The following is a 56,006-nucleotide window of genomic DNA, read 5'->3' on the forward strand; positions in this document are numbered from 1 at the left end:
GCCGTCGTCGGCGCGGTCGTCGTCCTGATCGTCCTGTTCAAGATGATGTGGCGGGTCGCGGAACCCAACGAGGCCCTCATCATCTCCGGTTCCAACCACAAGAACGAGGGCCTCGGCGACGGCATGGGGTTCCGCATCGTGACCGGGCGCGGCACCCTCGTGGTGCCCGGCGTGCAGGCGGTGCGGAAGCTGTCGCTGGACCTCAACGAGACGCAGTTGCAGGTCGAATGCGTCACCCACCAGGGCATTCCGCTCAAGGTCCGGGGTGTGGTGATCTTCAAGGTGGGCGACGACTTCGTGTCGATCGCCAACGCGGCCCGTCGCTTCCTCGACCAGCAGAAGCTGATGAGCGAGCGGGTCCACATCGTCTTCGCCGGTCATCTCCGCGCCATCGTGGGCGGGTTGACCGTGGAGGACATGATCCGTGACCGGGAGAAGCTGACCGGGCAGGCGCGTTCGGCCTGCGGCACGGAGATGGAGAAGCTCGGTCTGATCGTCGACTCGCTCCAGATCCACGAGATCGAGGACCCGACCGGCTACATCAAGAACCTCGCCGCCCCGCACGCGGCCGCCGTGCAGCGCGACGCCCGGATCGCGCAGGCGGAGGCCAACCGGCTGGCGACCGAGGCCGAGCAGCAGGCGGCGGCCCGGATGTCGGAGGCGACCCGCGACAGCGAGATCCTCCAGGCCGGTTACCAGGCCGAACGGGACCAGGCCAGCGCCCGGGCCCGGCAGGCCGGCCCGCTCGCCGAGGCGGCCTCGCGGCAGGAGGTCGTCGTCCAGGAGACCCGGGTCGCGGAGCTGGAGGCACACCGCAAGGAACAGCAGCTCCAGGCGGACGTCCGCAAGCCGGCCGACGCGCTGGCGTACGAGACGCGGACCCTGGCCGAGGCCGAGCGCGACGCCCGGATCTCGGCCGCGCAGGCCAAGGCCCGGGAGACCGAGCTGGCGAGCGCGGCGTCGGCGACGGCGACCCGGGTCACCGGCGAGGCCGAGGCCGCGGCGGCGCACGCCAAGGGCCTCGCGGTGGCCGAGGCCACCCGGGCCAAGGGCCTGGCCGAGGCTGAGGCGATCAAGGCGCGGGCCGCGGCCCTCGCGGAGAACCAGGAGGCCGTGGTCGCGCAGCAGCTCGCCGAACGGTGGCCGGAGATCGTCGAGGCCGGCGCCTCCGCCTTCGGGAACGTGGACCAGATGGTCCTCCTGAACGGCGCCGACGGCATGGCGGACATGTTCGCCAAGGCGCTCACCATGGGCGGTACGGGCCTCGGCCTGGCCCGCCAGCTGCTCGCCACGATGGGCCCGAACGGCTCCGGGCGGCCGGCCCCGGCCGCCGGTACGGCGGCCGCTCCGACCGCCGTTCCGACCGACCGCGCGTCCGCCGAGAAGGAGGTGGCGGTGACGACGGTCGAGATCGACGTCGGCGACGACGACGCGTGACCTCGCCGATCGCGTACGGCCACGGGCCGGGCCCGACGCCGCTCTGGTACCGGGTTCCGGCCCGTACCCGTCGATCCCGTCGACGCAGCCGTCGCCTCGGTGCGGCGCCTCGCCGTCGGGTTCGGCTCCTTCTAGGACTGCCCGCCCCGGGGGTCCGGCCGACGTCGTAGCCGGACGGCCCTTCGTCCTCCGTCGACCATCAGACTCGTTCCGGCGAGGACGGCGAAGATCGAGTACGGGATCGCGAGGACGTCGGCGAGATAGAAGCCGATCAGTACTGCACCCACGGCTACGGCTCCGTAGGCGGTCCATCTGGTCACGTCCGCTCCCACTGGCTTTTCGCGGCGAGGAGTCGCCTGTCTCTCGCCGCCTGACAGTACTCGCTCCGTCCGAACGGCGACCGAGGGGAGGCGCCCTCCGGCCGAGCACGGACCGCCCCTTGACCTCGTGTGCGAGGGTGGCGGGATGGATCGGCAGAGCGAGAGCCCGGAACTCCGGGCGTTCCTGGAGTCCCTGCGCCCCGGCGACATCCTGTCCGGCACCGTCGCGGCGGTCGAAAGGTTCGGGGTCTTCGTCGCCCTGGACGAGGGGCCCGCCCATCCCCTCTTCCCGGGCGTGGGGTTCATCGCCGTCCCCGAACTGTCCTGGCGGCACATCGACGCTCCCACCGACGTCGTCCAGGTGGGGCAGCGCGTCTCGTGCGAGTTCCTTCAGTTCGACACCTACAACGCGGAGGCGAGACTGTCCCTGAAGGCACTGGAACCCGACCCCCTCCGGGCTTTCGCCGACCGCACACCGGTGGGCCGGGAACTGCGCGGGACGGTCGAGAAGGTGCTCCCCTTGGGCGTCCTCGTCGACCTCGGGGACGGGATTCTCGGGCTGGTCTCCTTCAGGGACGCCCCGGGCCGCCCTCCGGCGAGTCCGGTGGAGGACTTCGAGGCCGGGGAGGAGATCGCCGTCGTCGTCGCGGAGATCGATCCGCCGACCCGCCGGGTGCTCCTCTCCCGGCCACGACGACCATGAGCCCGGACGACGACGAAGCTCCCGGGTCTCGGACGGGAACACCCGTGCCTGCCAGGAGCTTCGCGCGGTCGCCTCGCCCGCGTCCTCACCGCGTGCGGGACGGACGCGGCAAGGCGAGGATCAGTTGTGCCCGAACTTGCGCTCTCTGCGGTGGGAGGGCTGCTCGATCACGGAGCGCGGGGCCTCGCTCATGGCCGGGGCTCCGCCCTTCTCCTTGGCGGACGGGGTCTCGCGGTGCTCGTGACCACCCGTGCGGGCGCCCTTGTTCACCCGGGTCTGCTTCTTGCCCACGATCGTGCCTCCCGTACGAAGACGTGCGACGGCTCCCGGACGCACCGCGCATCGGCGGCGCGCCCGCGTCCTTCCAGGCTCGCACGGGGGTACGGACCGCGCATTACGGCGCGGATCGGGCGACTGGATCCAGGATCCGATGGAAGGCGGCGAGGGTCGGTGTGCCCGAGGCGCGGTCCAGGATCGCGAAGACCACCTCGTCGAAGTGGCCGGCGAACCGTCCGTCACCGGTGAGCAGCGCCTTGAAGGCGCCCGCCACCTCAGCCGGGTCGTTGCGGAAGACCCCGCAGCCCCACGCGCCCAGGACGATCCGGCGGTACCCCTCGGCGACCGCCGTCTCCAGGACCCGCTCGGCGCGGGAGGCCAGGGCGGCCGGCAGCAGGTGGGCCCGCGCCGGGTCCCGGCGGCGGACGACGCCGGCGTTGGGGGCCGGGGAGGTCAGGAACCCGACGCTGAAGGGGGTGGCGAGCAGGGCGCCGCGGTCGTCGCGGAAGACCGGGACCCGGGGCGAGTGGATCACCCGGTCGGTGTAGAACGCGTCCCGCTCGCTCCGGTGGTGCGCGTAGTAGGCGGGGGCGCGGAGCAGCGTGGCGTGGAGGGCGGAGGAGCGGCACAGGGCCTCCTCCTGGGCCTGGGCTCCGTTGAGGTAGCCGCCGCCGGGGTTGCGGGCGGAGGCGAAGTTCAGGACGGCGACCGGTCCGGCGGGGTCGGTGGCGGTCATCCGGCGGGCGGCGGCGAGGCTGCTCTCGCCGGTGACCTCGATGAGGCCGGCGCGGCCGGTGGCGGGGGTGACGGGGACCGGCTCGGGGCCGTACAGCCGGGTTCCGGCCAGGGCGGCGGAGAGGTCCTCGCGGAGGGAGACGGTCCGCCCGTCGGGGGCGGTGTAGGAGGCCGCGGCGACGATCGCCTCGGTCTGCCGCGCGATCTCGCGCAGTCGTGCACTCATGCCCCGAGGATGATCGTTTCGCCGGTGCCGGGACAAACGGTTTTCCACGCCGCTCCGGTTCCCTGGTTCCCCGCCGAACGACTCTCGGTCCCCGCCCGGTCATTCTCGGAGCATCCCCGAGTCTCCTTCGAGTCTCGGTCGACTCATTCTCGGCTCTCGCTCGAGCCTCTCTCGACTCTCGCTCGAATCCCACTCGAATCTCTCTTGAGTCTTGCTCGAGTCTCGCTCGAGTCTTTCTCGACCCACCCTTGAGTCCTTCTCGACCTCCCCCTCGGCCCTCCGCCGCAGTGCGGCTCAAGGGGCGCGAGGGGCGTGCTCGGGGGCGCCCAGGCGCTCTTGCACGCCGCCCGAGCGTGGCATTAGGTGGAAGGCAGCGGCTAGCCGAACGGCTCCGCGACCAGCACTTGGAGGTGCACGGATGGCGCCCGGCGTCACTCCGCGCAGCGGCCCGCCCCTCACCGAGGAGGCGGCAGAGGACCTGCTGCGCTGTATATGTTTCAAGACCGGCCCGCCCCGGACCGTGGGGGCGGAGCTGGAATGGCTCGTCCATGATCTGCGCGACCCGCGCGAGCCGGTGCGTCCGCACCGCCTGGCGGCCGCGCTCGACACCGTACGGTCCTTGCCCCTGGTGTCGTCGCTGACGTTCGAACCCGGCGGGCAGCTGGAGCTCAGCTCGCTCCCCGCCGGTTCCCTCATGGAATGCATGGACTCCCTCGCCTCCGACCTGACGGCGGTGCGCGCGGCGCTCGGACCGCTCGGTCTGACGCTGAGCGGATACGGGGTCGATCCCTGGCACGCACCGCGCGAGCGGGTGCTGCGCGAGCCCCGGTACGACGCGATGGAGCTCGCACTGGGCCGGACGGGCCCCTCGGGCCGGGCGATGATGTGCGAGTCGGCCTCGGTGCAGGTCTGCCTGGACGCCGGGTACGAGGAGCCGGGCCCGCTCGGCCGTCTGCGCCGCTGGGAGCTGGCGCACCTCTTCGGCGCGGTCCTCGTGGCGGTCTTCGCCAACTCCCCGCTGCACGGCGGGCGCCGGACCGGGTGGCGCTCCACCCGGCAGGCGCTGTGGACGGATCTGGACCCGGTGCGGGCGCTGGCCCCGCCGGCGGACGGCGACCCGCGCGAGGCGTGGACCGCGCACGTCCTGGACACGCCGGTGCTCTGTGTGCGGGCGGAGGACGAGGGCCCGTGGCTGGTGCCGGAGGGGCTGACCTTCCGGGAGTGGCTGCGGACCGGGACGCCCCGGCCGGCCGACGCCGACGACCTGCGCTACCACCTGACGACGCTCTTCCCGCCGGTGCGGCCGCGCGGGCACCTGGAGCTGCGGATGATCGACGCACAGCCCGGCCCGGACGGCTGGATGGTGCCGGTGGCCGTGACGGCCGCGGCCTTCGAGGACGCGACGGCGTCCGAGGCGGTGTACCGGGCGGTACTGCCGCTGGCGGAGGTGGCCGGGAAGGAACCGGCGCCCCGCAACCCGCTCTGGCGGCGGGCAGCCAGGGACGGCCTCGCCGATCCGCTGCTGCACGCGGTGGCGGTCGAGGCCTTCGCCGCGATCCGTCCCGCCCTCCACCGGATCGGCGCGAGCGAGCAGGTGCGGAAGGCCGTCGACGCCTTCCGGGAACGGTATGTGGACCCCGGGGGCTGCCCCGCCGACGAGCTCCAGGTGGTGACGTCATGACCAGCACGGCCGATACGAACACGACGACGACCGACACGGCGACGGGCGCGGCGACGGGCGGGAGGCTCGGCCCGGAGGCGCTGCGGGAGCGGGCACTGGAGGCGCTGACCACGGCCCGGGAGCGCACCGCGCTGCTCACGGACAGCGTGGACGACGGTGAACTCACCGCCCAGCACTCGCCGTTGATGTCGCCCCTCGTCTGGGACCTGGCGCACATCGGGAACCAGGAGGAGCAGTGGCTGTGGCGTGAGGTGGCGGGCCGGGACGCCCTGCGGCCCGAGATCGACCCGCTGTACGACGCCTTCGCGCATCCCCGGTCGGAGCGGCCGTCGCTGCCGCTCCTCGGACCGTCCGAGGCGCGGGCGTACGCCGCCGACGTACGGACCCGGGTCCTCGACGTCCTGACGGAGGTGCGCCCGGACGGGCGTCCGCTGCTGGACGAGGGGTTCGCCTTCGGGATGATCGCCCAGCACGAACAGCAGCACGACGAGACGATGCTGATCACCCATCAGCTGAGGAAGGGGCCGGCCGCGCTGGACGCGCCGCCGCCTCCGGTCCATCCTGCGACGCCGCTTCCGGCCGAGGTCCTGATACCCGGCGGCCCGTTCACGATGGGAACCTCGGACGAGCCGTGGGCCCTGGACAACGAGCGGCCGGCGCACGTCCGCACCGTGCCCGCCTTCCACATCGACACGGTCCCGGTCACCAACGGCGCCTATCTGGCGTTCATGGCGGACGGCGGCTACACCGAACGCCGCTGGTGGCAGCCGGAGGGCTGGGCGCAGATCCGCGAACACGGCATCGTGGCACCGTTGTTCTGGCGCCAGGAGAACGGACAGTGGCTGCGCCGCCGGTTCGGCGTGACGGAGCCGGTGCCGGAGGACGAGCCTGTGGTCCACGTGAGCTGGTACGAGGCGGACGCGTACGCCCGGTGGGTGGGGCGGCGGCTGCCGACGGAGGCGGAGTGGGAGAAGGCGGCCCGGCACGACCCGGTGACCGGCCGCTCGCACCGCTACCCGTGGGGCGACGCCGACCCGGGTCCGGACCACGCCAACCTGGGCCAGCGGCACCTGCGGCCGGCCCGGGCGGGGAGCTATCCCGCGGGGGCCTCGCCGCTCGGGGTCCGGCAGCTGATCGGTGACGTGTGGGAGTGGACGGCGAGCGACTTCCTGCCGTACCCGGGCTTCCGGGCGTTCCCGTACAAGGAGTACTCGGAGGTGTTCTTCGGGCCCGACCACAAGGTGCTGCGCGGTGGTTCGTTCGCCGTGGACGCGGTGGCCTGCCGTGGCACCTTCCGCAACTGGGACTACCCGGTGCGGCGCCAGATCTTCGCCGGCTTCCGCACGGCCCGCTCCGCGGAGCTGGACTGATGTGCCGTCACCTCGCCTACCTGGGCGAGCCGGTGGCGCTCGGCGAACTGGTCCTCCGGCCGCCGCACGCGCTGCTGCGGCAGGCGTGGGCGCCGCGGACGCAGAGCAGCGGCGTGGTGAACGCGGACGGCTTCGGCGTCGGCTGGTACGCGGACGGCGATCCCGTCCCGGCCCGGTACCGGCGCACGGGGCCCATCTGGGGCGACCTCTCCTTCGCGGACCTCGCGCGGGTCGTGCGCAGCGGGGCGTTCCTCGGCGCGGTCCGGGGGGCGACGCTGCCCGGCGCGGACGGTGAGGCGGCGGCCGCGCCGCTCGCCTCGGGGCCCTGGCTGTTCAGCCACAACGGCGCGGTGCCGGGCTGGCCGGGGACGCTGACGCCGCTGGCGTCGACGCTGTCGGCGGCCGAGCTGCTCGACCTGGAGGCGCGCACCGACTCGGCGCTGCTGTGGGCGCTGGTGCTGCACCGGCTCCGGGCGGGGCAGAGTCCCGGGGACGCGCTCGCCGGGACGGTGGCGGCGGCGTCCGAGGCGGCGCCGGAGGCGCGTCTCAACCTGCTGCTCACCGACGGCGAGCAGATCGCGGCCACGGCCTGGAACAACAGCCTGTGGTACCTCTCCGGTCCCGGCCGGGTGGTCGTGGCCTCCGAACCCTACGACGACGACCCGCTGTGGCAGGAGGTGCCCGAGCACACGCTCGTCACCGCCCGCCCTTCCGACGTCACCCTCATTCCGCTCAAGGAGTCGACCGCGTGAGCACGTTCCAGCTGACCCGCACCCTCGCCCCGGACGCGGCCGCCGCGGATCTGCGCGCCGACGTGCTGCACGGGCTGACCCGCACGCCCAAGGAGCTGCCGCCGAAGTGGTTCTACGACGCGCGGGGCAGCGAGCTGTTCGAGGAGATCACCCGGCTGCCCGAGTACTACCCGACGCGGGCGGAGCGCGAGATCCTGATCGACCGGGCGCCGGAGATCGCGGCGGCGACCGGCGCCAGGACGCTCGTGGAACTGGGCTCCGGTTCCTCCGAGAAGACCCGGTTCCTGATCGACGCGCTGCTGCCGGGGCTTGCCGCGTACGTGCCGGTGGACGTCAGCGAGTCGGCGCTGACCGGGGCGGCGGAGGCGCTGCTCGCCGACCGTCCCGAGCTGCGGGTGCACGCGCTGATCGCCGACTTCACCCGGAGCGTCGTCCTGCCGGAGACGCCGGGGCCGCGGCTCGTGGCCTTCCTGGGCGGGACGATCGGCAATCTGCTGCCGGAGGAGCGGAGGACGTTCCTGCGTTCCGTCCGGGAGATGACGGCGCCGGGTGACGGCTTCCTGCTCGGCACGGACCTGGTGAAGGACGAGTCGACCCTGGTGGCCGCGTACGACGACGCGGCCGGGGTGACGGCGGAGTTCAACAAGAACGTGCTGGCCGTGCTCGACCGCGAGCTGGGCGCCGACGCGAATCCGGACGACTTCGACCACGTGGCCCGGTGGGACCGGGAGCGGGAGTGGATCGAGATGCGGCTGCGCGCCCGGCACGCGCTGACCGTGAAGATCCCCGAGCTCGACCTGATGGTGGAGTTCGAGAAGGGCGAGGAGCTGCGGACCGAGGTGTCGGCGAAGTTCCGTCAGGAGGGCGTGCGGGCGGAGCTGGCCGAGGCCGGGTTCGAGCTCACGCGCTGGTGGACCGACGCGGAGGGCCGCTTCGCGCTGTCGCTGGCGACGGCCCGGTAGGCAGCCGGCAGGACGGCCCGCTGGGCGGCGGCGGCAAGGAGCCGACGGTCCGGATACTGGATTGCGGATATGGGATCCAGTATCCGGATCTCCACGGTGAGTCCCGGCGTCCGCGCGACCCGCCACAGCGACGCGCCCAGCGGGTCCGCCCCCACGTACGCCGCCGCCCCCTCGGGCCGATAGCCGATGCGTACGGGCTGGATATCGGATCCCGTGTCCACAGCGGCCTGGAAGAGCGCCGGACGGAAGCGTCCGCCGTGCCGCCCGCACCACGTGGAGCCCTCCGGGAACGCGGTCACCCGGCCGCCGCCGGCCAGCGCCCCGGCGACCTCGCGCACCGTGCCGGGCAGCCGGCGCAGCCCGTCGCGGTCGATGAAGAGCGTGCCGCCCAGGGCGGCGAGCGGGCCGAGCAGCGGCCAGCCGCGCACCTCCCGCTTGGCGATCATCCGGCCGGGCAGGACGGCGGCGACGACCGGGACGTCCAGCCAGGAGACGTGGTTGGCGACCACGAGCGCGGACCGCCCGGTGCCCGGGAGGAGGGCGCCGGTGACTGTCAGCCGGACCCCGAAGGCGCGGACGACCGCCCGGGTCCAGAGCCGCACCAGGGCGTACCGCGCGGCGGCGGGCAGCGGGCCCGCCACCGGCAGGAGGACCACGCCGAGGAGGACGGTCGCGAGGCCCGCCGCGAGGCGGGCGCAGGCGAGCGCCGCGGGGGCGGGCCGGAAGGCGGCCCGGTCGGCCGGTAAGGGGTCCGGGTGGGCCGCGCAGCGGCGGCCCGGGGTGCAGGGCGCCGTGGGGAGCCACGGCGAGGGGGCCGGGACCGCGCCGTTCACGACGCCGGGACGAGCGAGAGGAAGTGGCGCAGGTAGCGCGGGTTGGTCCGGCGCAGCGAGAGCAGCACGTACAGGTCGGCGACGCCGAAGTCCGGGTCGTACGCCGGAGCTCCGCAGACCCAGGCGCCGAGCCGGATGTAGCCGCGCAGCAGCGGGGGCAGTTCGGTGCGGCCCTCGGGGCGGCGGACGCCGTCGGAGTTCCACAGCTTGTGCGGGGTGACCCAGTACTCCTCGGGGGCGAGGTGCTTCGCCTTGACGGTGTCCCAGGTGGCGGCGGCGAGCGCGCCGCCGTCGGCGAGCGGGATCGAGCAGCAGCCGGCGAGCCACTCGTGGCCGGTGCGGGTCATGTAGCGGGCGAGGCCGGCCCAGATGAGGGCGATGACGGCGCCGTTGCGGTGCGCGGGGTGGACGCAGGAGCGGCCGACCTCGACGAGGTCGTGCCGGACGGGCGCGAGCCGGGCGAGGTCGAACTCGGTCTCGGAGTAGAGCCGGCCGGCGACGGCGGCCCGCTCGGGCGGCAGGATCCGGTAGGTGCCGACGACCTCGCCGGTGGACTCCTCGCGGACCAGCAGGTGGTCGCAGTAGGCGTCGAAGGCGTCGGTGTCGAGGCCCGGCTCGGGTCCGTCGAGGCGGGCGCCCATCTCGCCGGCGAAGACCAGGTGGCGCAGGCGCTGGGCCGCGCGGACGTCGTCCTGGTCGCGGGCGAGCCCCACCAGGTAGCGGGGTTCGGGTTCGGGGCCGCCGGCCCGTGCGGGCTGCGCGGGCAGCGCCACGGCGGGCTGGATGCCCGACGGCACGGGGACGGCGGGGGCGGTGGCGTCGGCGAGCAGGTGCGAGAGGGCGGTCATGGCGGTCTCCTCCGGCGTACGGAAGGTGCGGGGTCGCGCCGGTCCGCGAACGGTGCGGCCCGGCCCCTCGTTTCTTCCGCCGCCGGCTGGATTCGACATGACCGTCCGGGGGATCGCGGGTGTGGGAAGGCTGAATGCTCCGCGGCGCCCGCGCCCGGGGCGCGCCACGCCCGACAATCCGCCCGGGCCGCTTCCCCGCCCGCCCGGGCCGCCCCGTGCCGGCCCCGGCCGGCGCTCTCCCTCCGGCCCGCTCGGCCGGGGCGGCCCCCTACTCGGCCAGCGTCTCGGTGATGGCCTCGGAGGCCTTGCGGGCCGCCTTCTTGGCGTCCTCGCCCTCCAGGACGGCCGTCATGAAGGGCTTGATGGGGTTGTCGCCCTCGACGCTGGCCCACTGCGGGGAGTTGGGGGTGGCGCGTCCGTTGGCGGCGCCGGCGGCCATGGCGGCGGTGGCCTCCTGTCCGGAGACGACGGAGGCGAGGCTCTTCTTGTTGGGCACGTAGCCCATGGCGCGGGCGAGTTCCGTCTGCCACTTCTCCCCGGCCAGCGCCTTGACGACGTCCAGGGCGGCGGTGCGGTCCGGGGCGTTCTCCGGGATGATCAGGTCGGAGCCGCCGGTGAAGACGGCGCCGGGGGTGCCGGCCTTCTTGCCGGGGACGGGGAAGTAGCCGAGCTTGTCCTTGAGGCCGGGGTCGGCCTTGAGGATGGCGGAGACGGCGCTGGGTACGGCGACGATCTGGGCGACGTCGCCGCGGGCGAAGACCTCGGCCTGCGGCGGGTTCTGCTCGTCGGCGTTCTTCGGGCCCGAGCCGAGGGACTGGAGGTCCTTGTAGAACTCCATGCCGCGCAGGGCCTCGGGGCTGTCGAGGGTGCCGGTCCACGCGCCGCCCTCGTCGACGGCGAGCTCGCCGCCCTCGTCCCAGATGAAGCCGGCGAGGGTGTACCAGTCCTGGCCGGCCAGGTAGATGCCCTGGGAGCCCTGGTGGTTCAGCTTCTCGGTGACGTCGAGCCACTCCGCGCGCGTGGCGGGCGGCTCGGTGACGCCGGCCTGGGCGAAGAGGTCCTTGTTGTAGATGACGATGCGGTTGGCGGCGTACCAGGGGATGCCGTACTGGGAGCCGCCGACGCTGCCGGGTTCGGCGAGGCCGGGCAGCCAGTCCTCGCTGCCGAGGTCGCGGACGGACTCCAGGGTGAGGTCGAAGAGCCGGTCGGTGTCGGCGTACTGGGCGACCTGGGTGTTGCCGACCTCGATGAGGTCCGGCCCGCCGTCTCCCTTGATGGCCTCGGTGACCTTCTTGCCGATGCCGGTCCAGTCCTGGATGGTGACGTTGAGTTCGACGTCGTCGTGCTCGTCCTCGTACGCCTGGGTGAAGCGGTTCAGGAAGTCCTCGCTGACGCTGTCCCGCATGAGCCATATGTCGACCGTCCGGGTCTCGCCCCCGGAGCCCGGCAACAGCCCGCAGCCCGCGAGGGCGAGTGCGGTGGCGGCAGCCAGCGGGCATGCGAGGAAGCGGTTCTTCACGGAGGTCACCTTCGGTTCAGCACACGGTGGTGCGACATGGGCGGCTGACCCGGCGTGTGGGGGGACCGAACGGGATGTTCGCGCGGGCATGTGGCCAGGATTCTGGTCTGGACCAACCGAGGTGGTCAAGTCCTTGACCACCTCGTTCCCGGACCGGGCGGGCATTCGGAACGGTTACCCCCGGGTACGGGCGAAGGGGACGCCACGGTCCCCTCGTCGTGTCGCGGCGTTCCGAGGGCTGGGGCACGGTGGAGTGGACCCAACCGCGGGCACTGAGAGGATCCGGCCCCCATGTCGAACCACACCTACCGCGTCACCGAGATCGTCGGCACCTCCACCGAGGGCGTCGACCAGGCCATCCGCAACGGCATCGAGCGCGCCTCGCAGACGCTCCGCGGCCTCGACTGGTTCGAGGTCACGCAGGTCCGCGGGCATCTGGTCGACGGGCGGATCGAGCACTACCAGGTCGGCCTGAAGGTCGGCTTCCGGCTGGACGACGGCGCCTGACACGCCCTGGCCGCGCCGCTGCCGGGCGGGGTCAGGTCCTGCCCTCGCGCTCCTGGGCCTCCTCCAGCGCCTCGGAGGGGGTCGCCCAGTGGGCGCGGACGACCGGGAAGCCGGCCGCCTCTGCGGCGTCGCAGACCAGCCCGTCGTCGTCGACGAGCATCCGCACCTCCCGGCCGGCGGCGAGCCGCCGCAGGACCTCCACCTTGGTGACCCGCGCCGGCCGGTAGTCGCGGTGCCGCCGCATGTGCAGCGGCCCCTCGGGCAGCCCCTGCGCGGCCAGCCATTCCAGGGTGTCCCGCCGACAGCGCTCCGGACGCCCGGTCAGGTACACCACCTGGCACTCCTCCGCCGCCGACCGGCACAGCGCCACGCCCTCCACCAGCGGCGGGTCGTCCGGCGCCGCCCCGAAGAAGGCGTCCCAGTCCCGCGGCCCGCGCTCCAGGAAGTGCTGCCGGTGGGCGGTGTCGGCCAGCGTGTTGTCGAGGTCGAAGACGGCCAGCGGCCGGGAGTCTCCTGTCACGCGCCCAGCCTAGGAGCCGGGTCCGACAACCGCCGCGCGACGGCCGGCCTCCGGGACCGACGTGCGCCGCGCGACCGGCCCGGCCCCGGGACCGACGTGCGCCGCGTGACGGGTCCGTCTCCGGGAACACCGGCGGCACGCGCGCGTTGGAACCCTCATGAGCACTCTCCCCCCGGGCTTCCGCCTCTCGGTCCTCGACCGCTCCCGCACGCGGGAGGGCGAGTCGCCGTCCCAGGCCCTGCGCGACACGGTGCGGCTCGCCCGCGAGGCGGAGGCGCTCGGCTACCACCGCTTCTGGGTCTCCGAGCACCACGGCGTGCCCGGTGTCGCCGGCTCCGCGCCGACCGTGCTCGCCGCGGCCGTCGCCGCCGCCACCTCGGCCATCCGGGTGGGCACCGGAGGGGTGATGCTGCCCAACCACCGGCCCATGGTGGTGGCCGAACAGTTCGGCGTGCTGGCCTCGCTCTTCCCGGACCGGATCGACATGGGCCTCGGCCGCTCGCTGGGCTTCACCGACGGGGTCCGGCGCGCCCTCGGTCACGACAAGGACGAGGCGGAGACCTTCCCGGAGCGGATCGAGGAGCTGCTCGGCTGGTTCACCGGCACCCAGACGGCCCATCCCGGCGTCCACGCCCGCCCGGCGGAGGGGCTGCGGGTCCCGCCGTTCGTCCTCGCGACCGGCGCGGGTGCTCGGATCGCGGCGGAGGCGGGACTGCCGCTGGTCGTCGGGGACCTGCGCCGCCGCGCCCGGCTGACGGCCGCCGTGGACGCGTACCGGGCCGCCTTCCGGCCCTCGGCGTGGGCGGCGGAGCCGTACGTCGTCGTCTCCGGCACGATCGCCGTCGCCCCGACCGAGGCGGAGGCCCGCCGGCTGCTCGTCCCGGAGGCCTGGGGCATGGCGTACTCCCGCACCCGGGGCGACTTCCCGCCGCTCGCGCCGCCGGAGCGGATCGAGCGGCTCCCGATGACGGAACGCCAGCGCGGGCTGTACGAGGACGGGCTCGCCGGCCATCTGTACGGCACCGAGCAGCAGGTGGCGGAGGGGCTCGCGGACGCCGTGCGGGAGACCGGAGCGGACGAGGTCCTGGTGACGACGAGCACGTACGACCGGGAGGCGTTGCTCGCCTCGTACCGGGGGCTGGCCCGGGCGGCGGGGCTGACACCGCGGACCGGCCGGAGGGCCGATACCGTCCGAGAAACGGATATTGGATAAAATCTCCGAATGCTGGATCCAGTCTCCACCCACGACCCCTACGTCCGTGTCCGCGGCGCCCGCGAGCACAACCTCCGGGCCGTGGACGTCGACGTCCCCCGCGACGCCCTCACCGTCTTCACCGGCGTCTCCGGCTCCGGGAAGTCCTCGCTCGCCTTCGGGACGATCTACGCGGAGGCCCAGCGCCGCTACTTCGAGTCCGTCGCGCCGTACGCCCGCCGGCTCATCCACCAGGTGGGCGCCCCGAAGGTCGGGGAGATCACCGGACTCCCCCCGGCGGTCTCCCTGGAACAGCGCCGCGCCGCGCCCAGCGCCCGCTCCTCCGTCGGCACGGTCACGACCCTGTCGAACTCGCTGCGGATGCTCTACTCCCGCGCCGGCGACTACCCGGCCGGGGCGCCCCGGCTCGACTCCGACGCCTTCTCCCCCAACACCGCCGCGGGCGCGTGCCCGTCCTGCCACGGGCTCGGCCGGATCCACGAGACGAGCGAGGAGCTGCTGGTCCCCGACCCGGACCTGTCGATCCGGGAGGGCGCCGTCGCGTCCTGGCCGGGCGCCTGGCAGGGCAAGAACCTGCGCGACGTCCTCGACGCCCTCGGGTACGACGTCGACCGGCCGTGGCGCGAGCTGGACCCGAAGGACCGGGAATGGATCCTCTTCACCGACGAACAGCCGGTCGTCACGGTCCACCCCGTCCGTGAGGCGGGCCGGATCCAGCGCCCCTACCAGGGCACGTACACCGGCGCCCGCCGGCTCGTCCTGCGCACCTACTCCGAGTCGAAGAGCCCGGCGCTGCGGGCCAAGGCGGAACGCTTCCTCACGAGCGCGCCGTGCCCGGTGTGCGGCGGGAGCCGGTTGCGTCCCGAGGCGATGGCCGTCACCTTCGCCGGCCGGACCATCGCCGAACTCGCGGCGCTGCCGCTGACCGCCCTGGCGGAGGTGCTGACCCCGGCCGCCGCCCCGGACGGCACCGGCACGGCGGCCGGCGCCCCCGCCGACGCGACCGACCGCCCGGCCCCCGCCCCCGCCGGCCCGGAGACCGCCCGCGTCCTCGCCCAGGACCTGCTCGCCCGGATCGCCACCGTCACCGAACTCGGCCTCGGCTACCTCTCCCTGGACCGCACCACCCCCACCCTCTCCAGCGGAGAGCTCCAGCGGCTGCGGCTCGCGACCCAGCTCCGCGCCGGGCTCTTCGGCGTCGTGTACGTGCTCGACGAACCGTCCGCCGGTCTGCACCCGGCCGACACCGAAGCCCTCCTCGTGGTCCTCGACCGGCTGAAGGCGGCCGGCAACACGGTCTTCGTCGTCGAGCACCACCTGGACGTGGTCCGGCACGCCGACTGGCTCGTCGACGTCGGTCCGCGCGCCGGGGAGCACGGCGGCCGGGTCCTGCACAGCGGTCCGCCCGAACTCCTCGCGCACGTCGAGGAGTCGGCCACCCGCCGTTTCCTCTTCGACCGGCCCCCCGTGCCGGAGCGGCCCGCGCTCGTCCCCGGGCGATGGCTGCGCACCGGCCCCGTCACCCGGCACAACCTGCGCGGCGTGGAGGCCGTCTTCCCCCGGGGCGCCCTGACCGCCGTCACCGGCGTCTCGGGCTCCGGTAAGTCCACCCTCGTCGGGGCGCTCACCGAGGAAACCGAGGGCGCCGGACGGACGGTGACGGTCGATCAGCGGCCCATCGGCCGCACCCCGCGCTCCAACCTGGCCACGTACACCGGCCTCTTCGACGTGGTGCGCAGGCTGTTCGCGGAGACCGAGGAGGCGAGGGCCCGCGGCTACAAGGTCGGGCGCTTCTCCTTCAACGTGCCGGGCGGCCGCTGCGAGACCTGCCAGGGCGAGGGGTTCGTCTCGGTGGAGCTGCTGTTCCTGCCGAGCACGTACGCGCCCTGCCCCGACTGCCGCGGCGCCCGCTACGACCCGGAGACCCTCCAGGTGCGGCTGCGCGGACTGACGATCTCCGAAGTCCTGGACCTGACCGTGGAGTCGGCGGCCGAGTTCTTCGCGGACGTACCGTCGGCGGCCCGCAGCCTCACCACCCTCCTCGACGTCGGTCTCGGCTACCTGCGGCTCGGCCAGCCCGCCACCGAACTGTCCGGCGGCGAGGCGCAGCGCATCAAGCTGGCCGCGGAGCTCCAGCGCCCGCGCCGCGCCCACACCCTGTACGTCCTCGACGAGCCGACCACGGGGCTGCACCCGGCCGATGTCGAGGTGCTGGTGCGGCAGTTGCGGGGCCTCGTGGACGGCGGCCACACGGTGGTCGTCGTCGAGCACGACATGGACGTGGCGGCCGGAGCGGACTGGGTGATCGACCTCGGGCCGGGCGGCGGCGAGGCCGGAGGCCGCGTCGTCGCCGAGGGTCCCCCGGCCCGGGTGGCGCGCTCGGCGGAGAGCCGCACCGCGCCGTACCTGGCCCGGGCCCTGGGGATCCCCGGCGGAACCGGCTAGCCGTTCCGGCCGGTGGTGGAGCCGAAGCCGAGCCAGGTGTGGCGGTTGTTCCACCAGCACCAGCCGACCTTGGGCGCGCCCTTGCGCTCCTTGCCGTCGCGGCCGGTGCCGTTGCTGATCCAGATGGCCGGGGTGCGGGCGTCGAAGGAGCCGTTGGGCTTGCGGAGGCGCGAACCGATGGTCATGAAGCACTTGTTGCGCTCCAGGACCTCGGGGCGCTGGAGCAGCCAGTGGATGCCCTCGGTGAGGAGCAGCGGGGTGCGTCCGGCGGCGGTGAGGGCCGGAAGGGCCTCCTCGGGCGACCAGTTGCCCATGTGGTCGCCCCGGTCCGGGCCGTGGACCAGGTAGAAGGGGCCGTCGGGGAGCTCCACGCCCTGCGGGGCGAAGGAGTCGGCGTCCTCCATGTCGACCACGACGAAGCCGGGCTTGTCCGCGAGCCTGAGCAACGGGGCGAGGGCCGAGGCGGGCGCGGCGTCCGGGTGGACGGCCAGCAGGGAGCCGGCCGGGGCGTCGGCGGCGGCCTTCTCGGCGTAGGCCCTCAGCTCACCGGTGTCGACGCCGGTGAGGGCGGGCACCCCGAGCTCGATGAGCCGCTCGGCCTGGTCGGCGAGCGGGGGAAGCGGGAACGTGCTGGTGAAGGCGTCGGCGGTCGGGGCGGTGCTGTGCGCGTCGGGCAAGGTTCTCCTCGGTCGGGATGGCGTCGGCCCGGGGAAAACGGCCCGGGCCGACGCTTTGTTCCCGGCGGGGGGAGACTTTCTCACCTCGCCTTGCGGTTCCCGGCAGGGGGAGGCCTTCTCACCTCGCCTTGCGGTTCCCGGCAGGGGGTAGGCCTTCTCACCTCACCTTGCGCCGGGCCCGCAGCCACTCCTTGTTCATGGCCGCGATCGAGGGCAGCGGGATGCCCTTGGGGCAGGCGGTGGCGCACTCGCCGGTGAGGGTGCAGCCGCCGAAGCCCTCGGCGTCCATCTGGGCGACCATGTCGAGCACCCGGGTCTCGCGCTCCGGGGCGCCCTGCGGCAGCACGTTCAGGTGGTTGACCTTGGCGGAGGTGAAGAGCATCGCCGAGCCGTTCGGGCAGGCGGCGACACAGGCGCCGCAGCCGATGCACTCGGCGTGCTCGAAGGCGAAGTCGGCGTCCGCCTTGGGGACGGCGGTGGCGTGGGCCTCGGGCGCGGAGCCGGTGGGGGCGGTGACGTATCCGCCGGCCTGGATGATCCGGTCGAAGGCGGTGCGGTCGACGACGAGGTCCTTGACGACCGGGAAGGCGGAGGCCCGCCAGGGTTCGACGTCGATGGTGTCGCCGTCGCGGAAGGAGCGCATGTGGAGCTGACAGGTGGTGGTGCGCTCGGGGCCGTGGGCGTCGCCGTCGATGACGAGGCTGCAGGCGCCGCAGATGCCCTCGCGGCAGTCGTGGTCGAAGGCGACGGGGTCCTCGCCGCGCAGGATGAGGTCCTCGTTGAGGGTGTCGAGCATCTCCAGGAAGGACATGTCGGGGGAGACGCCGTCCACCTCGTAGGTGACCATGGCGCCCTCGGCGCCGGAGTTCTTCTGGCGCCAGACGCGCAGGTTGAGCTTCATGCGTAGCTCCGCTGGGTGGGGTGGACGTACTCGAAGGCGAGGTCCTCCTTGTGGAGGACGGGGGCGCCGCCGGTGAACTCCCAGGCGGCGGCGTAGGCGAACTCCTCGTCGCGGCGGGCGGCTTCGCCGTCCGGGGTCTGGGACTCCTCGCGGAAGTGGCCGCCGCAGGACTCGGCGCGGTTCAGGGCGTCGAGGCACATCAGCTCGGCGAGTTCGAGGTAGTCGACGATCCGGTTGGCCTTCTCCAGGGACTGGTTGAGCTCCGCGCCGGTGCCGGGGACCTTGATGCGGCGCCAGAACTCCTCACGGATCTCGGGAATCCGGCGGAGCGCGGTGCGCAGTCCCTCCTCGGTGCGGGCCATGCCGCAGAACTCCCACATGACTTCGCCGAGTTCGCGGTGGAAGGAGTCGGGGGTGCGGTCGCCGTCGACGGAGAGGAGGAGGTGGAGCCGGTCCTCGGTCTCGGCCAGTGCCTCGCGGACGGCGGGGTGTTCGTCGGTGACGGGCTCGGCCTGCGGGTGGCGGGCGAGGTAGTCGTTGATGGTGGCCGGCAGGACGAAGTAGCCGTCGGCAAGGCCCTGCATGAGGGCGGAGGCGCCGAGCCGGTTGGCTCCGTGGTCGGAGAAGTTGGCCTCGCCGATGGCGAAGAGGCCGGGGACGGTGGTCTGGAGGTCGTAGTCGACCCAGAGTCCGCCCATCGTGTAGTGGACGGCCGGGTAGATCCGCATGGGGACCTCGTACGGGTTCTCCGCCGTGATCCGCTCGTACATGTCGAAGAGGTTGCCGTACTTGGCCTCGACGGCCTTGCGGCCCATCCGGGCGATGGCGTCGGCGAAGTCCAGGTAGACGCCCTGGCCGCCGGGGCCCACTCCCCTGCCCTCGTCGCAGACGTTCTTCGCGGCGCGGGAGGCGATGTCGCGGGGGACGAGGTTGCCGAAGGAGGGGTAGATCCGCTCCAGGTAGTAGTCGCGCTCGTCCTCGGGGATCTCGGCGGCGGGGCGGGTGTCGCCCTTGGCCTTCGGCACCCAGATGCGGCCGTCGTTGCGGAGCGACTCGCTCATCAGGGTCAGCTTCGACTGGTGGTCGCCGGTGCGCGGGATGCAGGTGGGGTGGATCTGGGTGAAGCAGGGGTTGGCGAAGTACGCGCCGCGCCGGTGGGCCCGCCAGACGGCGGTGGCGTTGGAGTTCATCGCGTTCGTCGACAGGTAGAAGACGTTGCCGTAGCCGCCGCTGGCGAGGACGACGGCGTCCGCGTAGTGGGTGGAGACCTCGCCGGTGATCAGGTCGCGGGCGACGATGCCGCGGGCCCGGCCGTCGACGACGATCAGGTCGAGCATCTCGGTGCGGGCGTGCATCTCGACGTTGCCGGCGGCGATCTGCCGGGAGAGCGCCTGGTAGGCGCCGAGGAGGAGCTGCTGGCCGGTCTGGCCGCGGGCGTAGAAGGTGCGGGAGACCTGGACGCCGCCGAAGGAGCGGGTGTCGAGGAGGCCGCCGTACTCGCGGGCGAAGGGGACGCCCTGGGCGACGCACTGGTCGATGATCTCGACGGAGATCTGCGCGAGCCGGTGGACGTTGGACTCGCGGGCGCGGAAGTCGCCGCCCTTGACGGTGTCGTAGAAGAGGCGGTGGACGGAGTCGCCGTCGTTGCGGTAGTTCTTGGCGGCGTTGATGCCGCCCTGGGCGGCGATGGAGTGGGCGCGGCGGGGCGAGTCCTGGAAGCAGAACTGGACGACGTGGTAGCCCTGTTCGGCGAGGGTGGCGCCGGCGGAGCCGCCGGCGAGGCCGGTGCCGACGACGATGATCCGGTGCTTGCGCCGGTTGGCGGGGTTGACCAGCTTCGCCTCGAAGCGGCGGGTGTCCCACCGTTCGGCGATGGGGCCGGCCGGGGCCTTGGTGTCGGCGATCGGTTCGCCGGTGCGGAAGTCGAGGTAGCTCATGGTCAGTTCACCACTCCGGTCATGACGCCGACGGGGACGGCGATGAATCCCGCGGTCAGGACGAGCGCGAGGAGGTTCGCCGTGAGGCGCAGGGCGCGTTCGCGCCGGGCGTTGCCGACGCCGAGGGTCTGGGCGGCGCTCCAGAAGCCGTGCCGGACGTGGAGGCCGACGGCGAGCATGGCGACGATGTAGATCGTGTTGCCGTACCAGGTGGAGAAGGTGTCGATGACGTTCTGGTAGGGCCTGCCCTCCTCGAAGCCGCCGGGGTGGACGGTCCCGGTGGTGAGGTCGAGGACGTGCCAGACGATGAAGAGAGCGAGGATGATCCCGCCCCAGCGCATGGTGCGGGTGGCGTAGGAGGAGCCCTTGCGCCGGTGGGCGTACCGGGTGGGGCGCGCCTTGATGTCGCGGCGGCTGAGCTGGTACGCGGAGACGGCGTGCGCGCCGACGGCGGCGAGGAGCGCGATCCGGGCGATCCAGAGTCCCCACTGGTGGTGCAGGACGGGTGCGCCCATCACCCGCAGCCAGTGGCCGTAGGCGTTGAACTCCTCGGGGCCGAAGAAGACCTTGAGGTTTCCCGCGACGTGCGCGACCAGGTAGGCGAGCATGACGAGGCCGCTCACGGCCATGACGGTCTTCTTGCCGATGGTCGACGACCAGAAGCCGCGGGTCGGGGTGCGGGACGGCGGGCGGGCGGGGGCCGCCTCGCGGTCGGACGCCGAGCCCTTCGCGGCCGTGTCCTTCGCGGCCGCCGTGTCCTTGCTGGGTGCCAGAGCCATGCCTTCGACGCTAGGGCCGAAGGACCCGAGAGGTCCAAGACATGGTCCAGCTGATATCCATAGGCTGAAGCTATGCGTGTGCCCTAGGCTGGGCTTCATGCAGTTCCAGCAGCTCCTCTACTTCGTGGCCGTCGCCGAGACCCGCCACTTCACCCGGGCCGCCGAACGCGTCCACGTCTCCCAGCCCTCCCTCTCCCAGCAGATCAAGGCGCTGGAGCAGGAGCTGGGCGCGGAGCTCTTCAGCCGGGCCCGGGGCAACATCGCGCTCACCGACGCCGGCGAGGCCCTCCTCCCGCTGGCCCGCCGGATCCTCGCCGACACCGAGACCGCCCGCCGCGAGGTCCAGGAGCTCGCCCAGCTCAAGCGCGGCCGGGTCCGCCTCGGCGCCACCCCCAGCCTCTGCACCGGCCTCCTCCCCGACGTCCTGCGCGCCTTCCACGACCTGCACCCGGGCATCGAGCTGCTCATCGACGAGGGCGGCTCGCACGACCTGGTGCGGAAGCTGGCCCGCGGCTCCCTCGACCTGGCGCTCGTCGTGCTGCCCCTGCCCTCGCCGTCGCCGGCGCTGACCACGGTCGAGCTGCTGCGCGAGGACCTGGTGGTGGTCTCGGCGGCCTCCACGCCGCCGCCGCGCCGGCCGGTGCGGATCACCGACCTGCGCGATCAGCCGCTCGTCATGTTCCGCCACGGCTACGACCTGCGGGAGCTGACCGTCGGGGCGTGCCGGGCGGCCGGCTTCGAGCCGACGTTCACCGTCGAGGGCGGCGAGCTGGACGCGGTCCTCGGTTTCGTGCGGGCCGGGCTCGGGCTCGCCGTCGTCCCCGCCATGGTCGCCGCCCGGGCCGGCCGCGACCTGCGCGTCACCGCGCTCGCCCGGCCCGGTCTGCGCCGCACGATCGCCCTGGCCCACCGCAGCGACGTCGCCCCGCCGCGCGCCGCCCGCGAGCTCCAGAAGCTGCTGATGGCCTCGCGGCGCGGCAGGACGGGCCCGGACGCCGCGCGGTGAGGGCTCAGGGTTCGATGAGCCCGGCCCGGATCGCGTACCGGGTCAGTTCGAGGCGGTCGCGCAGCCCGAGCTTCTGGAGGATGTTGGCGCGGTGCCGCTCCACCGTCTTCGGGCTGATGAAGAGCAGGTCGCCGATCTCCTTCGAGGTGTGCCCCTCGGCGACCAGCTTCAGGATCTCCTCCTCGCGCTCGGTGACCGGCCGCTCGGGCAGCCCCGCGCCGGAGCGCACCCGGTCGAGGTAGCTGCGGATCAGCGCCGTCTCCGCGCCCGGGTAGATGAACGGTTCGTCGCGCAGCGCCGACCGGCAGGCCTCGACGAGGTCCCGGTCGGCGACGGACTTCGGCACGTACCCGTTGGCGCCGGCCCGCAGCGCCTCGAAGAAGTACTCCTCGTTGTCGTACATCGTCAGCATCAGGATCCGCAGCCCGGGCCGCAGCCGGGCGAGTTCGCGCGCCGCCTGCAGCCCGGTCATCCGGGGCATCGCGATGTCCAGGACGGCGAGGTCGAGCCCGTCGTCCGAGCGCGCGGCGGCGACCGCCTCGGCCCCGTCCCCCGCCTCCGCGACGACCTCCAGGTCCGGCTCCCCGTCGAGGATGAGGCGCACCCCGCGCCGCACCAGCGCGTGGTCGTCGACGAGGAGGATCCGGGCGGGCGGGCGTACGGCGGAGGTCATCGCTCGTGTCCAGGGGTCGGGGCCGACGGGGGAACGGGATCGGTGGAGGATACGGGCTCCGCCACGGACGCGCGTACGGAAAGCGGAACGCGCCCGGCGGCGGGCGCGGATGCGGAAAGGGGGGCGAGCCCGGCGGCGGAGGCGGGCGCGGAAAGGGGGGCGAGTCCGGCGGCGGGAGCGGATGCGGCCGCGTCCCCACGCGCGCGTGCCGCCGCCGGTGCCGGTGCCGGCAGGTCGAGGCGCACCTCCGTACCGCCTTCCTCCCCCGGTCCGATCCACAGGTCGGCGCCGACGAGCAGGGCGCGCTCGCGCATGCCGCCGATCCCGGCGCCCTCCTCGGCGCCGGCCGTGCCCCGGCCGTCGTCGCGGACGACGAGGCGCGTGCCGCCGCCCGGGGCCGGGCCGAGGCGCACGTCGACGTGGCCGGCGGCGGCGTGGCGGGCCGCGTTGGTGAGGCTCTCCTGGGCGACCCGGTAGACGACGAGCTCCGTCGCCGGGTCGAGGGGACGCGGGACGGGCGCGAGGTGGGTGGTCACCCGGAGGCCCGGGGTGGAGAGTTCGCCGGCGAGGGAGCGGAGCGCGCTGTGCAGGCCCAGTTCCTCCAGGACCCCGGGCCGCAGCCGGCGGGCGATCCGGCGGATCTCCTCCAGGCCCGCCCGGGTGGTCTCCTGCGCCTGCCGCAGGTCCTCGCGGAGTTCCGCCGGCGCGTGGTCGGCGGTGTGCCTGAGCTGGAGGAGGACGGCGGTGAGGGTCTGGCCCACCTCGTCGTGGAGCTCGCGGGCGATCCGCTGGCGCTCCGCCTCCTGCGCGGTGAGGACCCGGCCGGTGCTCGTGGCCCGCTCGGCCTCCAGCCGGTCCAGCATGGCGTTGAAGGCGGCGGTCAGGTCGGCGATCTCGCCGCGCCCGGACACCTCGGCCCTCGTGCCCGGCTTGAGCAGGTCGGCCGTGGCCATGGCGCGGCCGAGCCGGCCGAGCGGGGCGAGGCCCACGCGCAGCAGCAGCGCGTTGAGGACGAGCATGAGGACGAGGCCGCAGACCACGACGACCGCCTCGCCGAGGAGGACGGGGGTGGAAACGGTGACGGGTCCCAGGAGGAGCCCCGCGGCGAGGACGAGGACGGCCGCGTTCAGGAGGAAGATCCGTCCGTACAGTGACACGTCCCGCTCTCTCTCCCCGACTCCACCGGCCTGGCCGGCCCGGCCGGCCGATCACCCGGCCGCCCGCGCTGACCTGCGAAGAAGCCTACGTCCCCGCCCCATCGTCGCCGCCGTCCGGGCCCCTGTCCATCCGTGCCGGCACCCATGCGCGAAGGGCCTCCGGCATGACAGCATGTTCCGGCCGCGGCCCCGGAACTCCCGCCTCCGTGGAGGGGCACCGGCCTCCTCGCCGCGCGCGCCCACGCCATCCGACGACACGAGGAGTCCGGGCCGTGCCCACTTCACGGATGAGTTCGACGCCGCTTCCCGGCATCGGCGTCCAGTACGACCTCACCACCCGGGAGCACCGGCACCTGTCGGTGATCGCCCATCGCGACGGCACCCGCACGGTCAACGTCTACCGGTCCGACGACCCCGACGCCTGCCTGCAGTCGCTGCACCTGACCGCCGGGGAGTCCGCCGCGTTCGTCGACGCGCTGATGCCCGCCCACCACAGCCCGAACCTGCTCCACACCACCGAGCTGGGCCTGGTCGCCGAGCGCATCGAGCTGTCCTCGGCCTCCCACTGGAACGGCCGCACCCTCGGCGAGACCCGCATGCGCACGGAGACCGGCGTGTCCATCGTCGCCGTCCTGCGCCGCGCCGACGCCGTCCCCTCCCCCGGTCCCGGCTTCCGTCTCGCCGGCGGGGACACCCTCATCGTCATCGGCACCCACGAGGGCGTGGACGCCGCCGCCACCATCCTGGGAAGGGAGTGATCGGTGCACTCGTCCGCCGTCTTCCTCATCGAGTTCGGAGCGATCATCCTCGGCCTCGGCCTGTTGGGCCGGGTGGCGGGGCGGTTTCGGTTCTCGCCCATACCCCTGTACCTGCTGGCCGGGCTCGCGTTCGGGAAGGGTGGGCTGCTGCCGTTGGGGGCGAGCGAGGAGTTCGTCGCCATCGGTGCCGAGATCGGGGTGATCCTGCTGCTCCTGATGCTCGGTCTGGAGTACACGGCGACCGATCTGGTCTCCAATCTGAAGACGCAGTACCCGGCCGGGCTCGTGGACGGCGCGCTCAACGCGCTGCCGGGTGCGGCGATGGCACTGCTGCTCGGGTGGGGACCGGTGGCGGCGGTGGTGCTGGCGGGGGTCACGTGGATCTCGTCGTCCGGTGTCATCGCGAAGGTCCTCGGGGACCTGGGGCGGCTGGGCAACCGGGAGACGCCGGTGGTGCTGAGCATCCTGGTCCTGGAGGACCTGGCGATGGCGGTGTACCTGCCGATCGTGACCGCCCTGCTGGCCGGAGCCGGGCTCGCGGCCGGGAGTGCGACGCTCGCGATCGCGCTGGGCGTGGCCGGGCTCGTGCTGTTCGTGGCCGTGCGGTACGGGCGGGTGATCTCGCGCTTCGTGTCGAGCGACGACCCGGAGAAGCTGCTCCTGGTGGTGCTGGGGCTGACGCTGCTGGTCGCGGGGATCGCGCAGCAGCTCCAGGTCTCCGCGGCCGTCGGCGCGTTCCTCGTCGGCATCGCGCTGTCGGGTGAGGTCGCGGAGGGCGCGCACCATCTGCTGAGCCCGCTGCGGGACCTGTTCGCCGCCGTGTTCTTCGTCTTCTTCGGGCTGCACACCGATCCGGCCAGCATCCCGCCGGTGCTGCTGCCCGCCCTGGCCCTCGCCGTCGTCACCGCGGGCACGAAGATCGCCACCGGGTACTGGGCGGCGCGCCGCAACGGGATCTCCGCGAAGGGCGCGTGGCGGGCCGGCGGGACGCTGGTGGCCCGGGGCGAGTTCTCCATCGTCATCGCGGGGCTCGCGGTCTCGGCCGGGATCGAGCCCTCGCTGGGCCCGCTGGCCACCGCGTACGTCCTCATCCTCGTCGTCATCGGCCCGCTGACGGCCCGGTACACGGAGCCGGTCGCCACCTGGGCGACGGGCCTGCGCCGCCGGGCGCCGCTGGACCCGGGGCCCGCGGAGGAGCGGCTGCCGCTGCCCGAGCCGGTCCGCCACGAGCGCTGACGGCCCGGAGGGGTCCGGCCGCCCCCGGGCCCGTCGGCCCGGGGGCGGCCGAAATCCGCGTGCGGGCCGGTCGGGCGGGCTGCGAGCATCACGGGATGGACCACGCTCTCGAACGTCTGCTCGTCCGGCACACCCTGCGGCTGCCCGTGCCCGCCGGTCCCGCCGGGGACGGCTCCGCCGCCGCCCTGCGGTTCGACGCCGCGCTGCGGACGGCGGGCTTCGCCCTGTCGCCCTCCCTGCTGAGGGAGTTGTCCGGGCGGCCCGGCGAGACCGTCGTCGAGCTGGCCCGCCGGGCGCTGGAGGCGGTCCGCGAGCGGGTCGGCGACCACGTCCGGCACAACGCCTACTTCATCGACTTCCCCCGCAACGTCCCCGACACCCAGGAGTTCTGGCTGTCGTGCGTCCTGAAGGCGCTCGACGACCCCGAGGCCCGGGAGGCGGTCGAGGCGCAGCCGAGTGCCGGGGTCCTGAACCTGCTGACGCTGCCCGCGTACGGCCGGTACCCGCACACGTACGAGGAACTGCTCGCGGCGCACGCGGAGTTGACTCCGTCGGGCGGGGACCGATTGACCGTGCTGCATCTCGGCGGTCCCACCGGGGAGGAACTCGGCGCGCTGTACCTGTCGTTGGCCGGTTCCGTGACGCCGTTGGGCGAGGAGCACCTGGCCGATCTGGCGGTGCTCGCCGCGCACTGCGCGGACGGGCCGCAGCCGGCGGAGATCCCGGTCCGGGAGAACCGGGCCGTGGTCAACGCCGCCCGGCTGCGGGCCGGCGCGGCGCCGCTGCTCGACACCGTCACGGACGTGCTGCGGCTGGCCTGCGCGCTGTCGGACGGGGACGTGACGCTGCGCGAGCGGACCCGTTTCCGCTCGCTGTCCCGGCCGCTGCGGCGGATCCTGCTGGCCGCCCTCGACGGCGTGGTGGCGGCGGCTCCGGAGAAGCTTGCCGACGTCGCGCCGTACCGGGAGGCGTGGAAGCGGCTCGGGGAGCGGCTGCACCCGCACGCGTACCCGGCGTGGCCGCACGCCGCCGAGGTCTTCGCGGTGGCCCGGGGCGAGTCGCGGGCGCCGTCGCTGGACTCCCGGGTGGAGGCGCTGCTCGCCCGGGACGACGTGCCGGGGGCGGCGGACCTGCTGGCGTCGGCGGCGCCGGGCCGGCTCTTCCGGGCGCTCGACCGGCTGCTGCGTACGGCGGCGGACGAGGCCGGGCGGGAGGCGGTGCTCGCCGCGGTGGAGCGGTCCGGGTCGCGCGTGGCGGGCCGCGTGGTGCTGTCGGTGCGCGAGCACGTGCAGAACCGGGGAGCCGGACGCGGCGCCGGGCGGCGGGTGTTCGTGAACCGGGCGGGCGGCGCCTGGGTGGCGCCCGACACCCGCCCGGCGCTTCCGGCGGGCGTACGGGAGCGGCTGGTGGCGCTGCTCGACGCGGAGACGCGCCGCAGGCTGCCGGTGCCGGAGCGGATCCTCGTCGCCCCGGAGGCGCTGGACGTGGCGCTGCCGCTCAGCGGCCGGGCGTCGTCCGGGGGCTTCGGGGTGCTGCCGCGCGGCTCGGTGTCGCCGGTCGACGGAGAGCTGCTGCGCTTCTTCATGTACTGGAAGCAGACCCGGCTGACCACTGACCTGGATCTGTCGGCGCTGGTCCTGGACGAGCGGTACCGGCCGGTCACCTGGCTGTCGTACACGGCGCTGGCCGACGTCGAGGGCGTGCACTCCGGTGATGTCGTCGCGGCTCCGGACGGGGCTTCGGAGTTCATCGACCTGCGGCTCGACGCGGTGCGCGGCACGTACATCGTGCCGCAGGTGCACGTCTTCGAGGGCGAGGGCTTCGAGGCGACGGAGGAGTCGTTCTTCGGGTTCATGCTGCGCGACCGGGAGCAGCGGGGCCGCCCGTTCGAGCCGCGCACGGTCCGGATGAAGTCGGATCTGCGGGGGCCGGGCCGGGTGGCGCTGCCGCTGGCGTTCCGGCGGGACGACGAGGGACGGTGGCACGCGCACTGGCTGCACCTGTGCCTGCGGGGCGCGCCGGCGGCGAACCGGGTGGAGGACCACCGGGTGTCGGTGACGGTGCTGCTGCGCGGTCTGATGGGGCGCCGACCGCTGACGGTCGGTCACCTGGTGCGCCTGATGGAGGAGTCGGGATCCGCCGTGACGCTGTGGGAGGGGGGCGAGGTGCCCGAGGAGCCGGTGACGTATCTGGGTCTGGAGCGGCCCGACGGGCTCGCCGAGGGGTCCGTCGTCGTGACGCCGGAAAATCTGCGCGACCTGATCCCCGCCTGAGTGTTACGGTCGGTGCGGGGCGAGGCCATGGTGGGGCTTCCTTCTCAGAACCTCTACTGAAGATAGTCCTTCCGCTTTCCTCGCCCCCCTTTTTTCGTTCCGCGCGGGCCGCGGTCCTTCCGAGGACCGCGGCCCGTCGCGCGTGCCGGGGTCACACCGCGTCGGCGAGGACCAGGGAGTGGATGCGGTCCGGGGCGCCGGGGCGGGCGTAGTACCAGCCCTGGGCGGTGTCGCAGCCGATCTCCCGGAGGCGTTCGGCCTGGGCGGCGGTCTCCACCCCCTCGACGGTGACGGCGAGTTCGAGGCTGTGGGCGAGGGAGACGATGCCCTCGACGATCTTCAGGTCGACGGGGTCCACCGGGTGCTGCTGCATGCCGCGGGTGAAGGAGCGGTCGAGCTTGAGGACGCTGACCGGCAGCCGGCGCAGGTTGGCGAGGTTGGAGTAGCCGGTGCCGAAGTCGTCGAGGGCGATGTCGACGCCCATCTCGGCGAGCTGGCGCAGCGGTTTCAGCAGGTCCTCGTCGGCGCCGATCAGGGCGGACTCGGTGACCTCCAGGCAGAGCGCGCCCGGTGCGAGGCCGGCGCGCTCCAGGACGTCGACGGTGTCGGCGACCAGCCGGGGATGGTGGAGCTGGGTCGGCGACAGGTTGACGTTGATGCGGAGCGGGTTGCCGGCCGTGGGGTTGTCGAGCTGCCAGGAGCGTGCCTGGCGGACGGCCTCCTGGAGGACCCAGCGCCCGAGCGGGACGATCAGGCCGGTGTCCTCGGCGAGCGGGATGAAGCGGTCGGGGCCGAGGACGCCGTGCTGCGGGTGGCTCCAGCGGACGAGGGCCTCGGCGCCGTGGACGCTGCCGTCGTCGAGGTGGACGAGCGGCTGGTACTCGATGAAGAACTCGCCGCGTTCCAGGGCGGTCGGCAGGGCGGTGGTGAGGCCGTGCCGGGTGATGGCGCGGGCGTCCGCCTCGGGGTCGGCGCGCTCGAAGCGGTTGCCGCCCGCGGACTTGGCCCGGTACATGGTGATGTCGGCGCTGCGCAGCACCTCGGCGGCGGTGCGTTCGCCGGCCGGTCCTTCGACGACGCCGAGGCTGCCGCGGACGGTCAGCTCGCGTCCGTCGACGCCGACGGGGGTGGAGAGGGCGGCGAGAATGCGGTCGGCGAGGGCGACCGCGTCGCCCTCGCCCTCGGTGCCGGTGGTGAGGGCGACGAACTCGTCGCCGCCGAGCCGGGCGACCATCTCGCCGGGGCCGGTGGCGCAGGCCTGGAGCCGGTCGGCGACCTCGACGAGGAGCCGGTCGCCGACGGAGTGGCCGAGGCTGTCGTTGATGGCCTTGAAGCCGTCGAGGTCGAGGTAGCAGAGGGCGAAGCGGGCGTCGTCGCCGCCGGTGGCGGGGGCGACGGCCTTCTCCAGGCGCTCGAAGAAGAGCGTCCGGTTGGGGAGCCCGGTGAGGGCGTCGTGGGTGGCCTCGTACCGCAGGCGCAGGTGGAGCAGGCGCCGTTCGGTGATGTCCTCCATGAGGGCGAGCTGGTACTGGGGGCGGCCCTCGGCGTCGCGGAGCAGGGAGACGGTGAGGTTGGTCCACAGCACGGTGCCGTCGCCGCGGTAGTACGGCTTCTCCACCCGGTACTGCTCGCGTTCGCCGCGCACCAGCTCCTCGTAGAGCCGCCAGACGTGCGGGCCGTCCTCGGGGTGGACCCACTCGCTGACGTTGCGGCTGCGGACGTGCGCCTCGACGCCGCCGAACATGCGGGTCATGGTGTCGTTGATCTCGACGATGCGGCCTTCGAGGTCGGCGATGCCGATGCCGATGGCGGCGCCGTCGAAGACCGCCCGGAAGCGGCTCTCGGTGGCGTGCAGGGCGATCTCGGCGGCGCTGCGGGCGGCGAGCGCGGAGCGGGCGATGGCCTCCTGTTCCAGGCGGGTGCGCTCGCGCAGGGCCTGGGCGTAGCCGGTGGCCATGGCGTGCTGGAGGCGGGCGCAGCGGGCCCGCAGTTCCTCGGCGGCGAACGAGGGGTCCGTGCCGCAGTAGAGGACGAGGTACGAGTCGACGACGCCGAGGCTTCGGCCGAGGGCGTCCGGGTCGGTGCAGTGGGCGTCGACCAGGCCGGCGCCGGCCCGTTGGGCGGGGGCGGTGTCGAAGGGCCGGGCGAGCAGCGCCTCGCACAGCAGGCGCGCGAGCGGGAGGAGGTGGCCCTCGAACTCGGCGCGGGTGAGGGAGGTGGCGGTCACCGGGAAGATGGCCCGGCTCCAGATGGTGACGAACCGCCTGAGTCTGTCCTCCGGGCCGTCGGCTTCCGCGGTGGATCCGGACGGCTGCGACGGCACCTTCACGCCTTGCGCCCCACACCTGCGAAGCCGGAGAAGGCGTACGGGTCCTCCTCCTCGACCGGGCCGTCCGGCCGCCACAACGGCATGGAGACCAGGCCGGGTTCGACGGTCTCGGTGCCGTCGAAGAAGCGGGCGATCTCCTCCCGGGAGCGCATCACCAGCGGGCTGCGGGTGCTGCGGTAGACGTCGACGGTGCCGCTGGCCCGCTCCTGGTCGACGGGGATGCCCTCGTACGAGGCGTGGGTGACGACCAGGAGGCTGCCGGGGGCGAGCGCGTCGAGGAGTTCGGCGACGGCCTCGTGCGGGCGGTCGGCGTCCTCCAGGAAGTGCAGGACGGCGACGAGGAGCAGGGCCACCGGCCGGTCGAGGTCGAGGAGTCCGGTGAGCTCGGGGCTGTGGAGGATGTCGGCCGGCTTGCGGAGGTCGGCGGGGACGACGAGGGCGCCGTCGACGCCGTCCAGGACGGCCCGGCTGTGCGCGACCGCGACGGGATCGTGGTCGACGTAGACGATCCGGGCGGCGGGGTCGGCGGCCTGCGCGACCTCGTGCACGTTGCCGAAGGTCGGGATCCCGGAGCCGATGTCGAGGAACTGGGTGACGTCGTTGTCGACGGCGAAGCGGACGGCGCGGCGCATGAACGCCCGGTTCGCCTGCATGATCTTGGGGAGCCCCGGCAGGAACTCCATGGCCTTGCGGGCCGCTTCCCGGTCCACCTCGAAATTGTGCGAGCCGCCCAGATAGAAGTCGTACATACGGGACACGCTCGGTACCGAAATGTCGATACCCGGCGGAGCCCAGGCGGGACGCTCCATCAATGTCTCCAACAAGTCGCCATGGGGGATGCGGCCCCGTGTTCGCGGCCGTGTTCGAGGTGAGGCTACTGATCGCCCGCCGAGAGAGCGAGTAGAAACGGAAATTCGCGGTCCGTTCTTGGTCACACGCCTTTGGCACGTGCGTACGGAACGAAGATTTCACGCCTTCAGGCCGTGCACATTCACGTGCATATGGTCGTGCGCCGGCTCTCCGGCCCACCGCCGGGCGCCCGTTGCGCACCCCCGCACCCCTCCGTACCTCGGCGGTCGGTTCCCCGGCGCGCGGCCGCCGCCGAACGCGGTACCGCCCGGAGCGGATTCGCGGCAGGGCGACAACCGGACAGTTCTTCCACCAGGGGACCGGGACGGCTTCCGTCGGCCATTTCATGCCCCGGCGCACGCCCCCTCCACACCTGCTCCGACGGCCCTGTCCTTGCTCCGGATCGGGCAGTCCGCGGCAAAACGTCAAACCGGTGCATCTCAAGATCCCCACCATCCGGGGAATCAGGCGGGATTCGGGCCCCGGTTCGCCATCCATGTGTTCAAGCTCGTCGGCGTGTCTCTGTACGCATCACCTCTCACGCGGTCGCTGGCGGCCGCCGGCCTGGTGTGGCTGCTCGCCGCACCCGCGCCGGCGGCCGCCGACTCCTGCGCCTACGCCACCGTCGGGCCGAACGGCTCGCACACCTCGGTGGCGGTCGTCGGCCCGGACGCGTGCTCGCCGCCGCCCGAACCGACCGGACCGCCGAAGCCGACCAAGCCGCCGAAGCCGACCGAGCCGAAGCCGACCGCACCGCCTCGGCCGCCGGTGCCGCCCGAGCCGCCCGTACGGCCCGTACGGCCCGTGCCCAGGCCGCCGTCCGTCGACCCGGTGCCCGCGCCGCTGCTCCCGCCCGCCCCCTCCCCCGTACGGCCGCCCGCCGCCACCCCGGCACCGCGGCCGACGCCCGCCCCGCCGTCGCCCTCCCCCGCGCCCGCCGCCCCGGCGCCCGAGGCGCCGCCGGCCCCCGCGCCCCCGGCCCCGCCGCCCGCCCGCACGGCGGTGCCGCGCCCGGCCGCCGCACCGCCCGCCGCGCTGCCGCACTACAAGCGGACCAGCAGGCCCCAGCCCAAGAGCACCGCGTCACCCGTCACCACGATGCTCCTCATCACCGCGCCCGCCGTCCTCGCCACCGCGATCCTGCGCCCGCGCTCCTCCCGCTGATCCGGCCCCGGCCGCGGCACACCCCGCACCACCTCCCCATCCGACTCCCGTGAGGAAGACCGAACACCCATGTCCGAATGGCTCGTCCTGACCCTGGCGATGGCAGCGGCCTGCGCCGTCGTCCTGGCCATCGTCGTCATCAACCACCGGCGGATCCCCGCGGACGACGACCCCAGCGAGACCCCCGACGTCATCGAGTACATGACGATGATGATCGGCGTGATCTACGCGATCGTCCTCGGCCTCGCCATCGCCGGCGTGTGGGAGGCGCGCGGCGCCGCCCAGGAGGTGGCGCGGCAGGAGGCGCAGGCCATGCACGAGATCTCCGAACGCGTCGAGGTGTACCCGGCGACGGTGCGCGACCGGATCCGCGCCGACGTCGACGCGTACGTCACCTACGTGGTGGACGAGGAGTTCACGCGGCGGGCCGAGCAGGGCGGCACGACGCCGGAGGGCGACGCCCTGCTCCAGAAGCTCCGCCGGAGCGTCACCGACTACGAACCGGCCGACGACTTCGAGGGGCAGGCCTACCAGCCGCTGGTCGACCAGGTGATGGTCGCCGACGACGCCCGCGGCGCCCGCGGCCAGAGCGCCGGGGACACCATGCCGGGGGTCGTCTGGTTCGGCCTCATCATCGGCGCCCTGGTCTCGGTGGGGCTGATCTTCACCCTCCAGATCCGGCGCACCGGGCGCGAGCTGCTGCTCGCGGGCCTCTACAGCGCGCTGATCGCCTTCCTGCTCTTCCTGATCTGGGACTTCGACGCGCCGTACGGCCGCGGCCTGGCCGACTCCGCCGCGCCGTTCACCGATCTGTTCCCGCAGGTCACCGGCTGAGCGAGGGGGCGGAACTGGGCCGTCCGGGGGGCATTCGTGCCCCATTCGCGCGTCTGGGATCGCGGCTGTGGTAGTGCGCTCCTAGCGTTTCGGGCAACGAGGTGCACGCAGGCTCCATGCGGCCAATCCGCCGCGGCCGGCCCTCGGTACCCGGAGGAATCACCATGCGCGCGATACGTGCCGCGTCCACCGCCCTCCTCGGGGCGGTCGCCCTCGCCCTGGCCGCCCCCGTCACCGTCGCCTTCGCGGCCGACGGTGCGCCCGCGCCGAACCCGCGGGTGCGGGGCGCCAAGGCCCCGGGCGATTTCGTCGTCTCCCCCTCGCTCGTCTCCCCCGGCGGCCGGGTGACGCTCAGTGCCCCCGGCTGCTCCAGCACGGCGACGGCGACGGCCGGCGTCTTCGACACCGTCCAGATCGCCCCCGGTGCGTCGGTGACCGCCACCGTGGACGCGGACGCCAAGCGCGGCGCCGTGTACACGGTGGCGTTCAACTGCTCGGGCGGCGTGCAGGACACCGTGGACCTGACCATCAGCGGCCTCGCCACCCTCTCGCCCACCGCCCGCTCGACGGTGCTGCTCACCCCGCGCGGCGTGCAGGGCGGCCTCGGCGGCTCGCAGAGCTCCGTCGGACCGGGCACGCTGGCGGCCGGCACGGCCCTGGTGCTGGCGGCGGCGGCCGGTTCGGCCTACGCGATCCGGCGCCGCACGAGCCGGCGCCGGCACTGACGCGCCGACACCGGGCCGGGGCTCCGGCCCCGGGATCCGCGACGGGAGGCGCCGTGTGACAGCCCGCCGCCCCCGGATCCCTCACGGGACACGGGGGCGGCGGGCACGGCCGGCGGACCGGGAGGTTCGGCCGGTCAGGCGCCCGTGCCGTTCATGCGGCGGCGGAGGACGAAGACACCGCCGCCGAGCGCCGCCGCGGCGACCAGGCTGCCGCCGATGGCCATCTCGGTGGAGCTGGGCGCCAGCGAACCGCCGAGGCCGCCCTGGGCACCGCGGCCCGCGAGGACGCGGAACGGGTGCGTGACCACACGGGAGTTGTCGCTGCACTTGACGGCGAGGTTGTAGTTGCCGGGCGTCGCGTTGTTGTAGACGCGGGCGATGGCGCTGGACAGGCCGTTGGAGTTGACGGAGAGGTTGGTCTCCGGGAAGGCGTTGGACGTGACGGTGCCACCGTGGCCGCAACCCTTGGCGGTGATCGTGATCGTCGACCCCGCGTGGACGTCGTAGGGGCTGACCTGGACATTGCTGGGACCGTTGGTGGCGGCGGCGAGGGGCGCGGCCAGGCCGACCGCCGCGAACGCGGTGGCGGTCACCGCCAGAGTGCGTGCAGCACGCATGGTTGAACCTCCAGTGGAAGACGCCCCGAAGCGGTGCTCCGGGAGATTCGACGAGTACGCCTTCCATGACGAACCATCACAACTCGGGCACCTTCTTGCACCTCGGCACTGGGCCGGTCCGGTGAGCGCCGATGCCGCCGATCGAGTTGCGCGGGAGAACACAACCGCAGGTCAGGGGCGCGCGAAACGATTGTCCGACGAGTACTCGGATGGGTCAGCGGCCCGTCACCCGGGCCGACCAGCACGGCCCGGGGCCCCTCGTCTGCACGGTTCCTGACGGACCGTCGGCCGACGCGGGGGCCTTCCTCCGGCGCGTCGCCACCCGTACGGCTGCGGGAGGTGACCCGTTCGGGCCGTCCGGAGCGCGGGAACGCCCGGTCGCCCTTACCGTTCACACGTCGCCACGAAGGGAGAACCATGCCCCCGAAGGACTTCCGTGTCCCTGAGCGCAGGAGACGACAGCCGTGGGGCGTCCTGGCCCTCGCCATGCTGTCCGGGATCGCGATGATGCGCAACGGCGTGGACGTCGCCGGCGGCCCCCCGCAGCCGGCCGCCGCGGCCCGGCCGGTGGCGCGTCCGGTCGTCACCCCGCCCGCCGAGGCCTCGGCGGGCGTCCAGGCGCTGCCCTTCGCGCCCGCCTCGCGGGTCCGCATCCCGGCGATCGACGTCGCGGCCCCGGTGATGGACGTGGGGCTCGACGCGGAGGGCTGGGTGGCGGCCCCTCCCCCGCAGGACGCCAACCTCGCCGGCTGGTACCAGAACGGCATCGCGCCCGGCCAGCGCGGCACCGCGGTGATCGTCGGGCACGTCGACAACAACAGCGGCCCCGCGGTCTTCTACGGCCTCGGCTCCCTGGAGAAGGGCCAGCACGTCGAGGTCGAGCGGTACGACGGACGGGTGGCGGTCTTCGAGATCTACGGCGTCGAGGTCTACTCCAAGCAGGACTTCCCCGGCCCCCAGGTCTACGGGGACACCGGCCACCCGGAGCTCCGGGTGATCACCTGTGGCGGCGGCTACACCCGCGCCAACGGATACGACGGCAACGTGGTCGTCTACGCGCGGATGGTCGGCTCCCGCTGAGCCGTCGGTACGCGCGGAGCAGGCCCGAGGACACACCCGGGGCCTCGTTCGGACGCGCGGAGCGGGCCCCTGGTGCCCCGGGGCCCGCTCCGCGCGCGGGACGGTACACCTAGGGCTGCCGCGTCATGCCCCGGACGTCCTGGGCGATGTCCTCCAGGACGGCCCTGGGGTCGGCGGAGGGGGCGACGGCCTTGCCGATGTTCCGCTTGATCAGGTCGCTGGCCTGGAGCCACGACGGTTCGTTGACCGGGTAGAGCTCGGCGCCGCGCAGCGCGTCGAGGAAGGGGGCGTCGCGCGGGTCCGTCGCGTCCTTGGACGCCTGGTTCGCCGTGACCGTCGAGGGCAGCAGGTGGTAGCGGTCGGCGAACTCGTTGAGGTTCTTGTCCTCGTAGACGAACTCCAGGAAGGAGCCCACGAGTTCACGGTTGCCGTCCCGCTTGAAGGCCATCATCCAGTCGGCGACGCCCGCCGCCGGCGGTGCCTGCCTCTCCTCCAGCGTGTCGGAGACCGGCATGCTGAGCGTGCCGACCTTGATGCCCTTGGCCCTCGCCTCGTGCAGGAGCGAGGGGTAGCCGTTGAGCATGCCCACCTGGCCGCGGAGGAAGGCGGCGAAAGCGTCCCGCCGGTTGAGTTCGCCCGGCGGGACCGGACCGGTCAGACCGGGCGCGACCAGGTTCTCCTTGATCCAGCGGAAGGTCTGGGTGTTCTGCTCGGAGGCTATGTCGTAGCCGCCGTAGCTGCCCGCGTAGCCGCCCCCGTTGCTCAGCTGCCAGATCAGGGCCTCGGCGTGCGCCTCCTCGGGGCCCAGCGGCAGGGCGTACGGATAGGCCACGCCCTCCTCCTTCAGCTTGCCGGCCGCTTCCCGGAGGTCGGACCAGGTGCGGGGCGGCTCCGCTCCGGCCTCGTCGAACAGCGTCTCGTTGTAGAACAGCAGCCTGCTGCTGGCCACGAACGGCAGGCCGTAGAGGGTGTTGTCGACCGTACCGGCTTCGGCGAGCGGCGGCAGGAAGTTGGCCTCGGCCCTGATCGACAGCAGCTCTCCGGCGGCGTAGAGGCGGCCCTGCGCCGCGAAGTCCGAGTACGCGCCCATCAGGGCCACGTCTGGGGCGTCGCCCTCCTCGACCATGCGGGTGACCTCACGGTCCACGTCGTCCCACGGATGGAGCGTCACCTCGACCTCCGTGCCGGGGTGGGCGGCGGTGAAGGCGGCGGTCAGCTTGTCCCAGTAGGCCTGGGAGCTGTTCGCCGGGCCGGAGCCGTACTCGGCGGCCACCAGGCGCAGCGTCCTCCCGTCGCCGTCCGCGGAGGAGCCGCAGGCGGTGACGAGAGGGCCCAGCAGGCCGAGCGCGGCCACGCAGGCGGTCGCGCCGAAGAGTCTTGGTCGCACGGATTTTCCTCTTTGCTTTTGGACAGGGTGTCCGGAATTCTGCCCTGGCTCGGGGCATCTGGGGCCCCGCACCGACAGGTTGTGGCCCTTGCTCCAACCGTGCCGCCCGGGCCTGGTGCCTTCGACCAGACGATGGTCCGGACCGCACCGGGGCCGGTCTCGACCGAAAGAGGGCGGGGGCCGGTTCGGGCGGCCCCGGTCTTCGCGGACCGGAACACCGAACGCGGCCCCCTGAGGACTCCTGGAGCACCTGGAGCGCGGCCGTCAGCGGCGGGGCACGGTGATCGTGTACCCGGCGTCGAGGAGCGCGGGCAGATAGCGGCGCAGCGCCGTGACGCTCTGCGAGCGGTTCCCGCCGGCGTCGTGCGAGAGGACGATGACGCCGGGTCCGGCGCCGTCGAGGACCCGGCGGACGATGGTGCCGCTGCCGGGCTCCTTCCAGTCCAGGGTGTCCACGGTCCACGCGAGCGGCTCCATGCCCAGCTCGGCACCGATCTCGAAGGAGTGCCGGTTCCAGGCGCCGTAGGGGGCCCGGTACCAGACCGGCGCGGCGCCGAGGGCGCGCTCCACCACCTCGCTGGTGGAGCCGAGTTCGTCCCGGATGCGGGAGGGCCGCAGCCTGGGCACCAGGGGGTGCGACCAGGAGTGGTTGCCGACCACGTGCCCGTCGTCGGCCATCTCCCGCAGCAGGTCCTGGTTCTCCACGGCCATCTCGCCGCAGACGAAGAACATCGCCCGGCAGTCGTGGCGGCGCAGGGTCTCCAGGATGGCCGGGGTGTAGCGGGGGTCGGGGCCGTCGTCGAAGGTGAGGACCATCGAGCGGCCCACGTCGCTCAGCGAGAGGAAGGGCCGCCGGCGGACCGGCGGCAGTGCCCGGGGCCGGGCGGCGGGGACGTACGCGGTCATGGGCTGGAGCCGGTACGCGGAGGGGCGCAGCCGGGGCGCGGCGGCCGGCGGTCCCGCGGCGGGCGGACCCGCGGCTCCGGGCCCGCCCGGCGGCGGGGCCGCGGTGTCGTCGAGGGCTCCGAGCCGGTCGACGGCGAGCGCCCCGGCGGTGACGGTGACACCGAGGGCGGCGGCCAGGCGCAGTACCGACCTCCGACCGATGGGCAGCTGATCGTTTTTCATGACCAATGGTTCGTACGGGGAGGGTGCCGGGCCCCTCACCGACACCGGGCCGCCCGCCGAATGCACCCGTTGGGCCGATGCCCCGGAGGGCCGGCCCCCTCACCGGGGGCGGCGGGCCACGGGGTCACGGGGTCACGGGGTCACTTGCCCAGGGTCAGGCCGTCCTTGTCGGCGCCCCGGCCGAGGACGACCTGGCGGATCGTCTCGCGGATGCCGGGGTGGCGGGGGTCGGAGCCGTCGGCGGCGCCGAGGTTCACGATCCGGCCGCGGCCGGTGTCGAACCACTGGGGCAGGAACTCGGCCTTGGTGACCTCCCAGCGGGCGCCCGGCTTCTTCGGCGGGGCGAAGGTGAAGCGGCCGATGCTGCTCTGGTTGCCGCGCGGGTCGAAGGCGCCCTGGTGGTTGATCATGTCGCCGGCGATCTGGTCGCCCATGCCGTAGATCACCCAGGTGCCGTTGACCTTCTCGTAGGCCTGGGGCACGTGGGCGTGTGTGCCCAGCAGAAGATCCACGTCGGGGCGGCCCCCGGTGGCGGAGGCGGTGAGCGCGCGGGCGAGGGCGAGCTGGCGCTCGTCGGGCTCGGTCTGCCATTCGGTGCCCCAGTGGACGCTGACCACGACGACGTCGGCGCCCGCGGCGCGGGCCGCGCGGGCGTCGGCGATCACCTTGGACTCGTCGAGCAGGTTCACCGCCCAGGGCTTGCCCTCGGGGAGCGGGTAGCCGTTGGTGTCGTAGGTGTAGGCGAGCTGGGCGACGGTGGCGCCGCCGGCCTCGAGAAGGGTGGGCCGGGCGGCCTCGGCGGCGGTGCGGGCCGAGCCCGCGTGCTTCACCCCGGCCGCGTCGAGGGCGTCGAGGGTGCGGCCGAGACCGGCGGCGCCGTCGTCGAGGGTGTGGTTGGAGGCCGTGGAGCAGGAGTCGTAGCCGGTGGCCTTGAGGGCGGCGGCGATCTCGGGCGGGGACTTGAAGGCGGGATAGCCGGTGTAGGGCCCGCCGTCCTTCCCGTACACGGTCTCCATGTGGCAGATGGCCAGGTCGGCGCCGGAGACGACCGGCTTCGCGCCGGCGAGCATGGGGCGGAAGTCGTATCCGTCGCCGCCCGCGTCCGCGGCGGCCCTGCGGATGATCGAGTCGTGCGGGAGGACGTCGCCCGAGGCCACCAGGGTGAAGCCGGCCGGCTTCGGGGCCGGGGCGGCCGGGCGGGGGGCGGTGGAGCCGCCGGACGAGCCGCCCGGGGGCGGGGCGCCGCCGCCGGTGCCGTTCTGGCTGCACGCGGCGACGACGGCGAGCAGGGAGCCGGCGAGGACGGTGGAGCCGGCCCGGACGAGTCGGGCGCGTACGGGTCGGGCGCCTGCGGGTCTGGTGCCTGCGGTCATGACGACTGCCACCCCGATCATAGGAAGAACATGTGTTCTGCCGAATTGACCTTTCGGGCGACCCCCCGTCAAGGCACGCGGCCGGGGCGGAGCGCGAACCCCACCGAATCGGACGTACGACCGTCACTCGACCGCTCGCCGTGCCATTCGCCGCTCGTTCCGACCGTTCGCCGCAGACCGTTGTCCGTTCCCTGTCCACGTCCGCCCGGATGCGTTCGTATACGGCGCGGACGACGAACCGCTGAGCGGGCGGGGAAGGGTGGCACCGATGACGACGGCGACGATGACGACGACGGCCGCACGGGCGGGAACGGCGAAGGCGACGACGGGCGCGGCGACGACCGACGAGCGGACGCTCCAGGAGCTCCAGCGGGAGCACGGGCCGGCCCTGCTCTCCTTCCTCCTGGGCCTCACCTACGGGGACCGCCAGCGCGCCGAGGACCTCGTCCAGGAGACCCTGGTCCGGGCCTGGCTCCACCCCGAGGCGTTCAGCGGCGCCTACGCCTCGATGCGGCCCTGGCTCTTCACCGTGGCCCGCCGTCTCGCCATCGACGCCCGCCGCTCCCGGCTCGCCCGCCCCGCCGAGATCGGCGACGGGGTGCTCGCGGTGACCCCCGACCCCTCGGACGCCACCGAGTCCGCCGACGCGGCGCTCGACGTCCGGGCGGCGGTACGGGGCCTGAGCCCGGAACACCGGGCGGTGCTGGTCCGGCTCTACTTCGACGGGCTCACCGTCAACGAGGCCGCCGCCTCCCTCGGGATCCCGGCCGGCACGGTCAAGTCCCGCTCGCACTACGCCCTGCGGCAGCTGGGGCGCTCGCTGCCCGGCTACCGGCCGCGGCACGGCTCCGTTGCCCGGCCGCGGGCCGCGGCCGCACAATGACGCCGTGACGCACACCGACGCCGTGACGCTGCCCGACACCCCGCCGCTGACGCCCGCCGGGGCCGAGAAGATCCTCGCCGACAACTTCGCCCCCTGGGTCCTGGACCTGGGGCTCAAGGTCGACTCCGTCGACGGCCACGAGGCCGTCCTGCGGCTCCCGTGGTCCGACCGGCTGGCGCGCGAGGGCGGCGGGATCTCCGGCCAGGCCCTGATGGCGGCGGCCGACACGGCGACCGTGATCGCCGTCTCGGCGGCCCGCGGCGGCTTCGTCCCGATGACGACCGTCCAGCAGTCCACCAGCTTCCAGCGGGCGGTCCTCGGCGCCGACGTCCTGGTCCGCGCCCGCCTCACCAAGCTGGGGAAGCGGATGGCCTTCGCCGACATCACGATGACCGCCGAGGGCACCGCCGAACCGGCCGCCCACGCGACCGCGGTCTACGCCCTGCTCGGCTGAGCCCGCGCCCCTCGTCCCTCCCGCACCACCGGCCCCCGGGGCACCGATCCGGCCGGGGAACGTATCCGAAACCACACCGGCGAGTTGAGCAAAGCGGTCCACGCGGACGCCCCGGGCGGAGGAAGCTCTGCACGGGGCCCCGGAAACCGCGGGTCCCCGACGTCCGGGAGAAGGTGGGAGCGTTGCCGCCCGAGAGCACGAACGGCGCCGGCCGCAGGAACGGCGGGGGCCTCGCCGTTCCGATGGCCTGGCTGTGCGCCGAGTATCTGGCCGACCAGTACCTCACCGCGGCCGGCCTCGCCGAGCCCGGCTCGCTGGAGCACCGCGCCGCGCTGCGGGCGCTGGCCCTGACGGTCCACCTGTCCGGGGAACCCGCGGCCGACGCCTGGCTGCGGCACACCGTCCACGAGGCCGGCTGGCCGGACTGGGTGGAGGAACGGCTCGCCGCCGAGGCCGCCGAGGACCCCGACGGCGCGGATCTGGTGCTCGCCCGCGGCGCCTGGACGGCGCTGCGGGAGACCTGGGTGCACGCCGCCGACCTGGACGGCGCGCCCGGGCCGGGCACGGCGCCGGCGGTCGACGAGGCGGCCCGGACCTGGCTGCCCGCCTGGCGGTTGGGCCTCCCGCTCGCCCATCTCGCCGTCTGGCTCGCCTGATCCGGTCAGTTCGCCGGCGAAGGATGCACGCCGGGGCGGTACTTGGGGAAGCGCGCCGTCACCTTCATGCCGGCGCCGACACCGGTCTCGATGACGAGGCCGTACTCCGGTCCGTACACCTGGCGCAGCCGCTCGTCGACGTTGCACAGGCCGATGCCGGAGCCGCTCGGGTGCTCGCCGCGCAGCACCGCCCGCAGCCGCTCGGGGTCCATGCCGACCCCGTCGTCCTCGACGGTCACCACCGCCTCGGCGCCGGCGTCCCGTGCGGCGATGGTGACCCGGCAGCCCCGCTCCCGGTCCGTCAGGCCGTGCTTGACCGCGTTCTCCACCAGCGGCTGGAGGCACAGGAAGGGGAGCGCGACCGGCAGCACCTCGGGGGCGATCTGGAGGGTCACCTTGAGCCGGTCGCCGAAGCGGGCGCCGGCGAGCGCCAAGTACTGCTCGATCGCCCGCAGTTCGTCGGCGAGCTGGGCGAAGTCGCCGTGCCGGCGGAAGGAGTAGCGGGTGAAGTCCGCGAACTCGAGGAGGAGATCGCGGGCCCGCTCGGGATCGGTGCGGACGAACGAGGCGATCGCCGCGAGGGAGTTGAAGATGAAGTGCGGGGAGATCTGGGCGCGCAGCGCGCGGATCTCCGCCTCCACCATCCGGGTCCGGGAGCGGTCCAGTTCGGCGAGCTCCAGCTGGACCGAGACCCAGCGGGCCACCTCGGTCGCGGCCCGGACGAGCACCGCCGACTCCCGGGAGCCGTAGGCGACGAGCGCGCCGAGGACGCCCTCCTCGCCGGTGAGCGGGGCGGCCACCGCCCACCGCAGCTCGCAGCCGGGCTCGGCGCAGCCGGTGGGCGCGGAGCGGCTGCGGCCGGTCTCCAGGGTCGCGGCCGCCAGGTCGGGCACGCCGGCGTGGTGGTGCTCCTCGCCGGGCCCGTCCCAGGCGAGGACCGCCGTGCCGTCGGTGAGGCAGAGGGCCTCGGTGCCGAGGAGCGAGCGCAGCGGGCGGGCCGCCCGGTGCGCGGTCTCCTCGGTGAGCCCGGCGCGCAGCGGCGGCGCGGCGAGCGAGGCGGTGTGCAGGGTGTGGAAGGTGGCCCGTTCGACGGGGGTGCCGAGGTCGAGGTCGGCGGCACGGGCGCCGCGCCGGGCGGTGAGCCGGCCGAGGACGACGCCGGCGGCGAGGAGGACGGCTCCGGAGGCGCTCGCCGCGGCCCACGCGATGCCGCTCACCGGCGTGCCTCCTGGGCGGGTACGGGGGCGGTGAAGCGCTCCGGCAGGTGGAGCCGGGCGAGGGTGGCGGCGGTGCCGGGCGGGACGCTGCGCGGGGTCGCGAGCGAGACGAGCACCATGGTGAGGAAGCCGAGGGGGACGGACCAGACGGCGGGCCAGGCCATCAGGGTGTGCGGCCAGCCGTCCGGGGCGAGTCCGGCGCGGGTCGCCATCACGGCGGCGAGCGCGGAGCCGCCGCCGAGGAGCAGCCCGGCGGCGGCTCCGGGCGGGGTGAGGCGCCGCCACCAGATGCCGAGGACGAGGAGCGGGCAGAAGGAGGAGGCGGAGACGGCGAAGGCGAGCCCGACGGCGTCGGCGACGGGCACCTTGGAGGCGGCCACGCCGACGGCGAGCGGGACGGCGGTGGCCAGCGGCGTCGCGAGCCGGAAGTGCCGGACCGCGCGGGACGGGAGCACGTCCTGGGCGAGGACCCCGGCGACGGACATGGTGAGCCCCGAGGCGGTGGACAGGAACGCGGCGAAGGCGCCGCCGGCGAGGAAGGCCCCGAGGACGTCGCCGAGCACGCCGCCGAGGATCCGGTCGGGCAGGACGAGCACGGCGGCGTCGGCGGAGCCGGTGAGCGCGAGCTCGGGGGCGTAGATCCGGCCGAGCGCCCCGTAGAGCGCGGGCAGCAGGTAGAACCCGCCGATCAGGACGAGGACGACGAGGGTGGTGCGGCGGGCGGCCCGCCCGTTCGGGCTGGTGTAGAAGCGGACGGCGACGTGCGGCAGGCCCATGGTGCCGAGGAAGGTGGCGAGGATCAGCCCGTACGTGGCGTACAGCTGGTGCCCGTCGCGGCCGCCTGCCAGCGGCTGGGACCAGCCGAGGGGATCGGCCCCGGAGGCGTGGCGCTCGGGGAGCCGGCTGCCCGGCGGGAGGGCGAGGACCGTGCCGCCCGTCACGTGGTGGGTGCCGGCGGCGAGGGTCACCGTCCGCTCCTCGTGGCGGACGGCGTCGACCGTGCCGGTGACGGTGAGGGTCAGCGGGGCGTCGAGCCCGACGCGCACGGTGTCGGCGACCCGGACGACGGTGTGCTCGCGGAGCACCGCCGGGGCGTCGAAGCGGGCCCGGGGCGTCCCGTCCCCGCACCAGGCGGCGACCAGGAAGAGGGCCGGGACCAGCAGCGCGGCCAGTTTCAGCCAGTACTGGAAGGCCTGGACGAAGGTGATGCTGCGCATGCCGCCTGCGGCGACCGTGCACGTGACGACGAGGGCGACGAGGAGGCCGCCGAACCAGTCGGGGGCGCCGGTGAGGATCTCCAGGGTGAGCCCGGCGCCCTGGAGCTGTGGCAGCAGGTACAGCCAGCCGATGCCCACGACGAAGAGGCTGGCGAGTCGTCTGACCTGCGGGGACTCCAGCCGGGCCTCGGCGAAGTCGGAGAGGGTGTACGCCCCGGAGCGGCGCAGCGGGGCGGCGACGAGGACGAGGAGCACCAGGTAGCCGGCGGTGTAGCCGACCGGGTACCAGAGCATGGCCGGGCCCTGCACGAGGACGAGTCCGGCGATGCCGAGGAAGGACGCGGCGGAGAGGTACTCGCCGCTGATGGCGGCGGCGTTGAGCCGGGGCCCGGCGGTGCGGGAGGCGACGTAGAAGTCGGAGGTGGTGCGGGAGACGCGCAGGCCGAGGGCGCCGATGAGGACGGTGGCGAGGACGACGGCGGTGACGGCGGCGACCGCGTAGGTCTGGTTCATGCGGGGCGGTCCACCGGCCTCAGCGCTCGACGAGGCCGGTGAAGTCGCGCTCGTTGCGCTCGGCCCTGCGGACGTACCAGTGGGCGACGGCCCAGACCACGGGGTAGACGCCGACGCCGAGCGCGGCCCACACCAGGGCCTCGGGGGCGGGCAGCGCGAGCACCAGGGGGAGGGTGCCGACGAGGAGGGCGAGCGCGCCGAGCGCGGTGAGCGCGGCGCGGAGCTGGCTGCGCATCAGGGAGCGCACGTAGGTGTGGCCGAGGGTGGTCTGCTCGTCGATCTCGGAGCGGGCGGGCGGGTGCGGCGCGCGGGGCCGCAGCCGGGGCGCGGGCCGGTCGCCGAGGGCGGAGGCGTGGGTGACGGTCTCGCGCCGGGGCCGGCGCGGCGGGGAATGCTCCGGCATCGGCATCGCTCTCTGACGGGCGGGTGGGCCCGTGGAGTGTAGGCAGACGGGGCCGGGCGCCGGAAGGGGTTTCCGGTCAGCCGCCGGCCCGGCGCATCAGCAGGTCACGGAGGTGGCGGGCGTGCCGGCGGCTGACGGCGAGGTCGGTGGAGCCGACCCGGACGGAGGTGGCGCCGCCGTCGAGGCGGAGCTCGTCGACGCGGCCGAGGGCGACGAGGTGGCTGCGGTGGATGCGGACGAAGCCGCGGTCGGCCCAGCGCTCCTCCAGGGTGGAGAGCGGGATGCGGACGAGGTGGCTGCCCTGGTCGGTGTGGAGGCGGGCGTAGTCGCCGTGGGCCTCGACGTAGGCGATGTCGTCGACGGAGACGAAGCGGGTGACGCCGCCGAGTTCGACCGGGATCTGCTCGGGCGCGGGGGCCGGGGCGGGCGCGGCGCCGGCGTGGACCAGCTCGTGGACCCGCCGCACGGCCTCCGCGAGCCGCTCGCGCCGGACCGGCTTGAGCACGTAGTCGACGGCCTTGAGGTCGAAGGCCTGGAGCGCGAAGCCCTCGTGGGCGGTGACGAAGACGACGAGCGGCGGCCGGGCGAAGCCGGCGAGCAGCCGGGCCACGTCGAGGCCGGTGAGGCCCGGCATGTGGATGTCGAGGAAGACGACGTCGATCGTCTCCTCGCCGTCCGGCCCGGAGTCGAGCGCGCGCCCGATGCGCCGCAGCGCCGCCGTGGCGTCCCCGGCGCCCTCGGCGGTCCTGACCCGGGGGTCGGCGCGCAGCAGGTAGAGCAGCTCCCCCAGGGCGGGTTCCTCGTCGTCGACGGCCAGTACGCGCACCATGCGAGGGAGCCTACTCGAGCAGCCGGGGCACGCGGCGGTCGGCGAGGACCTTCCCGCCGGTCCGGCAGACGGTGCCGGGCCGGGCCGTGACGAGCGGGGGCGGGGCAGGGCCGGCCCTGGTGGGTCAGGCCGTCACCACGAACTCGCACCAGACGCACTTGCCGCCGCCCCGGGACTCCACTCCCCAGGCGTCGGAGAGTTGTTCGACGAGGAGGAGGCCCCGGCCGGAGACGCCCGCCTCGCCGGCCTCGCGGCGGCGGGGCAGGGCGCTGGAGCGGTCCTCGACCTCGACGCGCAGCCGCCGTTCGGCACCGGGCAGGATCCGCAGGGTGACGATGGTGCCGCCGTCGGTGTGCATGAGCGCGTTGGTCATCAGCTCGTCGGCGACGAGTTCGATCTCGTCGGCGCGGGAGCCCGCGCCCCAGGCCCGGACGGCGGCCCGGATCATGTGCCGGGCGGCGCTCAGCGCCTCGGGGTCGCTCTGGGCGACGTGCTGGCGGAAACGGCCGCCGCCGGGCACGTACGCGCCGAGGCGGCGCAGCAGCAGGATGGCGACGTCGTCCTCGCCGCCGCGCTCGGCCACGACGTCGCAGAGCAGGTCGGCGAGCTGCTGGAGGTCCGAGGGGCCGCGCCGGACGAGGGCGGAGAGCCATTCGAGGCCCTCGTCGAGGTCGGCGCCGGGCTTCTCGACGAGCCCGTCGGTGTAGAGCATCAGGGTCTGGCCGGAGTCGAGTTCCAGGGTGGTGACGGGGTAGTCGAGCCGGCCGAACTCGGCGGAGAGGCCGAGCGGGAGCCCGCCCTCGACGGGGACCCGGCGGCAGGTGCCGTCGGCCTCGCGGACGAGCGGGTCGACGTGCCCGGCGCGGACGACCTGGACGACGCCGGTGCCGGGGTCGGCCTCGGCGTAGGTGCAGGTGGCGAAGCGTTCGGTGTCGAGTTCGTGGAGGAAGACGGAGGCCCGGGCCATGACGGTGGCGGGGGTGTGGCCCTCGGCGGCGTAGGCGCGCAGCACGATCCGCAGCTGGCCCATGACGGCGGCGGCGTGGGTGTCGTGGCCCTGGACGTCGCCGATGACGGCGCCGACCCGGCCGCCGGGGAGCGGGATGACGTCGTACCAGTCGCCGCCGATGTCCCGGCCGAGCCGGGCGGAGCGGTAGCGGACGGCTATCTGGGCGCCGGGCGCGTCGGGGATCCGGCGGGGCAGCATCGCCTGCTGGAGCCCTTCGGCGAGGTCGTGCTCCTGCTCGTACAGCATGGCCCGCTGGAGGCTCTGGGCGATGCTGCTGCCGAGGGCGACGAGGAGGGTCCTCTCGTCCTCGCTGAAGCCGGTGCGGTCGCTGTAGAGCAGGCCGAGGGCGCCGATGGGGCGGGCCTGGGCGATGAGCGGGAGGTAGGCGGCGGCGGTGATGCCGAGGCCGCTGATGTGCGGCCAGAGGACGGGGAAGGAGGCGGCGAAGTCCTCGGCGGTGTCGATGAAGCGGGGCCGCAGGGTGCGGATCACCTCGCTCATCGGGTACGGCTCGTCCACCCGGGTGAAGCGGGTGCCGGGGACGAAGGCTCCGGCGGGTCCTTCGGCGACGAGGTGGATGCGGCCGGCCTCCAGGAGGCCCATGACGAGGCTGGCGGCGCCGAAGTGCTCCAGGGCGTGCGAGTCGTTGAGGAGGTCGATGACGTCCTGGACCGTGCGGGCGTGGGCGAGGGCGGCGGTGGTGCCCTCGACGACCCCGGCGCGGCGTCTGCGGCCCTCGTCGAGGCCGAGGCGGGCGGCGGACTCGGTGAGCTCGTGGGTGGCGTCGCGGAGGACGCCGATGATCCGTACGGGGCGGCCGTCGGGGTCCCGGTGGACGATCCCCTGGGTGTGGGTCCACTGGTGGGAGCCGTCGCGGCGGCGGATGCGGAAGTACGCCCCGTACTGGTCGCTGCCGTCCTTGAGGGCCTGGGCGACGAGGGTGTCGAGCCGGCGGCCCTCGTCGGGCAGGACGCGGCTGCCGAGGGACTCGGGGCGGCCGTCGTACTCGCCGGGGTCGAAGTCGAAGACGTCGAGCGCGGCCTCGTCCATCTCCATGGTGCCGGCGAGCAGGTCCCAGTCGAAGCCGCCCATGCGGAAGGCGGCGCCGAACGTGCTGAGGATCGGTGCCGCCGCCACGGCGGCCCGGCCCGCCGCCGTGTCCGGTTCCGTGTCCGGCCGGCCGGCCGTGTCCGCTCCCCCGCTGCCCGCGCTCATGGGGGCCACGCTAGGGCCGGCGGGCTCCTCGCGCACCACGAAGATCTTTCAGCCGGCGAAGGTGGTGGGTTCGGGCTCGCCGGGGACCTGACCGTCCGGGTCGGCGTAGGGGTCCGCGTACGGGTCGGTGTACGGGTCCGTGTACGGGTCCACCGGCGGCTCCTCGTACGGGTCGGCCGGGGCGTGCGGGTCGCTCGGGGCGTACGGGTCCGCCGGGGCGTACGGCTCGGGGTACGGCTCCGAGGGCGCGTCCGGGACCGCCGGGTCGGGGACCGCGGGCGGGTCCGGGACGGCGGGGGTGTCGGGGGCGTCGGGGGCGTCGGGGGTGACGGGGGCGTCGGGCGTGCGCGGCGTCTCCGGGACGGCGGGGGCCGCGGGGGTCTTCGGGGCGGCGGGGCGCTCGGTGGGGGTCTTCGGGGCGGCGGGCGCGTCGGGGTCGCCGGTGCCCGTCCCGGGGTCGGCGTCCGGGGTGACGGGGTCGCTGAGGGCGCAGGTGTCCGGGTCGCAGTCGGGGGCCGTGTCGGGCTTGCGGTCCTCGTCGCCGTCGCTCCCCGCCTTCCGTTCGATCCAGCTGTCGTCGGAGACGTTGACGATGACGAGGCTGGTGACGACGGCGGTGGTGGGCTTGACGATGATCACGCGGTCGGGGTCGAAGCCGGACCAGGGGTCGCCCTGGTGGACGGCCCCGGAGACGCTGACGGGCGAGCGGAGGGGGTTGCCGCAGGCGCAGCGGACGCGCGGGGACCCGTAGGGGTCCACGAGGACGGCGGTGCCGGCCTGGAGGACGGACTGGAAGGCTACGGCGCGGCCGTCGCGGAAGCCGTGGTTGGTGACGCGGGTGTCGGCGCGCAGCAGGACGGGGGTGAGTTCGCGGAGCCAGTCGGCGACGCCGCCCTCGGGGATGCCGGCGGCCTCGGCGAAGGCCCGGAGCTTGGCGGGTTCGGCGGCGAGGTAGGCGACCTGCTGCTCGACGTCGCAGCTGGCCTCGGCGCGGGTGCCGCCGTAGAGGCCGGGGGCGGAGCCGGTGACCTCGCGGATCCCGGGGGCGCTGACGGGCTGGGCCCCGGCGCCGCCCTTCCGCTGGAGGGCGCGCAGTCCCGCGCCGCGCGCGGTGGAGGCGGTGAAGGGGTCGGGGCCCTGGGCGGCGACCGGCTGGAGGTGCACCTCGTGGGCGGCGCCGAGGGCGGCGCGGCCGGCGGCGGCGCCGGGGCCTTCGGCGGAGCACCCGGCGAGGAACAGGGCGGCGGCGCCGAGCGTCGCGGCGAGGGCGGTGCGGCCCTGGCTGCGGCCGGCTCCGGGGGCGGGGCGGACGGCGGGGTGGCTCCGCGTCCGGCGCTGCGTGGGGCGCACGTTGCTTCTCCCGGTCGTCACGGATGGGTCCCTCCCGTTCTGTCGCAGTCGGTGACGGCGGGCAAGCGGAGCGCGTCCGACCGGGCGGCCGGATCACCCCCACCCGGACTTGAACGCGTTCAAAGGAAGCCCTAGGCTCGGCCTCGACGCTGTTGAACACGTTCAAGTCAGGGGGTGGTGCCATGACCGCGTTGTCGGCCTTCGTGGTCCCGGTCGTGACGGTCGGAATGCTCTGGGTCGTGCCGACCGGACTCGGCCTCGTCGAAGGGCCCCGGCCGCCCGGCTGGGAGCCGCTGCGCCGGGCCTGGCCGCTGCTGGCCCTGCCCGGCGCGGTCTCGCTCTGGCTCCCCCGCTCCGGCGCGGCGACCGCGCTCGCGGCCTGCTACGCCCTGGCCACCCTGGCGCTGGCGCTCCAGGCGCCGGCCCGGCTCCTGCTCACCCTCCGCCGGTCTCCGGCCGGGGGGACCGCCCTCCCGCCGCGCCCGCTCCGCCCCGCCGAGGCCGCGGTGCTCACGGCCCTCGTCTCGCCGTCCGTCGCCGGTCTCGCGCTCGTCGCCGAGCGGGCCTCGTACCCGCTCTTCGGCTTCGAGCTCGACCTCCTCGCGCTGACCGTGCCGCACTTCCACTTCGCGGGCTTCGCCGCCGCCCTGGTCGCCGGGCTGCTCTGCCGCGCCTCCGGCGGCGGACCCCTGGCCACGGCCGCGGCGCTCAGCGTGCCCGCCGGCACCCTGCTCGTCCTGGTCGGCTACTTCGTCGACGACTGGGCCGAGCTGGCCGGCGCGGTCGTCCTCACCGTCGGCATGGCCGCCGTCGCCGTGCTGACCCTGCGGGAGCGGCGCGGCCTCGCGGCCGGCCCCGTGACCCGGGCACTGCTCGGCGTCTCGGCCCTCGTCCTGGCCGCCACCATGGCGCTCGCGCTCTGGTGGGCGCTGGGCGAGGCGACCGGGCTTCCGCACCCCACCCTGACCTGGATGGCCGCCACCCACGGCCTGGGCAACGCGCTCGGCTTCGCCGTCTGCGCCCTGCTCGCCCACCGCCGGCTCCGCACCGCCGGCCGCCGCCACCCCGCCCCCCTCCCGCGAACGGAGCTCCCGGCATGAGCCGCATCCTCGGTGACCTCGCCCCGCGCCGCGTCCTCAGCTACCCGGAGGTCGGCGCCACCCGCACCCCCGACGCCCTCCCGGCCGGCTACCACCACCTGCGCCACAGCGCGGCCGTCGGCCACGGACCCGCCGCCTTCCGGGCCGCCGCCGAGGCCGTCACCACCTGGCGGATGCACCGCGCCACCGGCGCCCGCGTCCGCGCCACGGCCGGCCGCGCGGCCCCCGGCGTCACCCTGGAGGTCGCCCTCGGCCTCGGCCCGCTCGCCTACGCCGTCCCCTGCGAGGTGATCTGGCTCCCCGGGGAGGAGCACCGGGCGGGCTTCTCGTACGGCACCCTCACCGGCCATCCGGAGTGCGGCGAGGAGGCCTTCCTCGTGGAGCTCGAACCCGACGGCACGGTCCGCTTCACGGTGACCGCCTTCAGCCGGCCCGCCGCCTGGTACACCCGGCTCGCCGGCCCGCTCGTCCCCCGCCTCCAGCGCGCCTACGCGCGCCGGCTCGGCCGCGTCCTCGGCCGGCTCGTCGTCGCGGGCTGATACTGGAGGCGATGGAGTGGTTCACCGCGCCCGAGCTGTGGATGGGCCGGACCGTCTTCCAACGCGGCCTGGCGGTGCTGTACTGCGTGGCCTTCCTGTCGGCCGCGCTCCAGTTCCGGGCGCTCATCGGCGAGCGCGGCATGCTCCCCGTACCGGCGTTCCTGCGCCGCACCACCCCGCTCCGCTCCCCCTCGCTCTTCCACTGGCGCTACTCGGACCGGCTCTTCGCCGCGGTCGCGTGGTCGGGGGCCGGGCTCGCGGCGGCGATGGCCGCCGGGGCCGGGGACGCGGTGCCGCTCGCCGTCGCGATGCCGCTGTGGCTGGTGCTCTGGGGCCTCTACCTGTCGATCGTGAACGTCGGCCAGACCTGGTACTCCTTCGGCTGGGAGTCGCTGCTCCTGGAGACCGGCTTCCTCGCGGTCTTCCTCGGCAACGACGACGTCGCCCCGCCCCTCCTCGTCCTCCTGCTGCTGCGCTGGCTGCTCTTCCGCGTCGAGTTCGGCGCCGGGCTCATCAAGATCCGCGGGGACGCCTGCTGGCGGAACCTCACCTGCCTGTACCACCACCACGAGACCCAGCCGATGCCCGGCCCGCTGAGCTGGTTCTTCCACCGGCTCCCCGGCCCTCTGCACCGCGTCGAGGCCGCCGCCAACCACGTCGTGCAGCTCGGCGTGCCGTTCCTGCTCTTCGCCCCGCAGCCGGTGGCCTCGGTCGCGGCCGGCCTGATGATCGCCACCCAGCTGTGGCTGGTCCTCTCCGGCAACTTCGCCTGGCTCAACTGGCTGACGATCGTCCTCGCCGCCTCCGCCCTGGACCTCTCCGCCCTCACCGGCGACCACCCGCGCCCCGACCCGCCGCTCTGGTACGTGGTCCTGGTCCTCGCCCTCACCGCCGTGGTGCTGGTCCGCAGCCACCGCCCGGTCCGCAACCTGCTCTCCCGCGACCAGGCCATGAACCGCTCGTACGACCCCTTCCACCTGGTCAACACCTACGGCGCCTTCGGCACGGTGGGCCGCGTCCGCCACGAGATCGTCGTGGAGGGCACCGGCGACGTGCCCCCCGGCCACGTGCGGCCGGACGCGCGCCGGGCGGACGAGTACAAGGACCGCGACAGGGCCGGTGAGCCGGTCCTCGCGCGCGCCGACCGGGAGGTCCCCGCGGACGCGGTGTGGCGGGAGTACGGCTTCAAGGGGAAACCGGGCGATCCGCACCGGTGGCCGCGGCAGTACGCGCCGTGGCACCTGCGGCTCGACTGGCTGCTCTGGTTCGTGGCCCTCTCGCCGTCGTACGGCGCGCCGTGGTTCGACGGCTTCGTGCTGCGGCTGCTGCTGAACGACGAGGACCTGGTGAGGCTGATCCGGCACAACCCGTTCCCGGACGGCCCTCCCGCGTACGTCCGCTGCCGTCTGTACCGGTACCGCTTCACGACCTGGCGGGAGCTCCGGGAGAGCCACGACTGCTGGCACCGGACGTACCTCCGGGACATGGTCCCGCCGGTGAGGCTCCGCCCTCCGGTCGACCGGGCCGGATCTGACGGACTCCCCTGAGGATCCTTGCCGGTGCGGCGGTACGCCCTTAGCGTGACCCGCTTCATCTTCCGGGCGTTTCCGCCACAGACGAGGTACGAGAATGAGACAGGCAGTGCGCCGCCTGGCGGTGCTGTGCTCCGCGCTGTTCGCGGTGATGGCCATGACGCCCGCACAGGCCCACGCCGTGGAGAGCCGGCCCGTGCCCGTCACGGCGAGCGACAAGTACGCGCTCAGGTCCGTGGGCGCCGGAAACCTCTACGTGTCGGTGGAGATCTCCAGGACCGGCAGCGGGGAGGCCATGCTGCGGGCGCGCACCTCCGCCGCCTCCCTGGCCGACCTGGGCTCCTGGGAGAAGTTCACGCTGCACACCGACGACAAGGGCGTGACCACCACCCTGCGCTCGGAGGCGAACGGGAACTACGTCACGACCGAGCGCGGCTACACGGGCGGCTACCAGAACCTGCTGCGCGCCCGGGGCACGACCTCCGGCGACTGGGAGAAGCTCACGCTGGAGAAGCAGACGGACGGCACCTACGCCCTGAAGGCCGCCACGAACGACGGCTACCGTTACGTGACCGCCGAGGTCCAGGACCCCGGCGCGGACGCGGGGCTCCTGCGCGCCCGCGGCACGTCCGTCGGTTCCTGGCAGAAGTTCCACCTCGTCTACCTCGCCGAGGAGAACGCGAGCGACCTGGGAGGCCGCCCCGCCCCCGTCTCCCCCGCGCCGGCCGCCGACTTCCGCGTGATGTCGTGGAACGTCTGCGCCAACCACAACTCCGCCTGCGGCAACCACCGCGTGGAAGGCGCGGCCCTGGGCGCGCAGATCACCGGACGGATGGGCACCGACGCGGAGGCGCGGACGTACCGCGCCGTCTTCCTCCAGGAGATGTGCGAGGCGCACGCCAAGCCCGTCGAGACCGCCCTGGAGGCGAAGACGGGCACCGGATGGGACGTGCGCTTCGCCCCGATCAAGTTCACCGTCGACGGGTCCTCGCTGGAGGCCGCCCGGACCTGTGACAACGCCGGCTCCTCGGGCGCCTGGAAGGACCGCGGCTCCTACGGCATCGGCCTCGCCCTGCCGGACGCCAACGAGTGGTACCACTCCTACGACCTGCCGTCCCCGCAGAACAAGACCGTCGACGGCACCTGGGTGCGCATGGAGCAGCGGGCCGGCATGTGCGCCGTCCTCCCGGCGCAGGCCCTGCAGTTCTGCACCGCCCACTTCAGCGCCGGTCTGCCGACGGACGACGCGGACGGCACGAAGCGCGCGGAGCAGGCCGCGGAGATGCAGAAGATGGTCCGCTCGTACACGATGCCCGGCTACCGGACCGTCTACGGCGGCGACTTCAACGCCGTCCCGCCGGACTCCGCCTCGCCGGACACCCCCAAGGACGTCATGACGTCCGCCTACGCGGCGGACGAGGAGTGCGACGAGGGCCTGTCGAGCGCCCGCCCGCGTGACGGCCGGTCGACGAAGCCGCTGGCGACCCGCAGCATCAAGATCGACTACCTGTTCGGTCCTCCGGCGGGCACCGTCGTCTCGTGCGCGGTCACGGCCGACGCGGGCCGGTCGGACCACTACCCGATCACGGGCCGGTTCAGCTTCTGAGCGAAGGCCCGGGGCCGGACGCGGCGGTGCCCCCGGCCGGGAGGGCCGGGGGCACCGGAGTCGCACGGGCCGTGTCGGCACGGCCCGGGGGACGACGCCGTTCGTCGACGTCGGGGCGTCGGTCAGTCGATGCCCGGCAGGATGTGGGGCTCGGCGAGGTCGTCCTCGTAGCCCGCGAGGCGGATCGGGGCCGAGCGGGCCCAGACTTCGAGGCTGCCCAGTTCGCCGTTGCGCCGCTGCCGTTCGGAAGGTTCCGACGGCCGGGGTTCCTGCTTCGTCAGTTCGGGTGTCACCGCGCACTCCTTTGTGTCGCGTCAGGTCGAGGACGGAGGACCGTTCGGTCGCGGTGGCGCCGGTCTGGGGCGGGGCCGCGGCCGAGGTGGTGGGCCAGTCCCCTGGACGGTCGTGGAGCGGTGTGTCGCTCCGGTGGCCGTCCGTGGGCATCAGAGTAACCAAATGAGCGGGCATGCGCTCTAGCGGGCTCAAAAGTGTGACGCATTCGGGTGACAGGGACCGAAAAGAGCGCCCTTCCCACGGGAAGGGCGCTCTCGACGGCCGTCGCGAAGGACCGGCCGCTACCACTTGCCGGGGAAGTAGTCCTTCATGAAGACGCCGTACAGATCCTCGCCGGCCTCGCCGCGGACCACCGGGTCGTAGACGCGGGCGGCGCCGTCGACCAGGTCGAGCGGGGCGTGGAAGCCCGCCTCGGCGAGCCGCAGCTTCTCGAAGTGCGGGCGCTCGTCGGTGATCCAGCCGGTGTCGACCGAGGTCATGAGGATCTTGTCGGTCTCGAACATCTCCTGCGCGCTGGTCCGCGTCACCATGTTCATGGCGGCCTTCGCCGCGTTGGTGTTCGGGTGCCCGGCGCCCTTGTAACCGCGGGAGAAGACGCCCTCCATGGCGGAGACGTTGACGACGTACGCCCGGCCGCTCGCGGCCTTGGCGGCGGCCTCGGCCATCGACGGGCGCAGCGCGCTGATCAGGATGAACGGCGAGGTGTAGTTGCAGAGCTGGGTCTCCAGGAGCTCCACCGGGGAGATCTGGTCGATGGTCTGCACCCAGGTGTTGGACTCCACCACGTCCGGCAGCAGGCCGCCGGCGTCGATCGCGGTGCCCGCCCGGTACTGCTCCAGGCCGGCGTTGCCCGCGACGAGCGCGAGGTCGGCGACCTTCTGGGCGTCGAGGCCGCTGGTGCCGACGGGAAGCGCGGCGAGGCCGTCGACCGCGCCGGAGTTGAAGGCCCCGATGACGTGGTGGGCGGGCAGTTCGCCGGCGGGCAGCGGCGCGCTCTCGCCGTCGACCAGGGCTGCGTACGCGGACGGCAGCCGGCGCACGGTCTGCGTGGCGTTGTTGATCAGGATGTCCAGCGGGCCCGCGGCGGCGACCTGCTCGGCGAGGGCCACGGCCTGGCCCGGGTCGCGCAGGTCGATGCCGACGACCTCCAGGCGGTGGATCCACTCCGCCGAGTCCTCCATCGCCTTGAAGCGGCGGATGGCGTCCTTGGGGAAGCGCGTCGTGATCGTGGTGTGCGCGCCGTCGCGGAGCAGCCGCAGCGCGATGTACATGCCGATCTTGGCGCGGCCGCCGGTGAGCAGGGCGCGCTTGCCGGTGAGGTCGGCGCGGATGTCCCGCTTGGCGCGGTTCAGGGCCGCGCAGTCCTGGCAGAGCTGGTGGTAGAAGTAGTCGACCTCGACGTACCGGGTCTTGCAGGTGTAGCAGGACCGGGGGCGCTGGAGTATGCCCGCGATCTTGCCGGCCTCCGTGACCGAGGAGGGCAGGATGCCCTCGGTCTCGTCGTCGATGCGCTGGGCGGAGCCGGTCGCGGTCGCCTCGGTGACCGCGCGGTCGTGGGCGGTCTTGGCGGCACGGCGCTCCTGGCGGCGGCGCTGCTTGACCATGCGGTAGATCCCGGCGGTGGCGCGGCGGACGGCGATCGCGTCGGGGTGGTCGACCTCGATCTTCTCCAGCTCGTCGAGCACGCTCAGGCAGACGGCCAGGCGCTCGGGGTCGATGCCCGGCCCGTACTCCTGGGTTTCTTCAGTCACCGTCATGGCCTTCGTCGTTCCTCGATCGCTCGCGGGCGGGATGCCGCCGGGGGTTCCGAAGAGGCAACTTTACGGAGCCGGGGGCCGCCGCTCCAAACCCGTTCGCGGGGCGTGGTCGAACACACAGTCGCCGCAGAGGCCTCCGGAGGCGGAGCGGTAGTAGAGGCAGCAGGTGGTGCGGCGCAGGGCGGGGCCGCGCAGGGTGCCG

General features: G+C 74.1%; 52 protein-coding genes (2 of these 52 running past the window's edge). 24 read left to right on the plus strand and 28 right to left on the minus strand.

Going from position 1 to position 56,006, the window contains the following annotated elements; translation table 11 throughout:
- Positions 1–1,437, plus strand: partial view of an SPFH domain-containing protein gene (locus IE245_RS25690; protein ID WP_189951625.1) — the 3' portion only. The gene continues 24 nt to the left of window position 1, outside the view; only the last 1,437 of its 1,461 coding nucleotides appear in the window; the start codon falls outside the window, past its left edge; its stop codon occupies positions 1,435–1,437.
- A 131-nt stretch (positions 1,438–1,568) separates the two neighbouring features.
- Here the strand turns inward: IE245_RS25690 and IE245_RS25695 are convergent, their stop codons facing one another.
- Complete coding sequence (locus tag IE245_RS25695) at positions 1,569–1,724, minus strand: hypothetical protein (RefSeq protein ID WP_189951627.1); 156 nt, start codon at positions 1,722–1,724, stop codon at positions 1,569–1,571.
- A gap of 178 nt (positions 1,725–1,902) precedes the next feature.
- Between IE245_RS25695 and IE245_RS25700 the strand changes: the two genes are divergently transcribed.
- Entirely contained in the window at positions 1,903–2,460 is a 558-nt protein-coding gene (locus IE245_RS25700) for a S1 RNA-binding domain-containing protein (protein ID WP_189951629.1), read from the plus strand.
- A gap of 120 nt (positions 2,461–2,580) precedes the next feature.
- On the opposite strand, the gene IE245_RS25705 is transcribed toward IE245_RS25700, so the two are convergent.
- Complete coding sequence (locus IE245_RS25705) at positions 2,581–2,751, minus strand: hypothetical protein (RefSeq protein ID WP_189951630.1); 171 nt, start codon at positions 2,749–2,751, stop codon at positions 2,581–2,583.
- A gap of 103 nt (positions 2,752–2,854) precedes the next feature.
- A complete protein-coding gene (locus IE245_RS25710) occupies positions 2,855–3,697 on the minus strand; it encodes a TIGR02452 family protein (protein ID WP_189951632.1) in 843 nt (280 codons plus the stop codon).
- Positions 3,698–4,115: 418 nt separating this feature from the next.
- On the opposite strand from IE245_RS25710, the gene egtA reads away from it, so the two are divergent.
- From egtA to egtD, 4 genes are read left to right on the plus strand one after another with little or no spacing between them, the layout of a single operon-like run.
- On the plus strand, positions 4,116–5,378 hold the full coding sequence (gene egtA / locus IE245_RS25715; protein WP_189951635.1) for an ergothioneine biosynthesis glutamate--cysteine ligase EgtA: 1,263 nt from the start codon (positions 4,116–4,118) through the stop codon (positions 5,376–5,378).
- Entirely contained in the window at positions 5,375–6,748 is a 1,374-nt protein-coding gene (gene egtB, locus IE245_RS25720) for an ergothioneine biosynthesis protein EgtB (RefSeq protein WP_189951637.1), read from the plus strand. The genes egtA and egtB overlap by 4 nt, the downstream gene beginning before the upstream one ends.
- A complete protein-coding gene (gene egtC / locus IE245_RS25725; protein ID WP_189951639.1) occupies positions 6,748–7,500 on the plus strand; it encodes an ergothioneine biosynthesis protein EgtC in 753 nt (250 codons plus the stop codon). Before egtB ends, egtC begins: the two co-directional genes overlap by 1 nt.
- Positions 7,497–8,462 carry an L-histidine N(alpha)-methyltransferase gene (egtD, locus tag IE245_RS25730; RefSeq protein ID WP_189951641.1) on the plus strand — a complete coding sequence of 322 codons (966 nt, stop codon included), beginning with the start codon at positions 7,497–7,499 and terminating at the stop codon, positions 8,460–8,462. Before egtC ends, egtD begins: the two co-directional genes overlap by 4 nt.
- Here egtD and IE245_RS25735 read toward each other — a convergent pair.
- From IE245_RS25735 to IE245_RS25745, 3 genes are all read right to left on the minus strand, one after another.
- Positions 8,357–9,295, minus strand: coding sequence for a lysophospholipid acyltransferase family protein (locus tag IE245_RS25735; protein ID WP_189951643.1), 939 nt, complete (start codon positions 9,293–9,295; stop codon positions 8,357–8,359). The two genes, egtD and IE245_RS25735, sit on opposite strands and share 106 nt — an antisense overlap.
- A complete protein-coding gene (locus tag IE245_RS25740) occupies positions 9,292–10,143 on the minus strand; it encodes a GNAT family N-acetyltransferase (RefSeq protein WP_229851500.1) in 852 nt (283 codons plus the stop codon). Before IE245_RS25740 ends, IE245_RS25735 begins: the two co-directional genes overlap by 4 nt.
- Before the next feature lie 268 nt (positions 10,144–10,411).
- Positions 10,412–11,662, minus strand: a complete 1,251-nt coding sequence (locus tag IE245_RS25745) for an extracellular solute-binding protein (protein WP_189951645.1) — start codon at positions 11,660–11,662, stop codon at positions 10,412–10,414.
- 291 nt (positions 11,663–11,953) lie between these two features.
- Between IE245_RS25745 and IE245_RS25750 the strand changes: the two genes are divergently transcribed.
- A complete protein-coding gene (locus tag IE245_RS25750) occupies positions 11,954–12,169 on the plus strand; it encodes a dodecin (RefSeq protein ID WP_031014923.1) in 216 nt (71 codons plus the stop codon).
- Positions 12,170–12,200: 31 nt separating this feature from the next.
- Here IE245_RS25750 and IE245_RS25755 read toward each other — a convergent pair whose 3' ends face one another.
- Positions 12,201–12,689 (minus strand): phosphatase domain-containing protein, encoded by a 489-nt coding sequence (locus tag IE245_RS25755; protein WP_189951647.1) that lies wholly within the window; start codon positions 12,687–12,689, stop codon positions 12,201–12,203.
- Between the two features lie 157 nt (positions 12,690–12,846).
- Here IE245_RS25755 and IE245_RS25760 point away from each other — a divergent pair, with 157 nt between their 5' ends.
- Positions 12,847–13,902 carry an LLM class flavin-dependent oxidoreductase gene (locus tag IE245_RS25760; protein WP_189951649.1) on the plus strand — a complete coding sequence of 352 codons (1,056 nt, stop codon included), beginning with the start codon at positions 12,847–12,849 and terminating at the stop codon, positions 13,900–13,902.
- 9 nt (positions 13,903–13,911) lie between these two features.
- Entirely contained in the window at positions 13,912–16,347 is a 2,436-nt protein-coding gene (locus IE245_RS25765) for an ATP-binding cassette domain-containing protein (RefSeq protein WP_189951651.1), read from the plus strand.
- Here IE245_RS25765 and IE245_RS25770 read toward each other — a convergent pair.
- From IE245_RS25770 to IE245_RS25785, 4 genes are all read right to left on the minus strand, one after another.
- Positions 16,344–17,024: a DUF5701 family protein gene (locus tag IE245_RS25770; RefSeq protein ID WP_189951653.1), complete on the minus strand. Its 681-nt coding sequence runs from the start codon at positions 17,022–17,024 to the stop codon at positions 16,344–16,346. The two genes, IE245_RS25765 and IE245_RS25770, sit on opposite strands and share 4 nt — an antisense overlap.
- A gap of 157 nt (positions 17,025–17,181) precedes the next feature.
- Complete coding sequence (locus IE245_RS25775; protein ID WP_189951655.1) at positions 17,182–17,925, minus strand: succinate dehydrogenase/fumarate reductase iron-sulfur subunit; 744 nt, start codon at positions 17,923–17,925, stop codon at positions 17,182–17,184.
- The gene (locus IE245_RS25780; RefSeq protein WP_189951657.1) at positions 17,922–19,862 is read right to left on the minus strand and encodes a fumarate reductase/succinate dehydrogenase flavoprotein subunit; all 1,941 of its coding nucleotides are present in this window, start codon (positions 19,860–19,862) and stop codon (positions 17,922–17,924) included. The genes IE245_RS25775 and IE245_RS25780 overlap by 4 nt, the downstream gene beginning before the upstream one ends.
- Positions 19,863–19,864: 2 nt before the next feature.
- Positions 19,865–20,641, minus strand: coding sequence for a succinate dehydrogenase (locus IE245_RS25785; protein ID WP_189951659.1), 777 nt, complete (start codon positions 20,639–20,641; stop codon positions 19,865–19,867).
- Positions 20,642–20,738: 97 nt separating this feature from the next.
- Here IE245_RS25785 and IE245_RS25790 point away from each other — a divergent pair, with 97 nt between their 5' ends.
- The gene (locus IE245_RS25790) at positions 20,739–21,647 is read left to right on the plus strand and encodes a LysR family transcriptional regulator (RefSeq protein ID WP_189951661.1); all 909 of its coding nucleotides are present in this window, start codon (positions 20,739–20,741) and stop codon (positions 21,645–21,647) included.
- 4 nt (positions 21,648–21,651) lie between these two features.
- On the opposite strand, the gene IE245_RS25795 is transcribed toward IE245_RS25790, so the two are convergent.
- Both IE245_RS25795 and IE245_RS25800 read right to left on the minus strand, forming a co-directional pair.
- Positions 21,652–22,320 (minus strand): response regulator, encoded by a 669-nt coding sequence (locus IE245_RS25795; RefSeq protein WP_189951663.1) that lies wholly within the window; start codon positions 22,318–22,320, stop codon positions 21,652–21,654.
- Positions 22,317–23,477, minus strand: coding sequence for a HAMP domain-containing sensor histidine kinase (locus IE245_RS25800; RefSeq protein WP_189951665.1), 1,161 nt, complete (start codon positions 23,475–23,477; stop codon positions 22,317–22,319). The genes IE245_RS25795 and IE245_RS25800 overlap by 4 nt, the downstream gene beginning before the upstream one ends.
- A 287-nt stretch (positions 23,478–23,764) precedes the next feature.
- Between IE245_RS25800 and IE245_RS25805 the strand changes: the two genes are divergently transcribed.
- From IE245_RS25805 to IE245_RS25815, 3 genes are all read left to right on the plus strand, one after another.
- Positions 23,765–24,235: a cation:proton antiporter regulatory subunit gene (locus IE245_RS25805; RefSeq protein WP_189951758.1), complete on the plus strand. Its 471-nt coding sequence runs from the start codon at positions 23,765–23,767 to the stop codon at positions 24,233–24,235.
- Between the two features lie 3 nt (positions 24,236–24,238).
- A complete protein-coding gene (locus IE245_RS25810) occupies positions 24,239–25,471 on the plus strand; it encodes a cation:proton antiporter (RefSeq protein WP_229851501.1) in 1,233 nt (410 codons plus the stop codon).
- Between the two features lie 95 nt (positions 25,472–25,566).
- The gene (locus IE245_RS25815; protein WP_189951667.1) at positions 25,567–27,744 is read left to right on the plus strand and encodes a TerD family protein; all 2,178 of its coding nucleotides are present in this window, start codon (positions 25,567–25,569) and stop codon (positions 27,742–27,744) included.
- A gap of 151 nt (positions 27,745–27,895) precedes the next feature.
- Here IE245_RS25815 and IE245_RS25820 read toward each other — a convergent pair whose 3' ends face one another.
- Positions 27,896–30,073: a putative bifunctional diguanylate cyclase/phosphodiesterase gene (locus tag IE245_RS25820; RefSeq protein WP_189951669.1), complete on the minus strand. Its 2,178-nt coding sequence runs from the start codon at positions 30,071–30,073 to the stop codon at positions 27,896–27,898.
- Positions 30,070–30,882: an SAM-dependent methyltransferase gene (locus IE245_RS25825; protein WP_189951671.1), complete on the minus strand. Its 813-nt coding sequence runs from the start codon at positions 30,880–30,882 to the stop codon at positions 30,070–30,072. The genes IE245_RS25820 and IE245_RS25825 overlap by 4 nt, the downstream gene beginning before the upstream one ends.
- 556 nt (positions 30,883–31,438) lie before the next feature.
- Between IE245_RS25825 and IE245_RS25830 the strand changes: the two genes are divergently transcribed.
- From IE245_RS25830 to IE245_RS25840, 3 genes are all read left to right on the plus strand, one after another.
- Positions 31,439–32,086 (plus strand): hypothetical protein, encoded by a 648-nt coding sequence (locus IE245_RS25830; protein ID WP_189951774.1) that lies wholly within the window; start codon positions 31,439–31,441, stop codon positions 32,084–32,086.
- Positions 32,087–32,155: 69 nt separating this feature from the next.
- The gene (locus IE245_RS25835; RefSeq protein WP_189951673.1) at positions 32,156–32,920 is read left to right on the plus strand and encodes a bestrophin-like domain; all 765 of its coding nucleotides are present in this window, start codon (positions 32,156–32,158) and stop codon (positions 32,918–32,920) included.
- A gap of 164 nt (positions 32,921–33,084) precedes the next feature.
- Positions 33,085–33,645: a hypothetical protein gene (locus tag IE245_RS25840; protein WP_189951675.1), complete on the plus strand. Its 561-nt coding sequence runs from the start codon at positions 33,085–33,087 to the stop codon at positions 33,643–33,645.
- 134 nt (positions 33,646–33,779) lie between these two features.
- On the opposite strand, the gene IE245_RS25845 is transcribed toward IE245_RS25840, so the two are convergent.
- Positions 33,780–34,262, minus strand: a complete 483-nt coding sequence (locus IE245_RS25845) for a hypothetical protein (protein ID WP_189951677.1) — start codon at positions 34,260–34,262, stop codon at positions 33,780–33,782.
- A gap of 417 nt (positions 34,263–34,679) precedes the next feature.
- Here IE245_RS25845 and IE245_RS25850 point away from each other — a divergent pair, with 417 nt between their 5' ends.
- Positions 34,680–35,342: a class F sortase gene (locus tag IE245_RS25850; protein ID WP_189951679.1), complete on the plus strand. Its 663-nt coding sequence runs from the start codon at positions 34,680–34,682 to the stop codon at positions 35,340–35,342.
- 109 nt (positions 35,343–35,451) lie between these two features.
- Here IE245_RS25850 and IE245_RS25855 read toward each other — a convergent pair whose 3' ends face one another.
- The 3 genes from IE245_RS25855 to IE245_RS25865 form a co-directional block, all read right to left on the minus strand.
- Positions 35,452–36,729 (minus strand): extracellular solute-binding protein, encoded by a 1,278-nt coding sequence (locus IE245_RS25855; protein WP_189951681.1) that lies wholly within the window; start codon positions 36,727–36,729, stop codon positions 35,452–35,454.
- A gap of 264 nt (positions 36,730–36,993) precedes the next feature.
- Positions 36,994–37,857 carry a polysaccharide deacetylase family protein gene (locus IE245_RS25860; RefSeq protein ID WP_189951683.1) on the minus strand — a complete coding sequence of 288 codons (864 nt, stop codon included), beginning with the start codon at positions 37,855–37,857 and terminating at the stop codon, positions 36,994–36,996.
- 140 nt (positions 37,858–37,997) lie between these two features.
- Complete coding sequence (locus IE245_RS25865) at positions 37,998–39,230, minus strand: CapA family protein (protein WP_229851502.1); 1,233 nt, start codon at positions 39,228–39,230, stop codon at positions 37,998–38,000.
- A 283-nt stretch (positions 39,231–39,513) separates the two neighbouring features.
- On the opposite strand from IE245_RS25865, the gene IE245_RS25870 reads away from it, so the two are divergent.
- From IE245_RS25870 to IE245_RS25880, 3 genes are all read left to right on the plus strand, one after another.
- Positions 39,514–40,113: a sigma-70 family RNA polymerase sigma factor gene (locus IE245_RS25870; RefSeq protein WP_189951763.1), complete on the plus strand. Its 600-nt coding sequence runs from the start codon at positions 39,514–39,516 to the stop codon at positions 40,111–40,113.
- 4 nt (positions 40,114–40,117) lie between these two features.
- Positions 40,118–40,567 carry a PaaI family thioesterase gene (locus IE245_RS25875; RefSeq protein ID WP_229851503.1) on the plus strand — a complete coding sequence of 150 codons (450 nt, stop codon included), beginning with the start codon at positions 40,118–40,120 and terminating at the stop codon, positions 40,565–40,567.
- A gap of 173 nt (positions 40,568–40,740) precedes the next feature.
- Complete coding sequence (locus IE245_RS25880; RefSeq protein ID WP_373305394.1) at positions 40,741–41,223, plus strand: hypothetical protein; 483 nt, start codon at positions 40,741–40,743, stop codon at positions 41,221–41,223.
- A gap of 5 nt (positions 41,224–41,228) precedes the next feature.
- On the opposite strand, the gene IE245_RS25885 is transcribed toward IE245_RS25880, so the two are convergent.
- The 6 genes from IE245_RS25885 to IE245_RS25910 form a co-directional block, all read right to left on the minus strand.
- On the minus strand, positions 41,229–42,440 hold the full coding sequence (locus tag IE245_RS25885) for a histidine kinase (RefSeq protein ID WP_189951687.1): 1,212 nt from the start codon (positions 42,438–42,440) through the stop codon (positions 41,229–41,231).
- Positions 42,437–44,170, minus strand: coding sequence for a sodium/solute symporter (locus tag IE245_RS25890; RefSeq protein WP_189951689.1), 1,734 nt, complete (start codon positions 44,168–44,170; stop codon positions 42,437–42,439). Before IE245_RS25890 ends, IE245_RS25885 begins: the two co-directional genes overlap by 4 nt.
- A gap of 19 nt (positions 44,171–44,189) precedes the next feature.
- On the minus strand, positions 44,190–44,573 hold the full coding sequence (locus IE245_RS25895) for a DUF485 domain-containing protein (protein ID WP_189951691.1): 384 nt from the start codon (positions 44,571–44,573) through the stop codon (positions 44,190–44,192).
- 76 nt (positions 44,574–44,649) lie between these two features.
- Complete coding sequence (locus tag IE245_RS25900; protein ID WP_189951693.1) at positions 44,650–45,402, minus strand: LytR/AlgR family response regulator transcription factor; 753 nt, start codon at positions 45,400–45,402, stop codon at positions 44,650–44,652.
- Positions 45,403–45,526: 124 nt separating this feature from the next.
- The gene (locus IE245_RS25905; protein ID WP_229851514.1) at positions 45,527–47,503 is read right to left on the minus strand and encodes a SpoIIE family protein phosphatase; all 1,977 of its coding nucleotides are present in this window, start codon (positions 47,501–47,503) and stop codon (positions 45,527–45,529) included.
- Between the two features lie 171 nt (positions 47,504–47,674).
- The gene (locus tag IE245_RS25910) at positions 47,675–48,997 is read right to left on the minus strand and encodes a DUF6777 domain-containing protein (RefSeq protein WP_229851504.1); all 1,323 of its coding nucleotides are present in this window, start codon (positions 48,995–48,997) and stop codon (positions 47,675–47,677) included.
- Positions 48,998–49,167: 170 nt separating this feature from the next.
- Here IE245_RS25910 and IE245_RS25915 point away from each other — a divergent pair, with 170 nt between their 5' ends.
- The 4 genes from IE245_RS25915 (at position 49,168) to IE245_RS25930 (ending at position 53,753) form a co-directional block, all read left to right on the plus strand.
- The gene (locus IE245_RS25915; RefSeq protein ID WP_373305396.1) at positions 49,168–50,076 is read left to right on the plus strand and encodes a YndJ family protein; all 909 of its coding nucleotides are present in this window, start codon (positions 49,168–49,170) and stop codon (positions 50,074–50,076) included.
- The gene (locus tag IE245_RS25920) at positions 50,073–50,615 is read left to right on the plus strand and encodes a DUF1990 domain-containing protein (protein WP_189951698.1); all 543 of its coding nucleotides are present in this window, start codon (positions 50,073–50,075) and stop codon (positions 50,613–50,615) included. The genes IE245_RS25915 and IE245_RS25920 overlap by 4 nt, the downstream gene beginning before the upstream one ends.
- Positions 50,616–50,626: 11 nt before the next feature.
- On the plus strand, positions 50,627–52,162 hold the full coding sequence (locus IE245_RS25925) for a lipase maturation factor family protein (protein ID WP_189951700.1): 1,536 nt from the start codon (positions 50,627–50,629) through the stop codon (positions 52,160–52,162).
- 82 nt (positions 52,163–52,244) lie between these two features.
- Complete coding sequence (locus IE245_RS25930) at positions 52,245–53,753, plus strand: exonuclease/endonuclease/phosphatase family protein (RefSeq protein ID WP_189951702.1); 1,509 nt, start codon at positions 52,245–52,247, stop codon at positions 53,751–53,753.
- 122 nt (positions 53,754–53,875) lie between these two features.
- Here the strand turns inward: IE245_RS25930 and IE245_RS25935 are convergent, their stop codons facing one another.
- The 3 genes from IE245_RS25935 to IE245_RS25945 all read right to left on the minus strand — a co-directional run.
- Positions 53,876–54,046, minus strand: coding sequence for a hypothetical protein (locus tag IE245_RS25935; RefSeq protein ID WP_169091519.1), 171 nt, complete (start codon positions 54,044–54,046; stop codon positions 53,876–53,878).
- 282 nt (positions 54,047–54,328) lie between these two features.
- Positions 54,329–55,804 carry an SDR family NAD(P)-dependent oxidoreductase gene (locus tag IE245_RS25940; RefSeq protein ID WP_189951704.1) on the minus strand — a complete coding sequence of 492 codons (1,476 nt, stop codon included), beginning with the start codon at positions 55,802–55,804 and terminating at the stop codon, positions 54,329–54,331.
- Between the two features lie 63 nt (positions 55,805–55,867).
- A protein-coding gene (locus IE245_RS25945; RefSeq protein WP_229851505.1) for an IucA/IucC family C-terminal-domain containing protein crosses the window boundary here: on the minus strand, positions 55,868–56,006 show its 3' portion. It continues 587 nt past the right edge of the window; only the last 139 of its 726 coding nucleotides appear in the window; its start codon lies beyond the right edge, outside the window; the stop codon is at positions 55,868–55,870.

The sequence above is a fragment of the Streptomyces roseolus genome, from assembly GCF_014649855.1.
Lineage (GTDB): Bacteria > Actinomycetota > Actinomycetes > Streptomycetales > Streptomycetaceae > Streptomyces > Streptomyces roseolus.

Excerpts from the sequence above, each read along its gene's own strand:
- IE245_RS25700 (WP_189951629.1), top strand. The coding sequence starts at position 1,903 with ATGGATCGGCAGAGCGAGAGCCCGGAACTCCGGGCGTTCCTGGAGTCC.
- IE245_RS25710 (WP_189951632.1), bottom strand. The coding sequence starts at position 3,697 with ATGAGTGCACGACTGCGCGAGATCGCGCGGCAGACCGAGGCGATCGTC.
- egtA (WP_189951635.1), top strand. The coding sequence starts at position 4,116 with ATGGCGCCCGGCGTCACTCCGCGCAGCGGCCCGCCCCTCACCGAGGAG.
- egtB (WP_189951637.1), top strand. The coding sequence starts at position 5,375 with ATGACCAGCACGGCCGATACGAACACGACGACGACCGACACGGCGACG.
- egtC (WP_189951639.1), top strand. The coding sequence starts at position 6,748 with ATGTGCCGTCACCTCGCCTACCTGGGCGAGCCGGTGGCGCTCGGCGAA.
- IE245_RS25740 (WP_229851500.1), bottom strand. The coding sequence starts at position 10,143 with ATGACCGCCCTCTCGCACCTGCTCGCCGACGCCACCGCCCCCGCCGTC.
- IE245_RS25750 (WP_031014923.1), top strand. The coding sequence starts at position 11,954 with ATGTCGAACCACACCTACCGCGTCACCGAGATCGTCGGCACCTCCACC.
- IE245_RS25760 (WP_189951649.1), top strand. The coding sequence starts at position 12,847 with ATGAGCACTCTCCCCCCGGGCTTCCGCCTCTCGGTCCTCGACCGCTCC.
- IE245_RS25765 (WP_189951651.1), top strand. The coding sequence starts at position 13,912 with ATGCTGGATCCAGTCTCCACCCACGACCCCTACGTCCGTGTCCGCGGC.
- IE245_RS25775 (WP_189951655.1), bottom strand. The coding sequence starts at position 17,925 with ATGAAGCTCAACCTGCGCGTCTGGCGCCAGAAGAACTCCGGCGCCGAG.
- IE245_RS25780 (WP_189951657.1), bottom strand. The coding sequence starts at position 19,862 with ATGAGCTACCTCGACTTCCGCACCGGCGAACCGATCGCCGACACCAAG.
- IE245_RS25785 (WP_189951659.1), bottom strand. The coding sequence starts at position 20,641 with ATGGCTCTGGCACCCAGCAAGGACACGGCGGCCGCGAAGGACACGGCC.
- IE245_RS25790 (WP_189951661.1), top strand. The coding sequence starts at position 20,739 with ATGCAGTTCCAGCAGCTCCTCTACTTCGTGGCCGTCGCCGAGACCCGC.
- IE245_RS25795 (WP_189951663.1), bottom strand. The coding sequence starts at position 22,320 with ATGACCTCCGCCGTACGCCCGCCCGCCCGGATCCTCCTCGTCGACGAC.
- IE245_RS25805 (WP_189951758.1), top strand. The coding sequence starts at position 23,765 with ATGAGTTCGACGCCGCTTCCCGGCATCGGCGTCCAGTACGACCTCACC.
- IE245_RS25815 (WP_189951667.1), top strand. The coding sequence starts at position 25,567 with ATGGACCACGCTCTCGAACGTCTGCTCGTCCGGCACACCCTGCGGCTG.
- IE245_RS25825 (WP_189951671.1), bottom strand. The coding sequence starts at position 30,882 with ATGGAGCGTCCCGCCTGGGCTCCGCCGGGTATCGACATTTCGGTACCG.
- IE245_RS25835 (WP_189951673.1), top strand. The coding sequence starts at position 32,156 with ATGTCCGAATGGCTCGTCCTGACCCTGGCGATGGCAGCGGCCTGCGCC.
- IE245_RS25840 (WP_189951675.1), top strand. The coding sequence starts at position 33,085 with ATGCGCGCGATACGTGCCGCGTCCACCGCCCTCCTCGGGGCGGTCGCC.
- IE245_RS25845 (WP_189951677.1), bottom strand. The coding sequence starts at position 34,262 with ATGCGTGCTGCACGCACTCTGGCGGTGACCGCCACCGCGTTCGCGGCG.
- IE245_RS25850 (WP_189951679.1), top strand. The coding sequence starts at position 34,680 with ATGCCCCCGAAGGACTTCCGTGTCCCTGAGCGCAGGAGACGACAGCCG.
- IE245_RS25860 (WP_189951683.1), bottom strand. The coding sequence starts at position 37,857 with ATGAAAAACGATCAGCTGCCCATCGGTCGGAGGTCGGTACTGCGCCTG.
- IE245_RS25865 (WP_229851502.1), bottom strand. The coding sequence starts at position 39,230 with ATGACCGCAGGCACCAGACCCGCAGGCGCCCGACCCGTACGCGCCCGA.
- IE245_RS25870 (WP_189951763.1), top strand. The coding sequence starts at position 39,514 with ATGACGACGACGGCCGCACGGGCGGGAACGGCGAAGGCGACGACGGGC.
- IE245_RS25890 (WP_189951689.1), bottom strand. The coding sequence starts at position 44,170 with ATGAACCAGACCTACGCGGTCGCCGCCGTCACCGCCGTCGTCCTCGCC.
- IE245_RS25895 (WP_189951691.1), bottom strand. The coding sequence starts at position 44,573 with ATGCCGGAGCATTCCCCGCCGCGCCGGCCCCGGCGCGAGACCGTCACC.
- IE245_RS25900 (WP_189951693.1), bottom strand. The coding sequence starts at position 45,402 with ATGGTGCGCGTACTGGCCGTCGACGACGAGGAACCCGCCCTGGGGGAG.
- IE245_RS25905 (WP_229851514.1), bottom strand. The coding sequence starts at position 47,503 with ATGGGCGGCTTCGACTGGGACCTGCTCGCCGGCACCATGGAGATGGAC.
- IE245_RS25920 (WP_189951698.1), top strand. The coding sequence starts at position 50,073 with ATGAGCCGCATCCTCGGTGACCTCGCCCCGCGCCGCGTCCTCAGCTAC.
- IE245_RS25925 (WP_189951700.1), top strand. The coding sequence starts at position 50,627 with ATGGAGTGGTTCACCGCGCCCGAGCTGTGGATGGGCCGGACCGTCTTC.
- IE245_RS25930 (WP_189951702.1), top strand. The coding sequence starts at position 52,245 with ATGAGACAGGCAGTGCGCCGCCTGGCGGTGCTGTGCTCCGCGCTGTTC.
- IE245_RS25940 (WP_189951704.1), bottom strand. The coding sequence starts at position 55,804 with ATGACGGTGACTGAAGAAACCCAGGAGTACGGGCCGGGCATCGACCCC.